Origin of the sequence: Pseudomonas sp. C5pp (genome assembly GCF_000814065.1) — a bacterium.
Lineage (GTDB): Bacteria > Pseudomonadota > Gammaproteobacteria > Pseudomonadales > Pseudomonadaceae > Aquipseudomonas > Aquipseudomonas asiatica.
Genome location: NZ_JWLN01000016.1, coordinates 1 through 57,079, shown reverse-complemented (window position 1 = coordinate 57,079; position 57,079 = coordinate 1). Strand labels below are relative to the sequence as shown.

The window sequence follows — 57,079 nt, the reverse complement described above, 5'->3', positions numbered from 1 at the left end:
GCCTGTCGAAAAATTGATGCATCTCTGCAAACTGTACCGGCCCTTTCGCGGGTAAACCCGCTCCCACAGGTACTGCACCGACTCTGAATGTGGTGCAGTACCTGTGGGAGCGGGTTTACCCGCGAAAGGGCCGGTACAGGCGCTGACAAACTTGGAGAACTGGCATGGATCGCCAGGACACCTTAGCCGAGGTTTTCCATGATCTCATCGGAAATCTGGGCATTGGAGTAGACGTTCTGCACGTCATCCAGGTCTTCGAGCATGTCGATCAGCTTGAGTACTTTCTCGGCACCGTCCTGGTCGAGTTCGGCGCTGGTGGTCGGCTGCATGACGATTTCCGCGTCAGCGGCCTTGAAGCCCGCCTCTTCCAGGGCATTGCGCACGGCGTAGAAGCTGTTGAACGAGGTGAACACGTCGAACGAGCCGTCGTCGTTGGCCACCACGTCGTCGGCATCGGCTTCCATCGCCGCTTCCATCAGCGCGTCTTCTTCCACGCCCGGAGCAAAGCTGATCTGCCCCTTGCGCTCGAAGAGGTAGGCCACCGAACCGTCGGTGCCCAGGTTGCCACCACACTTGGTGAAGGCATGACGCACGGCGGCGGCAGTACGGTTGCGGTTGTCTGTCATGGCCTCGACCATGATCGCCACGCCACCCGGACCGTAACCTTCGTAACTGAGCTCTTCGACGTTGTCGCTTTCGTTGGTACCGGCACCACGGGCCACGGCACGATCAATGATGTCGCGGCTCATGTTGGCACCCAAGGCCTTGTCCAGCGCCAAACGCAGGCGCGGGTTGGATGCCGGGTCAGCACCACCCTGCTTGGCAGCGACCGTCAGTTCACGGATCCACTTGGTGAAGATCTTGCCTCTCTTGGCATCCTGGCGCTCTTTGCGGTGCTTGATGTTCGCCCACTTGGAATGACCAGCCATAACGACTCCGAATCCTTTGAATCACAAACAGCCCCGCCCCTGTACGGGGCGGGACGGGAAATTGCCTGCGCCGGAACGCAAAGGCGCATCCATGTGGATGCGCCCGGGGACTGCTTACTCGACCTTGGTCTGTTCGCGCAGTCGGATGTGCAGCTCGCGCAGGGCCTTGGCGTCGACCAGGCCAGGGGCCTGGGTCATGACGCACGCGGCGCTCTGGGTTTTCGGGAAGGCGATCACTTCACGAATCGACTGGGCACCGGTCATCAGCATGACCAGGCGGTCCAGGCCGAAGGCCAGGCCACCGTGAGGCGGTGCACCGAACTTCAGGGCGTCGAGCAGGAAGCCGAACTTCTCTTCCTGTTCTGCCGCTTCGATGCCCAGCAGGCGGAACACGGCCTGTTGCATCTCTTTACGGTGGATACGGATCGAACCGCCACCCAGCTCGGTACCGTTCAGGACCATGTCGTAGGCACGGGACAGGGCCACGGCCGGGTTGGCCTCGAGCTCTTCCGGGGTGCACTTCGGCGCGGTGAACGGGTGGTGCAGCGCGGTGAAGCTGCCGTCCTCGTTCTCTTCGAACATCGGGAAATCGACCACCCACATCGGTGCCCACTCGCAGGTCAGCAGCTCGAAGTCGTGGCCCAGGCGGATACGCAGCGCGCCCAGGGCTTCGCTGACCACCTTGAACTTGTCGGCACCAAAGAACACGATGTCGCCGTCAACGGCGCCAACGCGGTCGAGGATGGTGTTGAGGTTGGCCTCGGGGATGTTCTTGACGATCGGCGACTGCAGGCCTTCGACACCCTTGGCGCGCTCGTTGACCTTGATGTAGGCCAGGCCCTTGGCACCGTAGATACCCACGAACTTGGTGTACTCGTCGATCTTGCTGCGCGGCATGCTGGCGCCGCCAGGCAGGCGCAGGGCGGTAACGCGGCACTTCGGATCGTTGGCCGGGCCGGCGAACACCTTGAAGTCGACATCCTTGAGCTGGTCGGCAACGTCGACCAGTTCCAGCGGGATACGCAGGTCCGGTTTGTCAGAGCCGTAGCGGCGCATGGCTTCTTCGAAGGTCATGTGCGGGAATTCGCCGAATTCCAGGTCCAGCACTTCCTTGAACAGCTTGCGGATCATGCTTTCGGTCAGGCCCATGATCTCGCTTTCATCGAGGAAGCTGGTCTCGATGTCGATCTGGGTGAATTCCGGCTGGCGGTCGGCACGCAGGTCTTCGTCACGGAAGCACTTGGCGATCTGGTAGTAGCGGTCGAAGCCGGCGACCATCAGCAGCTGCTTGAACAGCTGCGGCGACTGCGGCAGGGCGAAGAAGCTGCCGGCGTGGGTACGGCTAGGCACCAGGTAGTCACGCGCGCCTTCCGGGGTGGCACGGGTCAGGATCGGCGTCTCGACGTCAAGGAAGCCGTTTTCGTCGAGGAAGCGACGGATGCTGCTGGTGATACGCGAACGCAGGCGCAGCTTGTCGGCCATTTCCGGGCGACGCAGGTCGATGAAACGGTAGCGCAGGCGGGTTTCTTCGCCGACGTCGGAGTATTCGTTCAGCGGGAACGGTGGGGTTTCCGCTTCGTTGAGCACGTTCAGCTGGTAGCCGAGGATCTCGATGGCGCCGGAAGCCATGTTGGCATTCACCGCACCCTCAGGGCGCTTGCGGACCTTGCCGGTGATCTGCACGACGTATTCGCTGCGCACGCGGTCGGCAGCGGCGAAGGTTTCGGCGCGATCCGGGTCGAACACGACCTGGGCCATGCCTTCGCGGTCACGGATGTCGAGGAAGATCACCCCGCCGTGGTCGCGGCGACGATGGACCCAGCCGCAAAGGGTGACTTCCTGGCCGTCCAGGCTCTCGTTCAGTTGGCCGCAATAATGGCTGCGCATCATGATGGTGGTTTCGCTTCTCGTGATTCGTGTATTCGGTGGAGGCCTTGGCCGCCCGGAGAGGGCTAATACTGCAAGACCCGGTCACAGCATTCAACTCAGTCGGCCTTGTCGCCGCCTGCCAGATTCTTTTTCGCCCCGGTCTTGAAATCGGTTTCGTACCAACCGTTACCGCTCAGGCGGAAGCCTGGCACCGACAGCAGCTTCTTCAGCGCTGGCGCCTGGCAGGCCGGGCAATCGGTCAGCGGCGCGGCGCTGATCTTCTGCAGCACTTCCATGCGGTGCTCGCAGGATGCACATTGATAGTCATAAAGGGGCATGGGTGTCTCTCGTCAACCACAACGCTGGCTGCCGGGGCAGCAAAAAGCGGGATTATATATGGTTAACAAGCACTGCGCAGCCCGCCAGGCGATCAGCGCACACTTGGCGGGTCCAGCAGCCAGGCGACGCAGATCACCCGGATCAGCCCACTGAAGTTGCGCACCCCGCCTTGTCGCAGGTGCACCTCACGGTCCACATAGGACAGGACCGCACTGACCGAGCAGCGGTTGGCCGCGGCGATGCGCTCCAGGATACCCCAGTAGACGGCCTCCAGCCGCAGGCAGGTGGAAAAGCCGTTGAGCCGCACCGAGCGTGACACGGGCTGGGTCTGCAACATGTCGAAATCCGCCTTGAACGGGTCGATGCACTGTTTACCCGGCCAACGCCCCAGGCCAGCCACACGCTTGCTTGCTTGCGTCATGCGCCACACTTCCTCGTCACAGGTACCAGGTGGCCTATGAAGCGCTGATGGGCGAGCTTAAAGCAGCGGCAAAATCTTCCTGCACAAATTGCGCAGGGCCTGTAGGAGCGGCCTTGTGTCGCGGTGGGCTGCGAAGCAGCCCCAAGGCTTGAGTGCAATTGCACAAATTGCTGGGGCTGCTTCGCAGCCCATCGCGACACAAGGCCGCTCCTACAAGGGCCGGTACAGCGTTGGGTATCTACTTGCCGTCGAGCAGCACCCGCAGCATCCAGGCGGTTTTCTCGTGCACCTGCATGCGCTGGGTCAGCAGGTCGGCGGTCGGCTCGTCACTGACCTTGTCCACCACCGGGAAGATGCTGCGCGCGGTACGCACCACGGCTTCCTGGCCCTGCACCAGCTGGCGGATCATCTCGTCGGCATGCGGCACCCCTTCCTCCTCCTTGATCGAGGAGTGCCGCGCATAAAATGCATAGGACCCCGGTGCCGGGAAGCCCAGGGCGCGGATGCGCTCGGCAATCGAGTCGACCGCCAGCGCCAGTTCGTTGTACTGCTCTTCGAACATCAGGTGCAGGGTGCGGAACGACGGACCGGTGACGTTCCAGTGGAAGTTATGGGTTTTCAGATACAACACATAGGTATCCGACAACAGGCGGGACAGCCCATCGACGATGGACTTGCGATCTTCTTCACTGATACCGATATCAATTGCCATGAAGTTCCCCTTTCCATAAGGCGTGAGACCCAAGCGGGTGCCGACCACTGTAGCAACACTTGGTCTGCGCCGCATGTGACATGGCGCAACACATCGCCCATCGGGGACAGCGGTTTGAGTAGCCTGCGGCTTTACTGTTAAATAGGCATGGTGCCACCCGTGCGGATTGCCATTTGCCGGGTGCATAGGCTGGCCTGCCGCGTGTTCGCGCTCTACACCTCATGCGCACCGTGCTGCCAGCTCTTCCTGTGATCGGCCTTATCAACTGTGAGCCAACCCCATGTTCAAGATCGTCCATCTGGTGACGGGCGTGGCAGCCTTGCTGCTATCGCTCATGCCCAGCCTGAAAACCGATGCGTTACCCTTCCTGCAACAACCCGACGCGGTCTACCTCGCCCTGCTCGGCCTGCTCAACCTCGTACTGGCCCCCGTCGTGCCACTGTACTACCGTGGCGCACGGCAACAACTGCAGCATCTGGCCTGCGCCCTGCTGGTGGTGGCTGTGGTGCTGCAGACCCTGACACTGCTGGCCCGCCCGGAAATGGGCAACCTGGCCGCACTGGTCTGCGCAGCGCTGGCCGTGGCCGTGCACCTGGCCGTAGGCTTTGCCCGCAGCGCACGCAAGGCACGCGCCAGCCAGCATACCGCGCAGGATGCCGGCAATCGTGATACCGGCACCGTGAAATGGTTCAACACGTCCAAAGGCTTCGGCTTCATCTCCCGCGACTCGGGCGATGATATCTTCGTGCACTTTCGCGCCATTCGTGGCGAAGGCCACCGCATCCTGGTGGAAGGCCAGCGCGTGGAGTTTTCCGTGATGCACCGCGACAAGGGCCTGCAGGCCGAGGATGTGGTTGCGGTAACCCGTCGCTGATCTTGTTTGCAGAAACCATCCCCTGCGGGAGCGGGCATGCCCGCTCCCGCAGGGGTTCAGGTATCAATAATGAGGCGGTGGCGCCTCGTCCCCTTCGCTGCCGTACTGGCCAACCATCTCTTCGTAACGCTTGATCAGCTCCGCCATCTGCAATTGCAGCCGCTCGATCACCCGCCCCTGCTCGACCACCACGTCATTCAGCGCCTGGATGGTGTCATCCTGGAACGCCTGGCGGGTTTCCAGTTCGACCACTCGTGATTCAAGCGACATGTCAGGCCTCCTGGTAACCGGCGAGCTGCAGCCCGCGCAGGCGCTGGCGGATGGCTTGCACCTGGTCGTCAGTGTACGCCGTCGCCGGGCACTTGCCCCACACCGGTGCCGGCCAGGCCGCGTCGTCGCGCATGCGCACGATCACGTGCATGTGCAACTGACTGACCACATTACCCAACGTAGCCACGTTCATCTTGTCGGCGCTGTAGCTGGCTTTCAGCGCTTCGGCCAGACCGGTGGTTTCCTGCCACAACTGCTGCTGCTCTGCAGCATCGAGCTCGAACACTTCGCTGATGCCAGCGCGCTTGGGCACCAGGATGAACCATGGATAGTTGGCGTCCTTGCTCAGCAGCAACTGGCACAGCGCAAACTCCCCCAGCACCAGCGAATCCTGCTGCAAACGCGAATCGAGGACGAACACGGCAAATCTCCTTCTGGCAGAACCAACCCGCTTCACGCGGAAAACAGGCCTGCAAGGATACCCTGCACGTTCCCGGTAACACAGCGCTACTTTTCGCACCAAAATGAGGCTACCGATACCCCTCGCCCCACACTTGTCACCCCACGGGTGACGCTGCATGAACAAGTTGCGGTAACACATTGACTTTCATGACAGCTTTTCAAAATTTAATGATTCTTGAATGTACTACTGCATCAGGCGGCTTGCGCCCCGTGTTTACGGCACTTTCCGACCCCCGGTAGCAGGTTTTGTGAAAATTTCATGAAGCGTTGTGAATTTTGAGCACGCTTGTTGCATTCCTTTCACGCCAAGTCGGCACGACATCTGCATCGGCGGGTGAACGCGACAAATAACAACAGCGACAGTGGTTACCAGGGAGTTTCCCAACCGGAATCGGTAGTTACAGGTTCATTACGGTGAAAGAAGCAGCGCTGGTGTTGACGGCCCTTAAACCGGGGCGTGATTTGCGACATGGAACTACCTAGAAGCGACATGGTGAAAAAGTTCCGAAAAGGATGCTTATACCCATATCGCCAAGAACAGTCAGCGTGCTATACATTTTCGCCGACATAACAAGAAAGAGCTGCCCCATATAACTAGAACACTTGGACGCAGCGGTACTCTTCCTAAAAACCAAAGGAGCAAATCACGATGCGCGTGATGAAGTGGAGCATGATCGCCCTGGCCGTTGCGGCAGGGACCTCGCAGTTGGCATTGGCCTCTTCCCAGGACGAGTCCAAAGGTTTCATCGAAGACAGCAAGCTGAACGTCAAGACCCGCATGCTGTACTTCAGCCGTGACTTCCGTAACAACCCAGCCGGCACCCAGAGCCGTCGCGAAGAAACCGGCCTGGGCTTCCTCGGCACCTTCGAGTCCGGCTTCACCCAGGGCACCGTGGGTGTGGGTGTCGATGCCATCGGCATGCTCGGCCTGAAACTGGACAGCGGCAAGGGCCGCGCCGGTACCGGCCTGTTCCCTACCGGCTCTGACGGCCGTTCGCAGGATGACTACTCCAAAGCCGGCGGCGCGGTTAAATTCCGCATCTCCGACACCGTGCTGAAAGTGGGTGACCAGTTCACCGCTCTTCCGGTCTTCGCCACCGACGACAGCCGCCTGCTGCCTGAAATCGCCCAGGGCACCCTGATCACCAGCAACGAGATCGAGGGCCTGACCCTGCACGCTGGTCATTTCACCAGCCTGACCGCCCAGGAGCAGACCAACCGCGACAGCTTCGGCCTGAAGGAAGCCAACGTGGTAGGTGGTACCTACGCCTTCACCGACAACCTCAGCACCAGCCTGTACTACTCGAAGGTTGAAGACTACTGGCGCAAATACTACGCCAACGTCAACTGGGCACTGCCGATCTCGGACAAACAAGGCCTGGTGTTCGACTTCAACATCTATGACACCAAGAGCGAAGGCTCGGCCGAGTACCGCGCATTCGATGGCGACAAGCTGGACAACCGCGCGTTCAGCCTGTCGGGCGCCTACAACATCGGCGCTCACACCTTCACCCTGGCCTACCAGAAAGTCACCGGCGACGGCGACTATGGCTATGGCATCGACGGCGGCGGCACCATCTTCCTGGCCAACTCCGTGGCCCGTTCCGACTTCAACGCCGAAGACGAGAAGTCCTGGCAGGCTCGCTACGACCTGAACTTCGCCGAATACGGCATCCCGGGCCTGACCTTCATGACCCGTTATGTACGTGGTACCGACGCCAACGTCGCCGGCACCAGCAACGGCAAGGAATGGGAACGCGACGTCGACATCAAGTACGTGCTGCAGAGCGGCCCGGCAAAAGACCTGAGCTTCCGCGTGCGTCAAGCCACCTATCGCTCTTCCGATGGCGTCTACTACGATTCCCCATCGATCGACGAACTGCGCCTGATCGTGGAGTACCCGCTGAGCATCCTGTAAGCCTGGCTTGCAGTGCCCCGCACCTGAAAAAGCCCGGCGATCACGCCGGGCTTTTTCTTGGCTGACAAGCGTCACGCCCTGGGGCATCCTGTACGCCTTCGTTTCGCCCCCGTACAATGCGGGGTCATTTCAATGTCTTAGGCAATCGACACGGCTCACCATGCGCACCAGTCAATATTTGCTCGCCACCCAGAAAGAAACCCCTGCCGACGCAGTGGTCATCAGCCATCAGCTCATGCTGCGTGCCGGCATGATCCGCAAACTGGCCTCTGGCCTGTACACCTGGCTGCCGATGGGCTTGCGGGTGATGCGCAAGGTCGAGGCCGTGGTGCGTGAGGAAATGAACGCCGCCGGCGCCCTGGAAGTGCTGATGCCCAGCATCCAGCCCGCCGAACTGTGGCAGGAATCCGGCCGCTGGGAACAGTATGGCCCCGAGCTGCTGCGCCTGAAGGACCGCCACCAGCGCGACTTCTGCGTCGGCCCGACCCACGAGGAAGTGATCACCGACCTGGCCCGCAACGAGCTGTCCAGCTATAAACAGCTGCCGCTCAACATGTACCAGATCCAGACCAAGTTCCGTGACGAGATCCGCCCGCGCTTCGGCCTGATGCGCGGTCGCGAGTTCATCATGAAGGACGCCTACTCGTTCCATGCCGACCAGGCTTCCCTGCAGGAAACCTACGACCGCATGCACCAGGCGTACAGCAATGTGTTCACCCGTCTGGGCCTGGACTTCCGCCCAGTGCAGGCCGATACCGGCTCCATCGGTGGCAGCTATTCGCACGAGTTCCACGTACTGGCCGAGTCCGGCGAAGACGACGTGATCTTCAGCGACAGCTCCGACTACGCCGCCAACATCGAGAAGGCCGAGGCCATCCCGCGTGAAACCGTGCGCCCAGCTCCTACCGAGGAACTGCGCCTGGTCGACACGCCGAACGCCAAGACCATCGCCCAGCTGGTGGAAAACTTCGGCCTGCCGATCGAGAAGACCGTCAAGACCCTGATCGTGCGCGGCGCCGAAGAAGGCAAGCTGGTAGCACTGATCGTGCGTGGCGACCATGAACTCAACGAAATCAAGGCGGCCAAGCTGGAACAGGTTGCCGACCCGCTGGTCATGGCCACCGACGCCGAACTGCGCGAGGCCATCGGTGCCGGCGCCGGCTCGCTCGGCCCGCTGAACCTGCCGCTGGAAATCGTCATTGACCGCTCGGTTGCCCTGATGAGCGACTTCGGCATTGGCGCCAACATCGACGACAAGCACTACTTCGGCGTGAACTGGGAGCGTGACCTGCCGGTTCCACAGGTCGCCGACCTGCGTAATGTGGTCGAAGGCGACCCGAGCCCGGACGGCCAGGGTACCCTGGTGATCAAGCGCGGCATCGAAGTGGGCCACATCTTCCAGCTCGGCACCAAGTACAGCGAGGCGCTGAAGTGCCAGGTGCTGGGCGAGAACGGCAAGCCGGTAACCCTGTCCATGGGCTGCTACGGCATCGGTGTGTCCCGCGTGGTCGCAGCCGCCATCGAGCAGAGCTACGACGACAAGGGCATCATCTGGAACGACGCCCTGGCCCCGTTCCAGATCGCTCTGGTACCGCTGCGCTACGAAACCGAGGTGGTTCGCGAGGCGACCGACAAGCTGTACGCCGAGCTGACCGCCGCCGGCTACGAAGTGCTGCTGGACGACCGTGACAAGAAGACCAGCCCAGGCATCAAGTTTGCCGACATGGAGCTGATCGGCATCCCGCACCGCATCGTCGTCAGCGATCGCGGCCTGGCCGAAGGCAACCTGGAGTACAAGCACCGCACCGAGCAAGACGCCCAGTCGTTGCCGCTCGATGAAGTGCTGACCTTCTTGCAGGCCCGCGTTCGCCGCTGATAACCAATGCACGAGTGATCATGTTCAAGCGAAGTACCTTTCCCCTGGGGGGCGCCGCACTGTGCGGCGCCCTGCTCGTCAGCGGCTGCGCCAACCAGATGTCCCAGCGCAGCGACCACGAGGAGCGCGTCGAGCGCAAACTGCTCGAGCACACCCTGCAGATCGATGTCGGCGAGCCGAAGGTGATGGAGCTTCCGCAACGACGTGTGCGCGTGCATGAGCAGAAGCGCTTCGAAGTCACCGAATTCGAAGTCACCCGCAGCTATGACCGCTATACGCCTTACCAGCCCTGGCGGGAGATCTACGAGATCCCGCTGGGTGCGGTGGCCGTGGTGGCAGGCGTGGGTGCCAACGTGGTCAATGTCTTCGCCCTGGGCAACCTCCCGGAAAGCATCACCCACGACTGGCTCAGCTACGGCGTGGACGGGCTCAACCCGTTCATGAACGTGCCGTCCAACGGCCGTGCCCAGCAGAACCTGGCCGGGATCAGCGAAGTGCAGAAAGGCAAGCGCGAGGAATCTACCAGCGTGCCCTGGAGCGAACGCCTGGTCGAGGTCAAGGCCGGCAAGATGACCCACGAGCTGACCACCGACAGGAACGGCGTGCTACGCCTGAACCTGCTCGACAGCCCGTTCTCCGAGCAGAACCTCAACCACATCGGTACCCTGCACCTGCAGGTGCTGGACGAGGACAACGCGGTACGTGGCGATGCCAGCCTGCTGGTCAGCGCCACCCTGCGCAACAAACTGCTCGAGGCCCATGAACTGATCTTCGATGACCTCGAAGATGACGATGTCGGCCAATGGGTTCACCGGGTCAAGCGCTTGTCCGAACTCGGCCTGGAAGAAGAAGCCAGTGAAATGGAACAGAGCCTGATCGAACTGACCCGCAACGATCCGGAGTTGCAGCAGGAGTTTCTGCAGTCGCTGACCAAGGCCACTGGCCGGTTGGTGGCCGACCCGGGCGCGCAGTAACACGTTGGGGCTGCCATGCAGCCCCTTCATTTCGGCGGGAACAGCTCCAACTGCTCATGCGCCCCGCGCAAGTCGCGCAACCTCACGCCTACCCCCAGCAAGCGCACCGGCTTGCCACCACGGGCAAACGCCTGCCCCAGCAATTGTCGATAACTCTCCAGGTCCCTGCCCGCCCCCGCCTGCTCCATGGTGGTCTGGCTGAAGTCATGGAACTTGACCTTGACGAAGGGCTTTTCCGGCCGGTAACTGCTGTCCATGCGGGCGATACGCTCGTTCAGGCTCTCCAGAAGTTCGGGCAGCCGTGCCAGGCAACTGGCCAGGTCCGGCAGGTCGGTGTCGTAGGTGTTTTCCACGCTGACCGACTGCCGGCGACTGTCATTGTGCACGGCACGCTCATCGACACCCCGTGCCAGCCCCCACAAACGCTCGCCAAAGCTGCCGAACTCGCGCACCAGTGCCAGACGCGACCATTCGCGCAGCTCCAGGCAGGTTTCGATACCCAACCGCGCCAGCTTGTCTGCCGTTACCTTGCCCACCCCGTGCAACCTGGCCACCGGCAGGGCGGCGACGAATGCCTCCACTTCGCCCGGGGTAATCACGAACAGGCCATTGGGCTTGCGCCAGTCACTGGCGATCTTGGCCAGGAACTTGTTTGGCGCCACACCGGCCGAGACAGTGATATGCAGGGTGCGGGCGACACGGCGGCGGATATCCTCGGCAATGCGCGTGGCGCTGCCCGAGTACCACTGGCTGTCACTTACATCCAGGTAGGCCTCGTCCAGCGACAGCGGCTCGATCAGCTCGGTGTAGTCACGGAAGATCGTGTGGATTTCCCGCGAGGCTTCACGGTAGGCCTCGAAGCGCGGCTTGACGATCAGCAGGTCCGGGCACAGCTTCAGCGCGTGCCGCGACGACATGGCCGAACGCACGCCGTAGGCACGCGCTTCATAGTTGCAGGTGGCGATCACCCCACGGCGGTCGGCCGAGCCCCCCACCGCCATGGGCCGCCCGGCCAGGCGAGGGTCGTCACGCATTTCGATCGCGGCATAGAAGCAATCGCAGTCGACGTGGATGATCTTGCGCAAGGACATGGATGACCGTCAGCACTGTAAATTCATACAGATAGTATCGCATGCGCCCTCGGGTATGCAGCCTGTGCGCGACATTGCTCGATAATCGGCCTGAAAGCCCCGTCGCGCCTGAGCTGCGAGCCATATACAGACGCTAAGAGTTTGAACAGGAAAGGTTTTTTCAGAAAAAAGCTTGACACCCACGGGTAAATCCGTAGAATTCGATCTCACAGGCGCGGGATGGAGCAGCCTGGTAGCTCGTCGGGCTCATAACCCGAAGGTCGTCGGTTCAAATCCGGCTCCCGCAACCAGATTCGAGAAAAGGCCACTGTTCACGCAGTGGCCTTTTTCTTTGCGTCAAATAATGCGCTGATAGAAATCTCAAAAAAATCAACGAGTAGCGCTTGACAGCCATTCTGAAAACTGTAGAATGCGCCCCACTGACGCGGGATGGAGCAGCCTGGTAGCTCGTCGGGCTCATAACCCGAAGGTCGTCGGTTCAAATCCGGCTCCCGCAACCATATTCGTCAGAACAAACCCCGCCTGTGTAACAGCAGCGCGGGGTTTGTTGCTTCTCCCCTCCTGCTTTTCGTCGCCCCCGATTCTTCCGTCCTCCAGCCAACCCGCAGGCTTGAGAGGTCATGCCCAGGATGAACTATCTTTAACCCTGCCAGGCCGCTGAAAGCGCTCAAGGCCGGAGTAACATTGGATACGTTTTTCCTAAGGGACTTTCACTTGGCCACACCTTTCCCTCACCTCGCGCTGCATGCCCGGGGCAATCCATGACTTCGCACAATCCCGAATCCCCGGTGCCGCTTGCCACAACGCTGCCTGGCGCCGCGCAACGTTTGCCCTTGCTGGAGCGTCTGAGCCGTTACCGCCAGCCCATCGGCCTGGTAGTTACCCTGGTGTTGTTCACCATGGCCTTGGTCGCCTGTCGCCACCTGTTGAGCGAGCTGGACATCTATGCCTTGCACGATGCCATGCTCAGCGTGCCTACCCAGTCGTTACTTGGCGCCTTGCTGGCAACTGTGCTCGGTTTCGTGATTCTGCTCGGTTACGAGTGGTCGGCCAGCCGCTATGCCGGCGTGAAACTGCCCGCGAGCAGCCTGGTGCTGGGCGGCTTCAGCGCTTTTGCCATAGGCAACGCCATCGGCCTGTCGATGCTTTCGGGCGGTTCGGTGCGCTATCGCCTGTATGCACGCCAAGGGGTTGGCGCAGGTGAAGTTGCACGGATGACCGTTTTTGCCAGCCTGTCACTGGGCTGCGCGCTACCGCCTCTGGCCGCCTTGGCGACCTTGAGCGACCTGCCGGCGGCCTCGGCCGCACTGGGTTTGGCGCCAGGCTTGCTGGCGGGTATCGCCATAGCGGTGTTGCTGGTGTGCAGCGTGCTGGTGTTCGGCCTGTACCGCCGACGCCTGGCTGAACAGCCACTGGCCAACAACCTGCTGGTACAACTGGGCCGCCGCACGCTGCGCCTGCCGGGCGCACGCCTGGCCGCCCTGCAATTGCTGATCACCGCACTGGATGTCGCCGCTGCCGCCACCGTGCTGTATCTGCTGCTGCCCGAAGCACCGCCGTTCGGTGCCTTTGTCCTGGTGTACCTGCTGGCCTTGGCCGCAGGTGTGCTCAGCCACGTACCGGGCGGCGTCGGGGTATTCGAAGCCATACTACTGGCGGCTTTTGCCGACCAACTTGGCGCGGCGCCGCTGGCAGCGGCACTGCTGCTGTATCGGCTGATCTACGTGGTGCTGCCGCTGCTGCTGGCCTGCGCGCTGCTGCTGGCCAACGAGGCCCGGCGCCTGCTGTTCGCGCAACAGGCTATCAAGGCCGCTTCCGGGCTGGCTGCACCGATCCTTTCGATCCTGGTATTCCTGTCCGGGGTGGTGCTGCTGTTCTCCGGTGCCACGCCCGAAATCGACACCCGCCTGGAGCACATGGGTTTCCTGGTTCCGCACCGCCTGATCGATGCTTCGCATTTTGGCGCCAGCCTGATCGGCGTGCTGTGCCTGCTGCTGGCCCAAGGCCTGCGCCGGCGCCTGTCCGCCGCCTGGCTGCTGACCACCGTGCTGTTGCTGGTCGGTGCCCTGCTGTCGCTGCTCAAGGGCTTCGATTGGGAAGAGGCCTGCTTGCTGACCCTCACTGCCGCCCTGCTCGCTCTGTTCCGCCGTTCCTTCTACCGCCCCAGCCGTTTGCTCGAGTTGCCGTTCTCGCCGGTGTTTCTGGTTGCCAGCGCCTGTGTGGTCGGCGCATCGGTTTGGTTGTTGCTGTTCGCCTACCAGGATGTTCCCTACAGCCATCAGCTGTGGTGGCAGTTCACCCTCGATGCCGATGCCCCGCGTGGTCTGCGCGCCGCCATGGGCAGCGCCTTGCTGCTGGCGGCCGTGGCCCTGACCTGGCTGCTGCGTACCGCACCACCGGTGATCCACTTGCCTGACGAAGAAGAGCTGCTGCGTGCCAACCGCATTCTGCTGGCATCCGACCAGCCAGATGGCGGCCTGGCGCTGACCGGTGACAAGGCGCTGCTGTTCCACCCTGGCAACAACGCCTTCCTCATGTACGCCCGTCGCGGTCGCAGCTTGGTAGCCCTGTACGACCCGATCGGCCCGGCCCAGGAGCGCGCCGAGATGATCTGGCAGTTCCGTGACCTATGCGACCTGCACCATGCCCGCCCGGTGTTCTATCAGGTGCGCGCGGAGAACCTGCCGTTCTACATGGACATCGGCCTGACTGCGCTGAAGCTGGGTGAAGAAGCCCGGGTCGACTTGCGCCGTTTCGATCTCGAAGCCAAGGGCAAGGAAATGAAGGACCTGCGCTACACCTGGAACCGTGGCGGCCGTGACGGCCTGAGCCTGGAAATCCACGAACCCGGGCATGCCCCGCTGGCAGAACTGAAGGAAATTTCCGACGCCTGGCTTGGCGGCAAGAACGTGCGCGAGAAAGGCTTCTCGCTGGGGCGCTTCAGCCCTGAATACCTGCAGCATTTTCGCATTGCCCTGATCCGCTTCCAAGGCCGCCCGGTGGCTTTCGCCAACCTGCTGGAAACCCATGGCAAGGAACTGGCCAGCCTTGACCTTATGCGTGCGCACCCCGAGGCCCCGAAGCTGACCATGGAATTCATGATGATCGGCCTGATCTTGCACTACAAAAGCCATGACTACGCCCGCTTCAGCCTGGGCATGGTGCCGCTTTCCGGTCTGCAGCCGCGGCGTGGCGCGCCCTTGACCCAGCGCCTGGGCTCGATGGTGTTCCGCCGTGGCGAGCAGTTGTACAACTTCCAGGGGCTTCGACGCTTCAAGGACAAGTTCCAACCGGACTGGGAACCCCGTTACATGGCCGTGCCGGCCGGGCTCGACCCGCTGGTGGCACTGGCTGACACCGCCGCCCTGATCGCAGGCGGCCTGACTGGATTGGTGAAACGTTGATGACCCGACGCTTTTGGCTGTACCTGCTGGTTCCCCTGCTGTTGGCTGCCCTGGGAGGCGCGCTGGCGTTCTGGCTATGGACGCGCCCGGCTCCCGAGGCACGCCTGGAACAACTGAGCATCAATGACACCCGCATCACCCGTGTGACCCCAGCCGTGCACCCCAAGGCCCGGGTGGCCATCGGCGTACCCCAGGACCAGGCGCTGACCGACAGGCAGCTGCTGGACCTGGCCCAGGCTGGCGAAGCGCAACTGGTGCAGGTGATCCTGCCGCCCAATGACTGCAGCAAACAACAACAGGCCCTGGACCAGGCCTTGGGCCAGTTACCGGAGAAGCCGACCCTGGTTGCCGGTATCGGCCCTGGCGCCGCCCAGGCCTGGCGCTGGCTGGCCAGCCAGAACAACGACAAGGCGCGGGCGATTTCCGTGGGCTTCAGCCTGGAACAGCCGGGCTGCCAGACAGCGCTGCCGAAATCGGCCGCCCACGGCCACTGGAACGTCGCCTGGAACGACAACCCGGATGACGCCAGCGCCGCCTTCGTGCGCGACCAGGCCAATGCCGAAACCAGCATCAGTGACTACGACATCCACCTGCCACAAGTGCTCAAGGCCCAACTGACCCAGGCCCTGGTCGGCCACGACGGCAACGCCCTGGCCATTCCGGTAGTCGAGGTGCCAGCCGGGCAGACCACCGACACGGTCACCCTGTTCCTTTCCGGTGATGGCGGCTGGCGAGACCTGGACCGCGACGTGGCCGGGGAAATGGCCAAGCTTGGTTACCCGGTGGTCGGCATCGACACGCTGCGCTACTACTGGCAACACAAGACCCCGGAACAAAGCGCCGCCGACCTGTCCGAGCTGATGCAGCACTACAGACAGAAGTGGGGCACCAAGCGCTTCGTGCTGACCGGCTATTCGTTCGGTGCCGACGTCCTGCCGGCGATCTACAACCGCCTGCCGGCCGAGGACCAGCAGCGTATCGACGCGGTGATGCTGCTGGCCTTTGCACGCAGCGGCAGCTTCGAGATCGAAGTCGAGGGCTGGCTGGGCAAGGAAGGCCAGGAAGCGCCAACCGGGCCGGAAATGGCCAAACTGCCGGCGTCCAAGGTGGTGTGTGTGTATGGCGTGGAAGAAACCGACGAGAGCGGTTGCACCGACAAGACTGCGGTGGGTGAACGCCTGAAGCTGCCGGGGGGGCACCACTTCGACGAAAACTACCCGGCACTGGCCAAGCGCCTGATCGGTGAGATCGAGACGCGCCAGGGCAAGTCGAGTGTGGCTGAGCAGAACTGATAAGACTTGCGGCCCATTCGCGGGTAAACCCGCTCCCACAGGTACAGCGCAAGCTTTGAAAGCTATGCGCTCCCTGTGGGAGCGGGTACTGCCTTGAAATCTGTGTTGCCCCTCAGATCTCGACCTGGGTCCCCAGCTCGATCACCCGGTTCAGCGGCAGGTTGAAGAAGCGCAAGTTGCCGTTGGCATTCTTCAGCAGGAACGCGAACAGGTTGCCCCGCCAGCGCGACATCCCCTCCAGCCGTGAGGCGATCACGGTCTCGCGGCTGAGGAAGAAGGTGGTGCGCATCGGGCTGAAGTCAAGGTCTTCCAGGTGGCACAGCTTCAACGCCGCCGGCACGTCCGGTTCGTCCATGAAGCCGAAGTGCAGCAACACGCGGAAGAACCCATCGCCATAGGCCTCCACTTCAAAGCGCTCCTGTTCCGGCACGCGTGGCCGGTCCTCGCTGACCACCGTCAACAGCACCACCTGGCTGTGCAGCACCTGGTTATGCAGCATGTTGTGCAACAGCGCATGGGGCACCGCATCGGAGCGTGCCGTGAGGAACACCGCCGTGCCTTCGACCCGGTGCGGAGGCTGAATGCGGATACTGCTGATGAATAGCTGCAGCGGCAGCGCGCCTTCGTCGATGCGCTCCATCAGGATCTGCTTGCCGCGCTTCCAGGTGCTCATCAACAGGAACAGCACAGCGCCGGCCAAGACCGGGAAGGCCCCGCCCTGGATGATCTTCGGCACGTTGGCGGCAAAGAACAGCCCATCCACCAACAGGAAACCCATCAGGATCGGCACCGCCAGCACCGGTGGCCACTTCCACAGCAGCAGCATCACCGCCGAAACCAGGATGGTGGTCATCAGCATGGTACCGGTCACAGCCACCCCGTATGCCGCCGCCAGGGCACCGGATGACTCGAAACCGAGCACCAGCAGTACCACGCCGACCATCAGTGTCCAGTTGATCGCACCGATATAGATCTGCCCTTGTTCATCGCTGGAAGTGTGCTGGATCTGCATGCGTGGGATGTAGCCCAGCTGAATGGCCTGGCGGGTCAGGGAGAACGCCCCCGAGATCACCGCCTGCGAAGCGATCACCGTGGCCATGGTAGCCAGGCCGACCATCGGCAGCAGTGCCCAGCCCGGCGCCAGCAGGTAGAACGGGTTACGTGCTGCATCCGGGTCCTGCAGCAGCAACGCGCCCTGGCCAAAGTAGTTGAGCACCAGCGCCGGCAGCACCAGGGCAAACCAGGCCCGAGCGATCGGCTTGCGGCCAAAGTGGCCCATGTCGGCGTACAGCGCCTCGGCACCGGTCAGCGCCAGGACCACCGCGCCGAGAATGGCAACGCCCATGCCGGGGTGAACCACGAAGAAGTTGACCGCCCAGGCCGGGTTGAAAGCCTTGAGCACTTCCGGGCTCTGCGATATGCCGTACACGCCCAGCGAGCCCAGCGCCAGGAACCAGGTGACCATGATCGGGCCGAACAGCTTGCCGATCTTCTCGGTGCCGTGCTTCTGCACCAGGAACAGCGCCACCAGGATCACCAGCGAAATCGGTACAACCCAGTGATCGATACCATCAAACGCCAGGCCCATGCCTTCCACCGCCGACAGCACCGACACCGCCGGCGTGATCATGCTGTCGCCATAGAACAGCGAAGCGCCGATCAACCCGCACACCACCATCAACGTACGCAACCTCGGGTAGGCCGCCGTGGCCCGCCGCGCCAGCGCGGTCAGCGCCATGGTGCCGCCCTCGCCCTGGTTGTCGGCGCGCAGGATGAACATCACGTACTTGAACGACACTACCCATAGCAGCGACCACAGGATCAGCGACAGGATCCCCAGCACGCCGTCATGGTTGACCGGCACTCCGTACCCGCCGCTGAAGACCTCCTTGAGGGTATACAACGGGCTGGTGCCGATATCGCCATAAACCACCCCGACCGCCGCCACGAGCAGGCTCAACGACCGCGTCGCACCCTGCTTCCCCTCGTGCCCGCCCTCGGCGTGACTGCTTGCCTGAACCATCGACCACTCCCGCAGACGGCCTTGCAAGGCCAGTAAAATTCCCGATGCGTCAGGTGATACTGATACCCCCGGCGCAATGGCGCGAAGCATAGCGCAGCGTTCGTCGCATTTCTGCTGGTCAAGCGACCCTGCGCTCGCTAGAATTGCGCACTTTTTGATCAGAGGCGCCAAAAGCGCCCGTCAAGATCGCCCCCGATTCCGGCCGGGCGACCTGCATTTAATACCGAGGTTAGTCATGTCCACCACGCCCGCCACCCCCAAGGTAGGTTTCGTAAGCCTGGGTTGCCCAAAAGCCCTGGTCGATTCCGAGCGCATCCTGACCCAGCTGCGCATGGAAGGCTATGAAGTCGTGCCCACCTACGAGGACGCCGACGTAGTGGTGGTCAACACCTGCGGCTTCATCGACAGCGCCAAAGCCGAGTCGTTGGAAGTGATCGGCGAAGCGATCAAGGAAAACGGCAAGGTCATCGTCACCGGCTGCATGGGTGTCGAGGAAGGCAGCATCCGTGACGTGCACCCGAGCGTGCTGTCGGTCACCGGCCCGCAGCAGTACGAGCAGGTGGTCAACGCCGTGCACGAAGTGGTGCCACCACGCCAGGACCACAACCCGCTGATCGACCTGGTGCCGCCGCAGGGCGTCAAGCTGACCCCGCGCCATTATGCGTATCTGAAGATTTCCGAAGGCTGCAACCACAGCTGCAGTTTCTGCATCATCCCGTCGATGCGCGGCAAACTGGTCAGCCGCCCGGTCGGCGAAGTGCTGAGCGAGGCCGAGCGCCTGGTCAAGGCCGGGGTCAAGGAGATCCTGGTGATTTCCCAGGACACCAGCGCCTACGGCGTCGACGTCAAGTACAAGACCGACTTCTGGAACGGCCGCCCGGTCAAGACCCGCATGCTCGAGCTGTGCGAAGCCCTGAGCAGCCTGGGTGCCTGGGTACGTCTGCACTACGTGTACCCGTACCCGAACGTCGACGACGTGATCCCGCTGATGGCCGCCGGCAAGATCCTGCCGTACCTGGATATCCCGTTCCAGCACGCCAGCCCGAAAGTGCTCAAGGCCATGAAGCGCCCGGCCTTCGAAGACCGCACCCTGGCACGTATCAAGAACTGGCGCGAGCAGTGCCCGGAGCTGGTGATTCGCTCCACCTTCATCGTCGGCTTCCCGGGCGAGACCGAGGAAGACTTCCAGTACCTGCTGGACTGGCTGACCGAAGCCCAGCTGGACCGCGTGGGCTGCTTCCAGTACTCGCCGGTGGAAGGCGCCCCGGCCAACGACCTGGGCCTGGAAGAAGTGCCGGACGACGTCAAGCAGGACCGCTGGGACCGCTTCATGGCCCACCAGCAGGCCATCAGCGCCGCCCGCCTGCAACTGCGCATCGGCAAGGAAATCGACGTGTTGATCGATGAAGTGGAAGAGCAAGGTTCGGTTGGCCGCAGCTTCTTCGATGCCCCGGAAATCGACGGCAGCGTGTTCATCGATGGCGACCACGGCTTCAAGCCGGGTGACAAGGTACGTTGCCGCGTGGTGGATGCCGACGAATACGACATGTGGGCTGAACCCATCTAACGCAGCAGCAAACTGAAAAGCCCCTGCCCCGCCATTCCCCACAAGGAACTCCCGGGCCAGGGGCTTTTTCGTCAGAACGCGTGAAAAAGCATCAGGCCGCCCTCTGCATCCGGGCTGGCATCCGAGAAGCCTTTGACTGCATAGAGTTGCACTTTCCACTGCTGGTTGAGCTTGTGTGTCAGGAACAGGGTAAGTTCCTTGATCTGCGCGCCCGTCGACACGACTTTCTGCCGCCAGTCGTAGGAGGCACCCGCCGAAGTGCCTGCAGCCACGGGCATGGCAAAGCCGAGACTGGCAAATATCGGGTCGTCGAAATCACTGTCAGGCGGGTCGCCGAACTTCTTCCAGCCCAAGGTCGCGAAACCGGTCACCGGGCCAAAGGCCTTGGCGATGTCGACCTGGCCGGTGTAGTCGTATTCACCGGTGCCCAGGCACTGGTCTTCATCGGCAGTGGGGAATTTGACCTTGCCGATCAGGTCCAGCATCAGGCCACCGTCACTGCCGTCGAGCAGGGCGTAACCGGCGCTGGCAACCGTGTCTCCCAGCCCGCTTTCCACATCCCGGCAGCCACCGGGCAAGGGGTCACCATTCGGGCCCACTTCAGGGTTGGTGATGCGCAGCCAGGGCACAGTGACCTTGTAGGTCATTGGGCCGGTTTCATACTTGCCGACCACGGGGATGTACCAGATTTCCGAGGTTGTACCCGTGCCATAGTCGCCACTTGAATAGTCCATGCCTATGGCGGCGCTGAAGGTATCGCCCAGGACCGACGCGCTGGCGCATGACAGCAAGCAGGCGAAAAGAGGGAGCGTGGGTCTCATCTGCACCTCGGTATCCCGAACTGGAAAGGTGATCGCACCTACCCAGCCTAGTTGCCTAATGCCCGGATCGCTCTGGATGCTCCACTTTTTCGGCTTTCTCTACTGTCTCGGGTCTTTCGACCTTTTCGACCTTTTCTACTTTCTCGACCTTCTCAACTTTTTCTACCTTCTCGACTTTCTCAGGCTTCTCGATCTTCTCGACCTTCTCGACTTTTTCAGGCTTTTCGATCTTCTCGACCTTTTCGGGCTTCTCGGCTTTCTCGATCTTCTCTACTTTTTCTACCTTTTCAACCTTCTCTGCTTTTTCAATTTTTTCCACCTTTTCGAGCTCGACCTTCTCTACCCGGTCAGAGCTTCCGCTATTGCTGCTCTCGGGTCGCTCCATGGTGTCGACATGTTCCGACTTTCCGGACTTGTCCACGCGCTCAGTACCGTCCCGACCACTGGAATCGTCAACACCGCCGTGCCCGCTGTGGTCATCACTGCTTTCAATGCGATCACTGGTCGCATCGCGTCCGCCATGCCCGCTATTGCTGGAACCTTCAGCGTCACGGGTGCCGTGCCCGCTGCCACGCCCCGAATGCCCTCGGTCCGGGTTGTCGGCACGGCCGTCATCGAACTCCACGCGGGTTGCCCGCAGCTCGTGCTTGCCATTGAACACCCCGCTCACCCGCACACGTTGATCGAGCGCCAATGCCCCGGGCTGCTTGCCGACGATCACGGTACCCTGCCCCAGCGTCACCTTGATGCCTGCCACCACCAGTTGTTGAGCGTGGCTGCGCTGTACCAGCCCCTCGATCACCGCCGTCTGCACACGGCCAGCAAAAGGCAGGCTCGGGTCTGGGCGGGTTTGCGCCACTTCCAGCTGGCGTCCGGTCCACTGCCCACGTACCAGCACTTCCCTCGCAGGTGCCACACGGGTTCCCAACTTCAGCCCCTGGAGGCTGCCGGCACGGTCTACCGCACCGATGGCACTGGCTTCCCTGAGCCCCGGCGCCCGTTCGATACGGCTGGCTACCACTTCGCCCCTGGCATCGCGCAGGCCACTGACCCTGACCGGCTCGCCCGGGCGCAACCCTTCAGCCACCCGCGCCCCTGCAGCCAGCCGCACGGGTTGGCCCATGACCCGCAGAGGGGCCGAAGCATTGGGCAGTGCCGTCAGCGGCCCTTCGTAAACGTTGAGGATCGAGATGCGCCCTGCTTGCAGGCCGCGTTTGCCGGCAAATGCCTCAACCGCGACAACCTGGCCGATTGCCAGGTGAGCGCTACTGGCAGGCGCACCGTTTTCACTCACCGGTACGTCCTTGCCAAAGTGCACTTCCAGGCCATTGACGCAGATCGAGGCGAACCCGGTAATGGTGCCGACGATGCCCGTGCCACCGGTACCGCCCGGGCGCAGGATCGGTGCGCCGGTACCGCCTGCCCCGCCGTGATCGATGAAGGTGCCGTCCACACCGTCGGCCACCGCACCGGTCCCACCCGTGCCGCCGGGACGCTGTGGCAGCGGCGCACCGGTGCCACCCACTCCGCCGTTTTCGCTGCGTACACCGGTACCACCGACACCGCCCGTCCTGGCCCCGGTACCACCAATACCGCCGGGAAACTGCAAGCCCGCCGCCCCCGCCATACCCACTTCGTCACGGCTGACACATACCGGTGCTGCGGCCACTTCGGCAGGCGCCACCAGGTTCAGCCCGAAACCCAGGAGCAGTGTGACCACACTGAGGCAGCGCGCGAGGGAAGTCATGGGTCGGGGGTCTTCGACAAATCGGGGTCGTTAGTTTCAGTGTAGAAATAAAGCCCTACCGTGATGCGCTGACGTTGCTCGGCGCTGGGCACATCGGCATCTTCCAGGTCTGATGCAAGCCGGCTGAAGGCAAGCAGCATCTGCATGCCGTCCTTGTCCACCGCTGCACGCAAATGGTCGACGCTGGCCGGGCTCAAGGCGTCGTAGTGCACACTGCGTTCAAAGAACGGCTGGCCGTCCCCACTCAGGTTGTGCACTGCTGCGCAGGCATGGTCATGCAGGTTGTGCCCAAAGTACGCGGCCTTTTCGTCGAAGCCCTTCTGCGGCACGAATGCCTGGGCTTCCAGGTGGACACAGTCCTGGTCGTCGAGCCGGACGATACCCAGGCGCAACCACTCATCCAGCACCACCCGCCCGCGGATGTCGGTGCTGATCTTCGCCACCAGCGCATCGAAGGAACGATCGCCGCCAACGCTCGCCAGACGCGGCAACGGCAGCGCCTGGCCAGGCTCCGAGCAGAACGGCTTGCCAGTGGTCCACATATTGACCAACTGTGCACCTAACGTAATGTTTGCCGGCAGCGCGGCGAGCGATTTGCCCCCCTCGCTACGCAAACGCCGGACATCCTTGCGATGCACGCCCGTGAGGAGGCTGATGCGGCTGTCGGTCGGCACTGTACCGTCCAGGCGAAACTCGCGATGGGCCACATCGACGAACACTTCCTTGAGCAGGTCGGCGAACATCGTGTAGGTGACCCCTTTGCGCAGCATCAGGCGCACCAGAGGACGCATGACACGCCGCAGTGCGCTTAACATCGAAGGGGGAATGGTAGGCGATTGCATTGAGCGCATTCCTTGACAGATGAACCCAGTATACGACGCGGGAAAAGATCCCACACCAACTGTGACCATATCCCTGACGAGATGAGGGATAGTCGTCGGCGCTCATTGCATTCGCGTTGAGTGGGGCTGCCGTGTATCCGAACCTGGCCTCATACAGGCCCGCCCCGTGGGCGCTGCATGAGACCGTTCAGAGCCAGTCAGCTCCTGCTGTTGTCATCACCCGGTTCGCCACCCAGATGGTCGCCACGATCATCACCAGGTTCACCACCAACGTGATTGCCGTGGTCATCGCCAGGCTCACCGCCAACATGATTGCCATGATCGTCCCCGGGCTCACCGCCAACGTGATTGCCATGATCGTCACCGGGCTCACCGCCAACGTGATTGCCGTGATCGTCCCCAGGCTCACCGCCAACGTGATTGCCATGATCATCACCCGCTTCAGCGTGGTTGCCGCTGCGCCCAGAGTTCGAGGAACCGTCATGGCCGCGCCCACTGTTGCCGGCATGGCCATCTCCATCCCCACCAGCGCCGTGGCCGCCGCCCTCACCGCCATGGCCGCCACCACCACCGCCGTGACCACCACCGCCACCACCGTGGCCACCACCGCCACCACCGCCACCACCATGGCCTCCACCGCCACCACCGTGGCCACCGCCGCCACCACCATGGCCTCCACCGCCGCCACCGCCGCCACCGTGACCACCGCCGCCGCCATGGCCACCACCACCCCCACCATGGCCACCGCCGCCACCTCCGTGACCGCCTCCACCACCACCATCCTTGGCGTAGGCGCTGGAGCCATTGGAAATCGAGTCAGGGACCAGAACGATGGAAGTCGACAGCACGCCAGCAACGGCAGCCGCCAATATCGCTTTTTTGAACAGCACATGGATTTGCATATTTCGTCTCCAGGTCGTCGCCGTGAGAAACGCCAAATCAAGCCGGGAATCCTGTGTCAGGTTCTTGCTTTTCATTCTGTGGGAATTTTTCCCACAGGAAATTAATAGACCGCCAAACCCCGAGATTCAAGCAGCGCACGGAGAAGCCGACCGGTGGTGGGCCTGCTATGTTTGCCTTATCGTCATGGAGGAACACCGGCATGCATTCGGTACTGACGCTGCAAACCCCGCGCTTGAGTGACTACGGCGAACTGGTACAGGTGTGGGAGGACTCTGTACGCGCCACCCACGACTTCCTGCCGGATTGCTACATCGTCTTGCTGCGCGACCAGGTGCTGCGTCGCTACCTCGATGCAGTGATGCTGATCTGCTGCAAGGACCGCCAGCGCATCTGCGGCTTCGCCGGGGTCGCCAACGGGCGCGTGGACATGCTGTTCGTCGCACCGGACTACCGTGGCAAAGGGGTTGGCAAGCGCCTGCTGCACTATGCGATCGACGAACTGAATGCCGAGCGCCTGGACGTCAATGAACAGAACCCGCAAGCCCTGGGCTTCTACCTGCATGAGGGCTTCGAGGTGATCGGCCGTTCGGAAACCGACGGCCTGGGGCAACCCTACCCGCTGCTGCACATGCGCCTGCGCAAAACGGCGTAAATGACACAGATTCCCAGCCCCTCTGCCGCGCAGGCAGGTACAATGCAGGTCTTTCCCTGCCTTTGCGAATTGCCGTCATGTCCGAACCCGTCCGCCTGTCCAAACGCCTTATCGAGCAGCTTGGCTGCTCCCGCCGCGAGGCCGAGCTGTATATCGAGGGCGGCTGGGTCACGGTCGATGGCGTGGTGGTCGAGCAACCGCAGTTCAAGGTCGAGCAGCAGCGCGTCGAACTGCTGCCGGGTGCCCGTGCCGAAACGCTGGAACCAGTAACCCTGCTGCTGAACCAGGCGGCCAACGTGGACAGCGAAACTGCCCGCGCCAGCATGAACATGGGCAACCTCAGCGAAGCCCACCGCGAAGGCGTGCGCGCACTGCACGGGCATTTTGCCCGGCAGGCCTGCGTGGCGCCGCTGGAGCGCGGTGCCAGCGGCCTGCAGGTATTCACCCAGGACTGGCGGGTAACCCGCAAGATCGACGCCGACCTGCGCCGCCTGGAACAGGAATTCATCGTTGAAGTGCGCGGCGAGACCACACCCCAGGCGCTGGAACGCCTGGCGCGCGGTGCCACCCGCAATGACCGCGAGCTGCCTAAAGCCAAGGCCAGCTGGCAGAACGAGACCCACCTGCGCATGGCCCTGAAAAACCCGCAGCCCGGGCAGATCGCCGAGCTGTGCGCCTACCTGCGCCTGGAGCTGGTAGGCATGCGCCGCATTCGCCTGGGCGGCGTGTCGATGGGCAAGCTGCCCCTGGGCCAGTGGCGCTACCTGGCCACTACCGAACGTTTCTAAGCAATACGCCGCGCCACAGGTGCGGCACCTGAACAGGATTCTGCAACAATGAACCACAACGACGTCCTGCGCAGCCTGCGCTACATGCTCAAGGTGAATGACGCCAAGATGGCCGAAATCATCGGGCTATCCGGCCTCGACGTGCATCCCCTGGTGCTGGCCACCTACCTGAAGAAGGAAGACGAGGAAGGCTTCGTGCGCTGCCCGGAACGGGTCATGGCGCACTTTCTCGACGGCCTGGTGATCCACCGCCGCGGCAAGGATGACAGCCGCCCGCCGCAGCCGATCGAGCTGCCGGTAACCAACAACCTCATCCTCAAGAAGCTGCGGGTGGCCTTCGAGCTCAAGGAAGATGACCTGCATGCGATCCTCAAGTCGGTCAACTTCCCGGTCAGCAAGCCCGAGCTCAGCGCACTGTTCCGCAAGGCCGGCCATGACAACTACCGCCCGTGCGGCGACCAGTTGCTGCGCAACTTCCTCAAGGGCCTGACCCTGCGCGTGCGCGGCTGATTGGCCATGCAGCATACGGTTACCCCGGTCGGCATCATCCGCTCCTGTTTCAAGGAAAAGTTCGCCATCCCGCGCCAGCCGCAACTGGCGCCCGCCGCACGAGGCGTGCTCGAGCTGCTGCCGCCGTTCGACCAGGGCGATGCGGTCGAGGGGCTGGAACAGGTCAGCCATGTCTGGCTGCTGTTCCTGTTCCACCAGGCACTGGAAGACAAACCCCGCCTGAAGGTGCGGCCACCGCGCCTGGGTGGCAACAAGAGCATGGGTGTGTTCGCCACCCGCGCCACTCACCGGCCCAATGGCATCGGCCAGTCGGTGGTGCGCCTGGAAGGCGTGGAGCCAGGGCGCCTGCTGCTGTCTGGGATCGACCTGCTCGACGGTACGCCGGTGCTGGATATCAAACCGTATGTGCCGTACGCCGATAGCATCCCTGGCGCCAGCAACCAGATGGCCAGCCAAGCGCCTGTCGCGATCGCCGTTCAGTGGGTCGACAACGCCCTGCCCCAGGCCCGCGAACATGCACTGCGCCTGGGTGAACCGCTGGTGGAGCTGATCGAGCAGTGCCTGGCGCAGGACCCACGGCCGGCCTACCAGATGCCGCCGGCCGAGCGGGTGTATGGGGTGAAGTTCTGGGATGTGCAGGTAAGGTGGCATTACCCGCAGCCGGACGTGATCCGGGTACTGGAGGTGGTGCTGGCCTGAAGGCTGTGCGCAGGGCTTGTGGGAGCGGCCTTGTGTCGCGAAAGGGCTGCGCAGCAGCCCCGGCAATCTTGCAGGATGGCTGATATCCCGGGGCCGCTGCGCGCCCCTTTCGCGACACAAGGCCGCTCCCACAAGGAACCGTGCGCCGCACAGACATGAAAAAGGCGACCCTGAGGTCGCCTTTTTCTTTTCACCATCCCGCGATCAACGAGCCGGGCCTTCAGCCACGCCCAGGTCGTCGGTCGGACGGGTATCGACCAGCGGCGCACCACCGGAGGCCAGCTCCGATGCCAGCTTGTCGTTGTCCATTTCCTTCACCCACTTGGCCACGACCACGGTGGCAACGGCGTTGCCAACCAGGTTGGTCAGCGCGCGGGCTTCGGACATGAAGCGGTCGATGCCGAGGATCAGCGCCAGGCCGGCAACCGGCAGGTGACCAACGGCCGACAGGGTGGCGGCCAGGACGATGAAGCCCGAACCGGTAACACCGGCAGCACCTTTGGAAGCCACCAACAGCACCAGCAGCAAGGTGATCTGGTGAGTGATGTCCATGGTGGTGTCAGTGGCCTGGGCGATGAACACCGCAGCCATGGTCAGGTAGATCGAGGTGCCATCGAGGTTGAACGAGTAACCGGTCGGGATCACCAGGCCAACCACCGACTTCTTCGCACCCAGGCGCTCCATCTTGGCCAGCATGCGTGGCAGGGCCGACTCCGAGGACGAAGTGCCCAGCACGATCAGCAGTTCTTCACGGATATAGCGGATCAGCTTGAGGACACTGAAGCCGTGGGCGCGGCAGATACCGCCCAGCACCACCAGCACGAACAGCAGGCAGGTGATGTAGAAGCAGGCCATCAGGTAGCCCAGTTGCACCAGCGAGCCAACGCCGTACTGGCCGATGGTGAAGGCCATTGCACCGAAGGCACCGACCGGGGCCAGTTTCATGATCATGTTGATGATGTTGAACATGACATGGGCGAAGCGGTCGATCATGTCCAGCACCGGCTTGCCATAGCTGCCCAGGCGGTGCAGGGCGAAGCCGAACAGCACGGAGAACATCAGCACTTGCAGGATGTCGCCGTTGGCGAAGGCGCCGACCACGGTGTTCGGGATGACGTTAAGCAGGAAGCCGACAGTGGTCTGCTGCGCGCCGGCGGCGGCGTAGGCAGCCACGCTGCTGGCGTTCAAGGTGCTGACATCGATGTGCATGCCAGCGCCCGGCTTGACCACGTTGACAACGACGAGGCCGATGATCAGGGCGACCGTGGAGACGATTTCGAAGTACAGCAGCGCGTAGCCGCCGGTCTTGCCGACCGACTTCATGCTCTGCATGCCGGCGATGCCGCTGACCACGGTGCAGAAGATGATCGGGGCGATGACCATCTTGATCAGTTTGACGAAGCCGTCCCCCAAGGGTTTGAGGGCGACGCCCGTCTCCGGATAGTAGTGGCCGAGCAGGATACCGATGGTGATGGCGACCAACACCTGGACATACAGGGATTTGTACAGCGGCTGACGTGTCGTCATGGCTAATTTTCCTCAAGTGTGCCGGTTCACCCTTCCCAGGGCGATGGGGCACCTGAATCGCTAACCCTCCTGCACCCGGAGGGATTTGTCGTTGTGTTCGAGCTGCCTGGGCAGGCCTCTGCGAGGATCAATAGCAAGGGTGGTGCCAAAATGCCCACGAAGGGTGCAAGTGCCGTATTTGCGAGGGATAAACGCCCAACGACGGGGCGAATTGCCTGAGGAAGGCTGGCGGATTTCCGCCCGGTGGCGGGATTTGTACAGGGGCATTGGCGGGAATCCGCCCATTGTGGTTTGCCTGTGCCGGCCTCTTCGCGGGTGAACCCGCTCCCACAGGAACCGCACAGGGCTCGAGTGCAGTGCCCCCCTGTGGGAGCGGGTTTACCCGCGAAGAGGCCGGCCAAGCCAGCAAATCACTCGAGGTTGAAGGTGATCCTGAACGCCGCGCCCCCCAGAGGAGAATCCCCCAGGCTCAGCTCGGCGTCATAGCTGTCGACGATATCCTTGACCACTGCCAGCCCGATCCCCTGCCCCGGGTGCTGGCTGTCCAGCCGCTCCCCACGCTCCAGAATCCGCTCACGCTGGCCCGCCGGCACCCCCGGTCCGTCGTCCTCGATGCACAAGGTCAACCGTCCAGGCGCCTGCTCCAGGCTCACGCGCACCTGGCCCAGGCTCAGGCGGTAGGCGTTCTCCAGCAGGTTGCCCAGCAGCTCCAGCAACGCGCCCTGCTCCATCGGCACCTGCGCCGCATCGGGCAGTTGCAGCGTCACGTCCACCCGCTTGTCCCGGTACACCTTGGCCAAGGTGCTGCACAGGCTTTCGAGCAACGGCCGCAGCAACACGCTGTGGCGTACCAGGCCGCTCTTGCGCAGGCTGGCGCGTTGCAACTGGTAGTCGATCTGCTGGCTCATGCGCTCGATCTGGCTCTGCAGCACGCGCGCCTGCTCGCGCTCGCCGCTACGCTGCTGCAGGCTTTCGCCCACCCCTTGCAACACCGCCAGCGGCGTCTTCAGGCTGTGCGCCAGGTCATCGAGCGAATCACGGTAGCGCTGACGCTGCTCGCGCTCGCTGCGCAACAGGCGGTTCAGCGAGCCGGTCAGACGCAGCAGCTCCCGTGGGTGCTCGCCGCTCAGGCCATCCCGCACTCCCGACTCCACGTCGTCCAGCTCGCGGCTGAGCCGGCGCAACGACCGCAAGCCCCAGGTCAAACCGGCCCACAGCAGCACCAGCAGCGCCAGCAAGGCCGCGCCAAAGCCCAGGTAGAGCTTTTCGCGCAGGCCATCAAGGGTGTGCTGGTACTCGCGCACAGGTTGCAAGGCAACGATGCTGTAGGCGGCGCTCTGGCCACCCAGCAGCTTGATCTCGACGTCGTACACAAAGAACTCTTCGCCGTCGGCCTGGTGAATGCGGGCGAATTCGTTGCCGCGGCCGTCGTAACGTGGGCGGTAGTTGATGTTTTGCGCGGCGGTTGCCCGCGACTGCCAGACCAGCTTGCCGTCGCGGTCGAAGATATAGCCGAGCAAGCCGGTATACGGCAGGTTGTAGCGCTCGTCCGGCAGCAGCGTCGGCATCTGCAATTGGCCGTGTTCGATACGCGCTGCGGAAATCAGCGTGGTCACATCCGAGGCCAGGCGTTGTTCGATCGACTCCTGCAGGGCCAGGCTGAAGGCCTTCTGCAAGGCCGGCAGCAACGCCAGCATGAACAGCAGCGCCAGCACCGCGGCCGCCAGCATCAGGCGCACCCGCAGCGAACGGATCATCGGCAGCGCTCGGTGAACAGGTAGCCCAGGCCGCGCACGGTGTCGATCGGTTTGAAGCCGTGCTCGCCCTCGAGCTTGCGCCGCAAGCGGCCGACCAGCACTTCGATGACATTGGGGTCGCGTTCCTCGTCACCCGGGTACAGCTGCTCCATCAGGCGGTCCTTGGCCACCACCTGCTGGTGATGGCGCATGAGGTATTCGAGGATGCGGTATTCGTAGGCGGTCAGGGCCAGGGGCTGCTCGTCCAGCGTCGCCTGCTTGCGGTTGAGGTCGAGCACCAGCGGGCCGGCGGCAATGGTCGACTGGGTGAAGCCGCTGGAGCGGCGCAGCAGGGCGTTCAGGCGTGCCTCGAGTTCTTCGAACTGGAACGGCTTGACCAGGTAGTCGTCGGCACCAGCGGCCAGGCCCTCGACCTTGTCCTGCCAGTTGCCGCGGGCGGTGAGGATGAGAATGGGGAAGGTCTTGTCCTGGCTGCGCAGGCGCGTGATCAGTTCCAGCCCGCTGATGCCGGGCAGGCCCAGGTCGATGATGGCCAGGTCGAAGTGGTATTGCCCGGCCTGGTACAGCGCCTCCTCGGCATCGGCGACCGCCTCGACCACATGGCCGCCTTCGCCCAGGCGGGTGTAGAGGTGATGGCGAAGCAGGGCTTCGTCCTCGACCACCAGCAGTTTCATGTGCAGCTCCTTGATATGTATTGCCTGTACCGGCCCTTTCGCGGGTAAACCCGCTCCCACAGGTACTGCACAGGTTTGAAGAACTGCGCGATCCCTGTGGGAGCGGGTTTACCCGCGAAGAGGCCGGTACAGGATAACCCGGCTCGCCCGTCAGAACTTGTAGCTTGCAGCCAGGTAGGTCTGCGCGCTGCTGGTCAGGCGCAGGGTGCCGTCCTTCGGCCCGCCGTGCGCACCCACTTCGGTGGCGGCATTGGTACGCAGGTAACGGTAGCCCAGTTCCACAGAAGCCTTGTCGGTGATGTCCTGGATCACGCCGGCCTGCAGGCCATAGGCGTAACCGTAGTCGGTATCCCGGCTGGCCCCCGGCGAGTCCTGGGTCAGCTTGGTAACGCCCAGGCTGCCACCGCCGAACAGCTTGGTGGTATCTCCCACCGGCAGGAACAGGTCGTAGCTGCCCAGCAGGTTTTCCTGGCGCAGCTTCAGGCCGCTGTGGTCGCCCGAGACATTGTCGTAAGTCATGTAGTAGCGGCCCTGGTCATTGATCTTGCCCACGCGCACACCCCAGGTGTCGTCCTTGCCGATGATGCCGTCGGCGTTGAGGTGGTCGGTGTTGCGCTGCAGCAGGCCGGACTTGCGAACCTTGTCGCTGGTCTGGCCGTAGGTCAGGCTGGCGAAGTTGTCGTCAGCGGCCTGTGCGGTGGTGATGCCAGCGGCGCAGACGGCCATGGCGGCAAGCAGAGTGTTGAAGGTTTTCATGGCTGGATACTCCAGTTGAGTGCGCTGTTTCGGTCTGGAAGCTAGAGTAAGCAGGGCACCCTGAACCGCGACTGAACCCTGGCTGAACCCCGGCTGAACGAACCGTTTGAAGAACAAGGAGTAGTGACCATGCGCGCCCTGCTGGCCTTGACCCTGATGTGCAGCGCCGCCCTCGCCCAAGCGGCGGTACAAACCCGCGAGATCCCCTACCAGGACGCCGACGGCAATCGCCTGGTCGGCTACTACGCCTATGACGACGCCATCGAAGGCAAGCGCCCCGGCATTGTCGTGGTGCATGAATGGTGGGGGCTGAACGACTATGCCAAGCGCCGCGCCCGCGACTTGGCAGCACTGGGCTACAACGCCCTGGCCATCGACATGTATGGCGACGGCAAGCAAACCGAGCACCCTGCCGACGCCAAGGCATTCATGACAGCAGCGATGAAAGACCCCAAGGCCGCGGAGCGGCGCTTCGATGCCGGCCTCGAACTACTGAAACTGCAGCCGAACACCAACAAGCACCAGTTGGGGGCAGTGGGTTACTGCTTTGGCGGCAAGGTGGCGCTGGATGCCGCGCGGCGAGGGGAAAAGCTCGATGGCGTGGTGAGCTTCCACGCCCCGCTGGGTACGCAGACACCGGCCAGGCCGGGCGTGGTGCGGGCCGATATCCTGGTGGAGCATGGTGCGGCGGACACGCTGGTGACCGAGCAGCAGGTGGAAGCGTTCAAGGCGGAGATGGATGCAGCCAAGGTCAACTACCAGTTCGTCAGTATTCCCGGGGCCAAGCACGGGTTCAGCAACCCGGATTCGGACCGCATGGGGCACGGCGAACATGGTGGGCCGGATATTGCCTACAACAAGGCGGCGGACGAGAGCTCCTGGGCGGATATGCAGGCGTTCTTCAAGAAGGTGTTCAAGTAAGGATTGCCGGGGCCGCTTTGCGGCCCATCGCGACACAAGGCCGCTCCTACAGGTACCGCGTCGCTTTGTGTAGGAGCGGCCTTGTGTCGCGATGCGATGGGCTGCAAAGCAGCCCCAGCTATTTCACCTCCCACACCACCGCTGCGGCTGGCACAATACCCCCCATGAACACACTCCCCGCCTGCTGCGCCCCGCTCCAGCACCACTGGCCCCTGCCCCGCCCCCTACCCGGCGCGGTGCTGGTCAGTTGCGCTTTCGACCCCGCCCGCCTGGCACCCGATGACTTCCAGCGCGCCGGTGTCGTGCCAGGCGACAGCCTGCAACGCTCGGTGGCCAAGCGCCAGGCCGAGTACCTGGCCGGCCGGGTGTGTGCCCGCGCCGCTCTGCAGCGCCTGGACGGCCGTGACTACGTGCCCGGCACCCACGAGGACCGCTCACCCATCTGGCCCGCCGGCATCCACGGCTCGATCACCCACGGTAAAGGCTGGGCTGCTGCCGTGGTTGCTGCCGAGGGCAGTTGCCGGGGCCTGGGCCTGGATCAGGAAGCGTTGCTGGATGACCAGCGTGCCGAGCGGCTGATGGGCGAAATCCTCACCCCGCCCGAGCTCGAACGCCTCGACCGCAGCCAGCTCGGCCTTGCCGTCACCCTGACCTTCTCGCTGAAGGAAAGCCTGTTCAAGACGCTCTACCCGCTGACCCGCCAGCGCTTCTACTTCGAGCATGCCGAAGTACTGGACTGGTCCGCCGAAGGCCTGGCCCACCTGCGCCTGCTCACCGACCTGTCGCCGCAGTGGCGGCATGGCGCCGAACTGCAGGGCCAGTTCTGCCTGCAGGACGGCCACCTGCTCAGCCTGGTCAGCGTCTGACCGTCACAGCGGTGCCTGCTGCCGTGGCCAGTTCAGGCTGAAGCAGGCGCCACCCAGCGCGACGCTGCGCCCCACTGTGGCCCGGCCCGCGTGCCAGTAGATGATCCGCCGCACGATCGACAAGCCCAGGCCATGCCCGCCCGAAGCGCGGGTACGGCTGTCGTCGAGGCGGGTGAACGGTGTGAAGATACGGTCCCAGACACCCTCGGGGATCCCCGGGCCGTCATCCTCCACATCGATGCGGCAGCGTTGCTGCCCCAACTGGTAGCTCAGGCGCACCTCGGCCTCGGCGTGGCGCATGGCGTTGCCCACCAGGTTCTGCAGCGCCCGGTGCAGGTAGCGCGGTTCGGCTTCGACCCAGGCGCCTCCGCCATCGGCACCCTGGCACTCACCGCGCACCACCCTTACCTCGGCACGCAACGGCGCGAGTTCTTCGATCACCCGGTCGAGCAAGGCATCCAGGTCTACCCGCTCGAACTTCAGCGCCGGTGCGCCCTGCTCCAGGCGGGCGTAGGTGAGCATCTCGTCGACCAACTTGTCGAGGTCCTGGATATCGCCGTCCATACCCGCCAGGTGCTTGGCCCGGGCCTGCTCGGTGGTGGCACTTTCGATCATCTCCAGGCCAAAGCGCAGACGTGCCACTGGCGTGCGCAGCTCGTGGGAAACCGCCCGCACCAGTTCGCGCTGCATGGTCAGCGAGCGCTGCAGATGCTCGGCCATGCCGTTGAAGGCCGCGGCCAGACGCCCCACCGAGTCGGCGCCGCCGGCCGGCACGCGGGTGTCCAGGCTGCCTTGGGCGATGCGCGTGGCGGCAATCTCCAGGCCCGACACGCGCCGCTCCAGTTGGCGTACCAGCAGGTAGACCACCAGGCCGATCAGGCACAGACCAAGAAAGGTTATCAGGATCAGCAACTGCGGCGGATAGGGGTTGAGCTGGTACAGCGGGCCGATTTCCAGCACCCAGGGCGAACCCGCCAGCCCGGCGAACACACGGATCGAGTCGCCATCCTTGCCCAGGGCCATGACCGTGTCGCCCTCCTCGACCCGGCGCCGCTGGTCATCGTCCAGGCTCACCCGCTCGATGCGCTGCAGGGCCACGCCAAAGCCGAAGCCCTTCTCTTTCTTGATCTGTGCCAGGCGCTGCTGCTGTTCGGTCACCGGGTAGCGCACCAGTTCGTCGGCCAGCAGATAGAGGGTGGCCCGCGCCAGTTGCTCGCTGATCTGTTTGATCTGCGCCACAAGCATCAGGTCTTCCTGGCCGACCTTGCGTAGCACCTCGGCCGCATGCGGGCCAGTCTTCTCGACCACCACCAGGCCGCGGTACAGGCGCGCCCGCTGGCCGCCATCGAGTGTGCGCGCGGTCATGGGCTGCAGCGCCAGTGGCACGCCGAGCAGGCGCTCCCAGATCAGCAGCGAGCGTTTGCGCTCGGTATCGTTCTGCAGCGCCAGGTTGTCGGCCATCAGGCTGAAGGTGCCCTGGGCCAGGCCTTCTCGGTGCTGGGCGGCACGCACTTCGTTGACCAAGTGCAGGCTGAGTACACCGAGCAGGGCCACCAGCACCAGCACGGCCAGCATGCCGCCATAGATACGCAGGAAGATCGAATTGTTCATGGGGCCTCGCCGACGAACAGGTAGCCCTTGCTGCGAAGGGTCTTGATCAGCCTTGGCTGGAGCGGGTCGTCGCCGATCTTTGGGCGGATCTTGGAAATGCGTATGTCGATGGAACGGTCCTGCCCGTCGTAGCCGACCCCACGTAGCGCGGTGAAGATCTGCTCGCGCGTCAGCACCCGGCCGGCGTTGCTGGCCAGCAGCCAGAGCAGGTCGAATTCGGCGCCGGTCAGCTCTATCAGCTGTTCGCCCAGGCGCGCCTCGCGCAGGCGATTGTCGATGCGCAGCGCGCCGAAGGCCAGGTCCTGGCGCTTGCTGTCCGGTGCTTCGCTGCGCCGCAGCAGTGCCTGGATACGCGCCAGGAGGAGCCGTGGGCGTACGGGTTTGCAGACATAGTCATCGGCCCCAAGGTCCAGGCCCTGGACCTGGTCGAGTTCATCGCTGCGGGCGGTCAGCATGAGGATCGGGCCGGGATACTGGCTGCGCACCCGACGACAGATGCTCAGACCGTCCTCGCCGGGCAGCATCAGGTCGAGAATGACCAGGTCAGGCTGGCTGTCGACGATGCGCCGCGCGGCGCGAGCGCCATCGCCCTCGACGCTGATTTCGTAGCCGTTGGCCTGCAGATACTCGGCGGTGAGCTCGGCCAGGCGCTGGTCGTCTTCGACGATGAGGATGCGGGGTGCGGGGTGGTCCATGGCTTGTGCCTATGTTTGTTGTTTTTCTATGGCCTGTGCCGGCCTATTCGCGGGTGAACCCGCTCCCACAAGGACCGCACCGCTTTCGAACCCTGTGCAGTACCTGTGGGAGCGGGTTCACCCGCGAAAGGGCCAGCACAGGCAACATAACCCTTTAACCAAAAAGCAACATCCCCTCGGAATACTACGGCTGCCATCCGGTACTGCCAACCTTCCAGCAGCCCCTCGACTGAACCGTTTTTTGTGATAGGGTTCGCGCCCGAAAAATTCTGCCCCGGGGCTGCAAGACGCAGAAAAATACTGCAAACCACTTGGCACAAGGCCTACAGCGAATACCCACCATTCACTCACAAAGTACGCACAAGTTATCCACAGGCGCTCGCCTTGCAAAGCCCCCGATACCGCATTATCTTGTATCCCGATCGCAGCGAACCACTAGATATAGGGTTTCGTGCAAAATCACACACAAAAGTCAACCCGCAAAATCAAGCGATTTTTCGGGTGAACTTCAAGTGATTCCAGCAGCCAAACCGCTCCTGCGGAGGCGACCGAGGCAAGCCCGCCAGGGCCTTGTTCGGGTATGGGTGTTGCAGGCCAGGCCTGGCATCCATCAGCAACAGTTTTTGGGCCCGGCCCAGAACCTTTGACTTCGGCCAGGGAGCGGCGAGCCATTGCCCCTTATTCCTGAGTCTGTCCCGAAGTTGGTACGCCCGCGCGGGCGGATGCGCATGCATTGCCCATCCCCGCCAGGCCATCGAGCAAGTGGACGGAACGGTGGGCGCCCAAAAGGCGCCTGAACAATATAGAAACTGTGGAGACACCCACCCATGCAAACCGACACAACTCGCGAGAACCCGCAGGCCAAGGTGCCGCAGGCCGCCGATTCCAACCAGGATCTGGCCGCCACCGCTCCCGGCCAACTGCGTGTGATCAAGCGTAACGGCACTGTCGTCCCCTACACCGACGACAAGATCACCGTGGCCATCACCAAGGCGTTCCTCGCAGTTGAAGGCGGCACCGCCGCCGCTTCGTCGCGCATCCACGACACCGTCGCTCGCCTGACCGAGCAGGTCACCGCCACGTTCAAGCGTCGCATGCCATCGGGTGGCACCATCCACATCGAAGAAATCCAGGACCAGGTCGAACTGGCCCTGATGCGCGCCGGCGAGCAGAAGGTCGCCCGTGACTACGTGATCTACCGTGAGCAGCGCGCCAAGGAGCGTGCCACCCGCGTCAACACCGAGTCCGTGGTCGAGCCGCACCCGAGCATTCGCATCACCCTGGCCGACGGTAGCCTGGCGCCGCTCGACATGGCCCGCCTGAACACCATCATCAGCGAAGCCTGCGAAGGCCTGGCCGAAGTCGATGGCGACCTGATCCAGCGCGATACCCTGAAGAACCTGTACGACGGCGTGGCCATCAAGGACGTCAACACTGCCCTGGTGATGACCGCCCGTACCCTGGTGGAGCGCGAGCCGAACTACTCGTTCGTGACCGCCCGCCTGCTGATGGACACCCTGCGTGCCGAAGGCCTGGGCTTCCTGAACGTGGCCGAGAGCGCCACCCACCACGAAATGGCCGACCTGTACGCCAAGGCCCTGCCGGCCTATGTCGAGAAAGGCGTCGAGTTCGAGCTGCTGGACCCGGCCCTGAAAGGCTACGACCTGGAGCGCCTGGGCAAGGCCATCGACCACGAGCGTGACCAGCAATTCACCTACCTGGGCCTGCAGACCCTGTACGACCGCTACTTCATCCACAAGGATGGCGTGCGCTTCGAGCTGCCACAGGTGTTCTTCATGCGTGTGGCCATGGGCCTGGCGCTGGAAGAGAAAGACAAAGAAGCCCGTGCCATCGAGTTCTACAACCTGTTGTCGTCCTTCGACTACATGGCCTCGACCCCGACCCTGTTCAACGCCGGCACCCTGCGCCCACAGCTGTCCAGCTGCTACCTGACCACCGTGCCGGACGACCTGTCGGGCATCTACCACGCGATCCACGACAACGCCATGCTGTCGAAATTCGCCGGTGGCCTGGGCAACGACTGGACCCCTGTGCGTGCACTGGGCTCCTACATCAAGGGCACCAACGGCAAATCCCAGGGCGTGGTTCCGTTCCTGAAAGTGGTCAACGACACCGCCGTTGCCGTCAACCAGGGTGGCAAGCGCAAGGGCGCCGTGTGTGCCTACCTGGAAACCTGGCACCTGGACATCGAAGAATTCATCGAGCTGCGCAAGAACACCGGTGATGACCGTCGTCGTACCCACGACATGAACACCGCCAACTGGATCCCTGACCTGTTCATGAAGCGTGTCTTCGATGACGGCAAGTGGACCCTGTTCTCGCCTTCGGAAGTGCCAGACCTGCACGACCTGACCGGCAAGGCCTTCGAAGAGCGCTACGAGTACTACGAAGCCCTGACCGAGTACAACAAGATCAAGGTGTTCAAGACCATCCAGGCCAAAGACCTGTGGCGCAAGATGCTGTCGATGCTGTTCGAGACCGGCCACCCGTGGCTGACCTTCAAGGACCCGTGCAACCTGCGTTCGCCGCAGCAGCACGTGGGTGTGGTCCACAGCTCGAACCTTTGCACCGAGATCACCCTGAACACCAACAAGGACGAGATCGCGGTCTGCAACCTGGGCTCGATCAACCTGCCGAACCACATCGTCGACGGCAAGCTGGATACCGCCAAGCTGCAACGCACCGTGAACACCGCCGTGCGCATGCTCGACAACGTGATCGACATCAACTACTACTCGGTGCCGCAAGCGCGTAACTCGAACTTCAAGCACCGCCCGGTCGGCCTGGGCATCATGGGCTTCCAGGATGCGCTGTACCTGCAGCACATTCCGTACGGCTCCGATGCTGCCGTCGAGTTCGCCGACAAGTCGATGGAAGCGGTCAGCTTCTACGCCATCCAGGCGTCCTGCGACCTGGCCGACGAGCGCGGTGCGTACGAGACCTTCCAGGGTTCGCTGTGGTCCAAGGGCATCCTGCCGCTGGATTCGCAACAGATCCTGATCGAGGCCCGTGGCGCCAAGTACATCGACGTCAACCTGGAAGAGTCCCTGGACTGGGCCCCGGTACGCGAGCGCGTCAAGAAAGGTATTCGTAACTCGAACATCATGGCCATCGCGCCGACCGCGACCATCGCCAACATCACCGGCGTGTCGCAGTCCATCGAGCCGACCTACCAGAACCTGTACGTGAAATCGAACCTGTCGGGCGAGTTCACCGTGATCAACCCGTACCTGGTCCGCGACCTGAAGGCCCGTGGCCTGTGGGACTCGGTGATGATCAACGACCTGAAGTACTACGACGGTTCGGTGCAGCAGATCGAGCGTATCCCGCAAGAGCTGAAGGACCTGTACGCCACCGCGTTCGAAGTCGAGACCAAGTGGATCGTCGATGCCGCCTCGCGTCGCCAGAAGTGGATCGACCAGGCCCAGTCGCTGAACCTGTACATCGCCGGCGCCTCGGGCAAGAAGCTGGACGTGACCTACCGCATGGCCTGGTACCGTGGTCTGAAGACCACCTACTACCTCCGTGCACTGGCCGCGACCAGCACCGAGAAGTCGACCATCAACACCGGCAAGCTCAACGCCGTTTCCAGCGGTGGCGACAGCGCCCCGGTCCAGGCAGCCGGCCCTGCGCCAGTGCCGAAGGCCTGCGCGATCGACGAGCCTGACTGCGAAGCCTGCCAGTAAGGCCAGGCCGAGGCTTCCTGCGGGAAGCCTCAACGCGTTTTCCGCACCACTGCGGACCCTGTGGGAGCGGGTTCACCCGCGATGAGGCCGGCACTCCCGCCGCCTCTCCACAGCCAGACACAACAAGCCGTGGCTGCAAAGCCGCGGCCAGCCCTTTTCGGGCACCTCAGATTTGCGTGCACCGCACCGCAACCAAGATCCACCGGCCATACTTGATAGATGGCCCTCAAGCAGGAGAATCTCACCATGCTGAGTTGGGACGAATTCGATAAAGAAGACGGCGAAGTAGCCGCCAAAGGCAACACCCCTGCGCAGGCCGCTGCCGCCGCCACCCTCGACAAGCTCGACAGCGCCGGTGGTGCCGCCGCCCTGGAAGCCCGTGCCGCCACCGCCGACGACTCCGACGCCGTCAAGCGCGCCAAGGCTGCCCTGAACGACCTCGACATCGCCGAAGGCCTGGCCGAGCTGGAAGGCTCCGGCGCCCGCGTGCGTGTTGACGAAAAGCGCATGATCAACTGCCGCGCCGACCTCAACCAGCTGGTACCGTTCAAGTACGACTGGGCCTGGCAGAAGTACCTGGACGGCTGCGCCAACCACTGGATGCCGCAAGAGGTCAACATGACCGCCGACATCGCCCTGTGGAAGAGCATGGACGGCCTGACCGAAGACGAGCGTCGCATCGTCATGCGCAACCTCGGCTTCTTCTCCACTGCCGACTCGCTGGTAGCCAACAACCTGGCCCTGGCCGTGTACCGCCTGATCACCAACCCGGAGTGCCGCCAGTACATCCTGCGCCAGGCCTTCGAAGAAGCGATCCACACCCACGCCTACCAGTACTGCATCGAGTCGCTGGGCATGGATGAAGGCGAGATCTTCAACATGTACCACGAGATCCCGTCGGTAGCGAAGAAAGCCGCCTGGGGCCTGAAGTACACCCGCGCCATCTCCGATCCGGAATTCAACACCGGCACCGTCGAAACCGACAAAGAGCTGCTGCGCAACCTGATCGCTTACTACTGCGTGCTGGAAGGTATCTTCTTCTACTGCGGCTTCACCCAGATCCTGTCCATGGGCCGCCGCAACAAGATGACCGGCGTGGCCGAGCAGTTCCAGTACATCCTGCGTGACGAGTCGATGCACTTGAACTTCGGTATCGACGTGATCAACCAGATCAAGATCGAGAACCCGCACCTGTGGGACGCGGCGATGAAGGAAGAAGCGACCCAGATGATCCTGCAAGGGACCCAGCTGGAGATCGAATACGCCCGTGACACCATGCCACGCGGCGTGCTGGGCATGAACGCAGCGATGATGGAAGACTACCTCAAGTTCATCGCCAACCGTCGCCTGACCCAGATTGGTCTGAAGGAAGAGTACCCAGGGACTACCAACCCGTTCCCGTGGATGAGCGAGATCATGGACTTGAAGAAAGAGAAGAACTTCTTCGAGACCCGTGTGATCGAGTATCAGACTGGTGGGGCATTGAGCTGGGATTGATAATCCGAGCGAAGCATAGAGAAGGCTGCCGATTGGCAGCCTTTTTTATTGGCAGGAAAAAAGCCGAAGAGGAAGCTTCCTACAAGGTTCTCATTGTGACTTTTGTATCGTCGCGATAACGTCTGTTGGCGCTTAAGAACGCTCACGCAGCGGTATTCCGTTCCCGTTAGCAGCGGCTCTCCAATTCAGGATGGCCAAGATGGACAGTTTCAATACACCTACCCTCTTCACCCGCCACAACCGCCCCCTCCACACCCTCTGGCTCGAATCCCAAGCCTGGTTTTGCGCCCACGAACTCGGCCGGCTGAGTGGTCACTTCTATGACGAACACTGCATGCGCAAGCTCGACCCGGATCAGTACCGCTCCGTGCAGTTGCTGCGCTATGGCAAGTACCAGGAAACCACGATGGTTAGCGAGTCCGGGGCCTATACCTTGCTGGCGCATCACCATGTGCCGGAGAACCGGCATCTGCGTTGGTGGCTGACGCATGAGGTGGTGGCGGTGTTGCGTGATCGGCAGGCGGACGGGATGGAGGATGTCCCGCGACTGGGGCAGATGTGCTGGCCTGGGGGACAGAGCGCGACGTTGTTGTATTGGCAGAGTGAGCCTTGGGTGAGGATGCGGGATATGCCGGTGGTGCTGGCTGGGGAAGTGCAACAGCTGCCGCCAGTAGAGCAGCCGAAGTTGAGTTGGCGGGAGTGTGCGCAGCGGGCGTTGCGGTTGCATGGGGTTTAAGCGGCAGGTTTGCCGGGGCGGGCCTCTTCGCGGGTGAACCCGCTCCCACAGATAATGCGCTGGCTTCGAGCTCACGCTGTACCTGTGGGAGCGGCCGTGGCCGCGAACACCGGCGCAGCCGGTGCCATGCACCGCACCGCCTGCTTCGCGGGCTTGCCCGCTCCCACAGGTACTGCGTTGGCTTCGGGTTCACGCTGTACCTGTGGGAGCGGCTTTAGCCGCGAACACCGGCGCAGCCGGTGCCATACACCGCGTCGCCTGCTTCGCGGGCTTGCCCGCTCCCACAAAGCCGGTGACATCCACAGCTAGTTCATTTGCCTGTCTATAACACCACTGCCCTGCTACTTCCCCTCCCCAACCGGCTCCACCCGCTGCACCACGATCTGCATATGGGTCGCCATGTCAGTCAGTATCACCTCCCCTTCCTTATACTCCGGGGTGATCATCAGCGAGCGGATAAAATGCTCGTTGCCGCCCTCGCGCTTTTGCACGTTCTCGAACGCCACGATGACCGTGTCGTTGCGCCAGTTGCTGATGTCGAAACCGCCCGCAGCAACGAACTCACTAATGTCGCGCTCGTCGTTGAAGACATTGGCAGGCAGGATCAGCAAGCGGTCCTTGAGAAACACCTCGTAGTACTGACGTGGCCCCACCGGCCAGTTCTGCGCCACCACGTGCTCGATGCGCCAGTGATGGACATTGTTCTCATAAACCACCACGCGCTCGACCTTGTGCCCGTTGCACGCAGCAAGCAATGGCAACAGCAAACCAGCGAACCCGACACGCATGCGGCGCAAATTCATCCAGAAGCCTCGTTACAGCGAAAACACGTTACTTGGCAGCTTTCGCCGCCTGCCGGTTGGCCCTGCGAATGTCCCGGTAGCCGACCAGGCGCACGCGCATTTCCCGGTAACGCTGGGTATTGATGACCAGCAAGGCCAGCAGCCCGAACAGCAAAACCGAGACGTAGCCGCCCATGTGCGGCCGGTAAGCGTAACTCGGCAGCGCGGCCAACACGGCCAGCCCGTTCAGGCCGATCAGCCCGCGCACGCCCCATGCATAGCCCCGCACCATGGCGATATGCGAAGCGGCGCTCAGCGCCCCTGCCAGCGCCAGTGCCAGCACCGACAGCGACCGGTCCGGGCTGCGCAGCCAGGTGGAGAACACCAGTGAAACACTGCCGCCAATGGCGAAGCAGGACAGCAGCAACTCGGCGATGAAAACGCCGAAATAGCGGGAAAGAAATCTTTGCAGTTCCTGACCCTTTTGAAACTTCGATCCATTCATATGAGTGAGCACTGTCGTCCTTGAAAACCGTAGAGCGCGGCTAGCTTACCTTGACAATTGCGAATGAATAAACCATAAACCCCGACTTCGAAGTGCCTGCCAGCGCGATATCACTTTGGCACTTTATGTAAGTTTCGCACCTGTGCATATTAACAACTCCGCACAGGCACACGCCCTCCCCAGGGCCGATAGGAGATCGAATTCTGGTGAATGAATCGCCGTTGCTTTCAGCGCTGTTCCCGCAGGCCGGTTCTGGGGAACTGAAATGAAGCGTGTGTCCAAAGCCCTGCCGACGCTGCTGGCTGCAATCGCCCTGAATGCATGCGCGCAGGCGCCCGCCCCGTCATCGAGTGCGGGGCCTGAAGTTATCCTTGCCGGGCACAAGCTTGCACTTGTGAACCACGAAGGTCGTTGCGCACTGCGCAGCTCCGATGCATCACTGCTAGAGTTGGACATGCCCTGGCCCTGCCAATTCAGCCCGGATAGGGATGGAGGCAAGCCTCGCGTGGAACAGTTCAATGGTGTGCAGATCATCATTGTCAGCCATGTGCGGCCAGCCCCGTCGCTGCCCGGAGGTTGCGATAGCCAGTACCAGGCTGTTCGCCAGGTGGGCAACCGCCTCGAGCCTTCCATCCTGGCACGTGGCGCCAGTTGCTCAAGCGGCCCTGTGGACCAGAAAAACTTCGTAGGGCTGTTCGAGTGGTAACCGAAATCGCTGACTAGCCGTCGCTACGCCAGGTCGTCCGCAAGCGCAAAGGGTGTTACCAGCCATGAAGAAAATCCTCTTGTCCCAACAAGATCGCGGCTTCGGCCAGATCGGTGGCGCGGCTTTGCTCAAGGACCTCTCCTTGTGGCCGAGAAACCCTGAAACCGGCATGTTGCTGACGCCCATCCTGACCCTGAGCGAGCACTTCCAACCGGCCATGTTCGTCCCACCAGGCATGGCCATCACGGTTTTCCTCGCCGTCGAGCAACATCAGGATGGCAGTTTCAGCCGCCCTCTCCAACGTCGCTATACGGTCAATCAACAAATCGAACTGCTGAACGTCCTCAGTAGCGAATTTACCCGGGTCATCCTGCACGAACTCGCCAGCCAGCCGCTGGAACCCGCCAATCCCCCCTTGCTGCTGGAGCGAGCGTTCATCGATTTCGAAGAAATGACTGACGAAGAGCATGACGAGGAACATCAGGATGAGGACAGCGGGATCGGCCTGAGCAAACCCAGCGGTAGGCCCTGCTGGATGCAGGACACGATCTACGAACCAATGCGCTACATGTTCATGATGCAACTGATAGATGCTGACGTGGCCGAAGCCAGCCCTCAGCATGCGGGGCTGTTCGGCGAAGGTAACGGCTATCTGTTCGTGGACATGCAGGCACGCCGTGGCAAGCAAGGCGACGACGCCGGTTTCTTCTTCATTCAGTTCGCCTGAATGACCAGCCAGGTTCAAGGCCCGCCCATGAACATAGCTACGGCACGAACGGCAAGATCTCGGGGGCCTGGTATGAATATCTATCACTTGGACAACGCGCCGACTCCCTGGGGAGACTGGGGCGCGGTACTGCTCCAGGGCATGATCGCCTGGGACGAAGATACCGATGTAGACAGCATCAAGCGGGCCGGCCCGTACACCCCGGCCGGCTACATACGTTCGGGTTCGCTGGTGCTCACCCAGCCCGTCAAGGAAGCACTGGAAAAAAGCGGCCTGAAGGGGATCGGGCGTTACGAGCATCTGGAGAAGACCCATATCGTTCACATCGACTGGCTGCACTGGGACACCAGCAAGCCCATTACCGATTACCTCGATCTGGAAGGCGGGCCGAGCTCGATCATCGACTCCCTGCCGCATGACCCTGGGCTTGCCAAGCGCATGCCGGAGTACTGGCAGGCATTCGTGGTGGGCAAGCTCAACCTGCTCAAGGACCCACAGCATGAACCTGCAGACCTCGGCCAGTATCTCAAGGTGCTCAAGGCCGACGAGCAAGCCGATTTCTTCAAAGGGGATGTCTATCGTGGGTACTTCCTGAGCGAACGGGCCAAGGAGTGGCTGGAACAGCAGTGCCCAGGTTGCTTTACATTCACCCTGCTCGGTTGAATCAGTCCAGCTGCCGAGCCCTCAGTTCCTGCGCCAGCATGTCAATGAAGGCGCGGACCTTGGCCGAACCGTACTTGCTCTCCCGGTGCAGTATATGGATTGGCCACGGCGCCTCTTCGTATTCGGCAAGGATCACCTGCAACTGCCCACTGGCTACCTCATCCGCGACCTGATACGACAGCAGGCGGGCAATGCCCAGCCCGCCGCTGGCGGCAGCGATTGCCCCGTCATTGCTGGTCACCGTCAAGCGAGGCTTCATGCGCACCAGCGTCGGCTCATCGGTCACCCCGAAACGCCAGCCGGCTCGCGGCGACAGGTTGGTGGTGCCGATCACCGCATGTTCTGCCAGGTCGGACGGGTGCTTTGGCACGCCATGGCGCGCCAGGTACTCGGGAGAGGCGCACAGCATGCGCCGGACCCTGCCCACCCGCAGTGCTTTGAGCCCGGAGTCGGGCAAGGGGCCGATACGAACGGCCACATCCATGCCCTCCTCGACCATGTTGACGATGCGGTCGAGGAAGTAGGCGGAAACGTCAACCTCGGGGTACTGCTGCAGGTAGTGGACGATGCACGGCATGACGAACTTCTTGCCGAACAGGATGGGCGCAGTGACGGCCAGGTCGCCCTTGGGCGTGGCGTTGATGCCGGCGGCGGCTTCGTTGGCCTCGTGGATGCTGGCGAGGATATGCCGGGTGTCTTCCAGGTAGCGGCCACCGGCTTCGGTCAGGCGTACGCTACGGGTGGTGCGCAGCAGCAGCTTGACCCCCAGCTGATCCTCCAGGGCGCTGACGGCACGGGTGACCGCAGCTGGGGAGATGTCCAGGCGGCGGGCAGCGGCGGCGAAGCTTTCCAGCTCGCCTACGGCGACGAACACCTTCATCAGGTGGATCTGGTCCATGCGGGTTCCTGAGCTCTATGAGGTGCCGGGATTATCTTTCATCTGAGCGTTTTGTGTTGCCTGCGCCGGCCTTTTCGCGGGCTTGCCCGCTCCCACAGGTTATTCACCATCTCTGAGGGCAGTGAAGTACTTGTGGGAGCGGGCGAGCCCGCGAAAGGGCCGGGACAAACTACCTTACAGATCCAGCACCAACGCCTGCGCCCCCTCCTCCGACCGGGCCGGCACGGCACAGCAGATCAACACCGACCCCGCCTCCGGCAGCTCGGCCGGCGGGTTCGGGTAATGCACCCGGCCACTGACCAACCGGGTCTTGCAGGTACCACACGACCCACCTCGGCAACTGAACTCCGGCGACAATCCGCGAGCCTCGGCCAGCTCCAGCAGCGTCCCGCCACCCGGCGCCCAGCGCGCCTCCTTGGCTGAAGCCGCAAAGTACACCGGCACCGGCTCGCTGGCAGCGGGCGGCTGTTGCAGGGTGGGCTGGTCATCGTCGGTGTGCCGCCGGAGCGTTGACGGGCCAAAGGCTTCGGCATGAATCCGCGCATCCGGCACATGCAGCCCGCGCAGCCCTTCATACAGGTCCTGGGTAAAACTGCCTGGGCCGCACAGGTAGAAATCGTAGTCGTCCAGCGCCAGCGCCGCCTTGACCTGCTCGATACCCAGCCGACCGGCAAACTCGTAATCACGCCCCGCCAGCGCATGCTCTTCCGGCTGGCTCAGGGCGCGGTACACGTGCAGCAGGCCGCCGGCCTGTTGCCGCAAACTTGCCAGCTCCTCACGGAACGGCAGGTCGGCCAGGCTGCGCGCACCATGGAACAGATAAATGCGCCGTGCCTGCCCCTTGCTCAACTGCTCGCGCAGCATGGCCAGTAACGGCGTGATACCCACACCCGCGCCGATCAGCACCAGCGGCCGCGTACTCTGCTGGTCCAGCGTGAAGCTGCCCATCGGCGAGCGCACGTTCAGCACATCGCCTGCCACGACGTGCTCATGCAGGTGCCGCGAGGCCCGACCCTGGGCTTTGACGCTGATGCGCAGGTAACCGTCGGAAGGCGCGCTGGACAGGCTGTAGGTGCGGATCAGCGCCGCCTCACCGTCGAGCTGGACTTGCACCGGAACATGCTGCCCGGGCGCAAAGGCCATCGCACTGCCAGCAGGAGGCTCAAGGTAGAACGAGCGGATATCACGGCTTTCCTGCTCCACCCGCAGCACACGCCAGGCCTGCCATTGGCGCTGCCGCTGGCGTTGCTGCAGGCGTATGTCGGCCTCGGCCCAGGTGCCGGTCATCAGGCTGGTCGGGGCGTACTCCTTGAAGGCCCAACGCAGGGAAACGGCAGCCGGGCGCCGCACCACCTGCTCGACCTCCAGCGTCCACAAGCGCTCGGCGCCTTCGAACGCCTGGATGGCGGGGCTGTCCAGCAGCAACTCGGCATGCCCGTATAGCTGCAACACGTTGCCGTTGCTGAAATCGATGAATAGCAACCCTGCTTGCGGGTTCACCAGCAGGTTGCCCAAGGTGTTGAAGTGCAGGTTGCCAGCATAGTCGGGAATGGTCAGGCGGTTGCCTTCGACCTTGATGAACCCGGGCCGCCCGCCACGGTGGGAGACATCCACCGAACGCTGGCCGTCGACATGCTCGACATAGCTGGCGACAAAGAAGGTGTCGGCTGCCTGGATCATGCTGACAGCCGAGGCATCGAGTGTCGTCGCATCGACACGCCCTTGGGCGGGTTCCGCGACACGGGTGTAGTCACGCAGCTGGATGTACTGCGGGCAGTTGCCGAACGACTGCTCCACAGTCACCTGCAGTTGCCCGTCGCCGGCCTGGTGGATCTGGCCGTTGAGGCGGTTGCGCCGGCGGGTGTGCAGTTCGATCCCCAGCAGGCCGACCGCCTGCCCGGCAGCCAGCCCCGGGGTGGCGGGATCGTCTGCTGGCAGTTGAGTGTCGATCGTCAGCTGGCGCGGGTCCGGCGAGCTGACGAAACCTTCCGGCCCTTCCAGCAGCGTTGCCCAGGGCCGCCCCAGTGCGTCCACGCTGGCGGCGACCATGAACGGCAACTGGTGATAGAAAATACGATGCTGGTCGGGCATGTAGTCACGAATGACCTTCTGCCCGAACGCCTCCATGCGCTCCGCGACACCGGCTTTTTCCTGCAGGGTCTTCTCCCCCGCATGCCAGGGCGAGGAGTGGTGGTCCGGGTTCTGTTGCATGGCGGCGTTCCTCGCAATGGCGGGATGTCAGGCGCTGGTCTGCAGGCCGATCACGGTGCGTGGCATGGGCACGAAGCCCGGCAGCGCCTCGATCCGCGCCAGCCAGCTGCGTACGTTGGCATAGGGCTCCAGCGACACATTGCCCTCCGGTGCGTGGGCGATGTAGGAGTAGTTGGCGATATCGGCGATGGTGGGTGTGCTACCGGCCAGGAAGGGCGTTTTGGCCAGCTCGGCGTCGATCACCTTCAGCAGGGTATGGGCGCGGGTAATCACTTCGTCGGTGTTGAACGAGGCACCGAACACCGTGACCAGACGCGCGGCAGCAGGGCCGAAGGCCAACGGGCCGGCAGCGACCGACAGCCAGCGCTGGACGCGGGCGGCGGCAGCGGGTTCCTCGGGGAGCCAGGTGCCGTTGTCGTACTTCTTGGCCAAGTACACCAGGATGGCATTGGAGTCAGCGATCACCGTGCCGTTGTCGTCTATGACCGGGACCTGGCCGAACGGGTTGAGGGCCAGGAAGTCCGGCTGCTTGTGCGCGCCTTTGGCCAGGTCGACGAACACCAGCTCGGTGGGCAGGTTCAGCAGCGAAAGCATCAGCTCGATGCGATGGGCGTGGCCGGACTTGGGGAAGTTGTAAAGCTTGATCGGGTTCGACATGGGCTTGGCTCCTGATCAGCACCGGGGTGGGCTGGTGGAGCACATGCTGCACCGGTTCGGCTGGCAGCAGAATCCGTGTGGCGGGGAAACCATAATTTCGCTGAGCGGAATAATGGAAGTATCCAGATCCGCGTATGCCCTGTGTAGGAGCGGTCCTATCGCGACACAAGGCCGCTCCTACAAACCGATATTGGCCGGTATTATCAAGGCAGGTGCAAGATCAGTGCAGCTTGTTGAAATACCGGAACAACCCACGCGCAGCCTCGATCACCTGCGGCACGCAGGCCTGGATGTCCTCTTCGCTCATCTGGTCCAGCAGCTCGAAGTTGTCCTCCAGCCCATGCAGCGAAATGGCCTTGAGCAGTTGGTCCTGCTCCGGCGGCAGCTCGGCCCAGCCAGCGACCTGGGTGCCGCGCATATAGCCGAAGCACCATTCCTCCATCACGACCACCGTGCCTGCCTCGCCTTCACTTTCCTCGAACAGCGGCTCGAAGTGATCGACGTCGTCCCCCAACTCCTCCGCCACCTGGCTGGCATAGCGCAGCATCAATGCCGTATACGCCTCTTCATGTGCCGGCTTCTTGAATTTCGGCACCTTGCCACCAGCCACCGCGGGCAGCCACTGTTCCGGGGTGACAGTGGTCGGTGAGCTGGCCAGTGCAGTGAAAAAGCCATTGAGCTCGGCCAGGTTGAGTACCGAGTAGTCATTGCCGTAGGTGATCAACAGGTCTTCGAGGCGGTCGAGTTCTTTTTCGCTGAGTGCGGGGAGCATGGGTGAACATCCTGGGAAGCAAAAGTGTGTGCACCCTAGCACAGCAACGCCAGAAGGGCTGCCCGCGCTTACAGCTTTGCGGGCAGATTGCTTAACGTGGCAACCAGCCATGCAGCAGCTGCTGCCTGCCAGTTCCGATCAACAGCCATAGCAGAATGCGACACTTGCGCGGACACAACTGCCCCGCCATATGTACCCCCTTGCTCTGCAGATCGATCTCGGCACCGGCAAAACCGTAAGAGGCCGTGGCTGTTGGGCCACTGCCTGTGCGGGTAGCAACAATCACTGGCAAGGTCGGCGCGAGATGGCCAAGCACTTCGGACCAGCTACCGGAAACGTGGCCGGCACCAAAACCGGCGATGACCAGCCCCTCGTAGCCCAGTGCCGCTGTAGCCTTCAACAACGCCGTATCTGCGTCCAGGCACGCTTCCAGCATTGCAACCCGGTGCTCGGTGCGATGCGGTAAAGGCAGCACCTCTCGTGGGCCAGATGGCTGACGATATACCACAGCACCTTCCACAACATCGCCCAGCGCTCCGCACCCGGGCGATTCGAATGCAGCCATCGCGAGGCTTGCCGTCTTGCGAACCCTTGCAGCACAGTGGACCTGATCATTCATCAGTACCAGAACGCCGCGCCCACGGCTGCCCGGCGCCAGTGCAACCTGCGCCGCAGCCAGCAGGTTGGCCGGGCCGTCGTTGCCCGGCTGGCTGGCCGCGCGCATGGCACCGGTCATTACCAATGGCGCATCGAACGGCCAGAGCAGATCGAGGAAATACGCCGTTTCCTCGAGGCTGTCGGTACCTTGGGTCAGTATCACCGCCTGTGCTCCGCGAGCCACCTCGCCCCGGGCCCAGGCCAGCACCTCGAGCATCGCCGCAAAGCCCAGCGAGGCACTGGGGAGCAGACCCAAAGTGGCAGCTTCAAGCTGGGCCATCTCACGCAGTTGCGGCAACTCGGCCAGTTGTTCATCGCAGTCAAGTTTGGGCATCACCCCGCATTCGCTCGCACTTGCCCGCATGCTCACCGTCCCTCCAAGGCTGGCAATCGACAACTTGGGCAGGTTTGCATGCGCTTTCATACGCCACCTCCAGCAAGCAGCCCGACCAGCGGAACGATCGCCAGTGTGCTGATGGCCATCGACACTACATTGCCGATGTAACCATGCATGTAGGCCGGCAAGCGCTGACTGATGGCCACTGCCAACGGTGGCGCTACCAGCGCGCCCAGCACTGCACTGGCTACGACCACTTGCCAGTCTCCACCGTGGGTGAGCACAGCGGCAGGTACGATAGAGACGATGGGAATGTAAGTGGGGTACCAGCCTCGGGCCTGCCATTGGCGACGCCAGAACACGACTCCCACCAGTGATGCCAGCGCCTGCCCGGCAACCAGCGGTATCAGCAGCAGCGAACCGTAGACTGGCGCAGCGGGGGCCAGCATGTATGCCAGGAACACCCCCAACAGTAGCCCGAGGCTGGCCAGTTCATTACCGAAGAATGGCGCTTCGCTGAAATCGGCCAGTACACGCCGCAAGGTCCAGGCCACACCGTAGTCGGGCTGGGCCGCATCGGATTCAGGTACGGCGGTCGGGTGGCTGGGCCGTACCCATGATGGAAAGCGCCAACACAGCATGAACGCAATCACGCTTGCCAGCGCCATGCCACCTACGTTGCCGACTACCACCGGCAACTGCAGGGGATAGCACAGGTAGTTGACCATCAACAGGCTGGCTGGTGTTACCAACAGCGCTCCCAGCAGTGCGCCGGTGATGGTCACCTGCCAACCCGCACCAAACAACAGCACCATGGCTGCTGGCAAGGATACGAAAGCAACGAAGGTTGGTTGCCAGGTGCCACTGGCCAAGGTCCATCCCCACAACGCGTGACTGAGCAACAAGCCCAGCAGCGAACTGGTGAACACCCACGGCCATAGTCCGCTGCCGTAGCAGATGGCAAAGCCGTGCCAGCGATACCCATGCACATGGGCCCAATGCGCCAGGCAAGCTCCCAGTAGCAAGCCCAGGGCGGGCAACTCGTGCTTATAGAAGGCCACTTCGCTGATATCACCAACTATCCAGCGCAGGCGGCTTAGCGGCTGATCGAGCGTCGCGGCCAGTTGCATGTAGTCCGGCCATTGGCCCTGTACAAGGCTGGCTGCCAGCAGCACCAGCAGGCAGGCAAGGATCAACACCGACGAACGCTGCCGGTTGGGGAAGAGTAGCGTTTTCATGTGCAACTCCTCAGCGGGGCATAGGTGCATGAAGGCGATAGCCAAGCGTCGCATCGTAAAGGTCGGTGCGCCTGTCTCGCGGCAGGTCGTTGAGGCTGTTCCAGATCGGCGCCGAGCGGGCGCTGCTGAGGTCGACATCGGCGTAGAGAATGCCCTCCTCCTCTGCACTGGCCACCTCGCCAATAGGCCAGCCATTGGTACCGGCAATCAGTGAACAGCCCAGGAAGCGACCACCCCGCTCGCTACCTATGCGATTGGCGGCAGCGATGTAAACGTTGTTGGCGTGTGCCGCCGTCATGGTCAGGTAGGACGCCATGCAGCGCCCTGATTCATCGAACAGTGGTGGTGGCGTCCATACCCAGTTGTTCAGGCTGCAGATGATGTCGGCGCCTTGCGCAGCCATCAGCCGCGGCACTTCCGGGAACCAGATATCCCAGCAGATCAGCAGGCCGATACGGCCGATCGGTGTCTCGAACACAGGGAAGCCCAGGTCGCCAGGGGTGAACCAGAGCTTTTCCTGGTTCCACAGATGGGCCTTGCGGTAATGCCCGAGCAAGCCTTGCGGACCGAACAGAACGGCACTGTCGAAAAGTTTCAGTCCCTCGCGTTCGGCAAAACCCGCAGCCAGATATACCTGGTACTCCTTGGCGAAATCCGCCCAGGCTTTCAGGCTGCGCCCCTCCTCCAGCGTTTCGGCGTGGGCATAGGCCTCTGCACGCGTGTGGAAGGTGTAGCCGGTGTTGGCCAACTCGGGTAGCACGATCAGGTTGGCGCCTTCACGCGCCGCGCACCGGGCCAATGCCAGGCCCTTGCTCAGGTTGCCATCACAATGCTCCAGCCCGACCTGAGGGTCGTACTGGATGACAGCGATACGTACGGGGCTGACGGGCGTGCAGTGTTCAGACATGGCGGCTTCCTTTTATGGTTGTTTTGGAAGGGCGCCAGTAAAGCGGGGTTGGGCGGGGGAGTGACAGTCGGGGAGTTCCTATGGGATCGAAGGACAAGAGAGGTGTTCCAGTAGGAAACTCCCTACAAAAACGCCCGGATGCAGCTATTTCCCAACTTGATAATGTGGGTAGTGGTTCAGGGTAAAGCCACCATTGAACGATGCCGATGTTCTGTTGCACAGGTTGATGACCACATCAAGCGCCGTGCGTAAACACGGCTCGGTCCAGCCGGCGTCAACAGAGAAGGACTCTCCAGCCAGATACAACCCTGAGCTGGCACTCAGATCACGGTTGTACTTCATCAAGCTCACTGCATCGTAATAGGTCCCAGCCCGATACAACTTTGCGCAACCAAGCGCGTTTCGATCAGTCATCCAACGCTGTATGCGAATGTTTCGGGTATCGATATAAGGCGATATGGGTTCAGCCACGTTGCTGCAGCTAAGGAGGATCCGATCGAGTTCCTTCACGCACTTGTCGCCCAGTTCTTCATCTGAGAACGCGGCCAGTTTCGTTGCATCGTCTTCCCAGGTGTAACTGAGCAGGATGCAGTCATCAGCGTAATGGTCGTTGTAGCGGTAGGCATAGACATCGTGAACGAAACTGTCAGTGACCAGGATTTGCGGAAAAGCTGGGTTACGGTCCAGGAAGCTCTTATTCAGCGGGGCATAGACCTTGCAGCTTGTCTCCCAGTGAGCATGCTTCCAGGCATCCATGATCGTCTGCGGCAATATCTGACGGCTGAAACCGTCGAGGCGGATGTTGGTTTCGATCAGCCAGGAAGGAATGGTCAAGATCACGCTGTCGAAGTCTTCGTATTGGACGTTCCCCTGCACCGGATCACTGCAATGCCAACGGTATCCGACCCGTACGCGACCATCCTCCAGCTTTTGTAGGGAACAGACCGAAGTGTCAGTCAGTAACCCATCATCTCGTTGCAGCAGGTGGTCATACAGCGAGGAACCGCCCATCCCGACGTCCAGAAACATGAGGCTTTCGTCCATCGCCGCAAGCCCGATATAGGCTGGCCCCTGAAACATCAATCCTTTACTGTCAGGGACGCTGCTGGCTTCAAGATGGGGCGCAGCGTAAGGCACACCGTCCTGGTCAACACGCCCATGCACCAACTGCAAATGACTGCTGAAACCAAAGATTGCTGTACGCAGCGGGTAAAGGCAGCAGACGTCATAAAACGCTCCCCAGCTACCATCTCCAATACCGATTGCATAGAAGATGGCCGACTCGTCGCCACTCATGCCTAGCCCGCCAAAATCACCAGGGGTTGCGGGGTCCCAAGCAGTAAGAGCGGGTAAACGCACCAGATCTCTAAACGATATTCGATGATAGCGCTTGACGATCGCCGACCACATCGACTCCCAACCATAAGTGCCATAAACCGCAGCAATACGCTCGGCGAACTGCTCCGCAAAACGGCGCCATTTATCGTAGACCTGCTGAAGCATCGCAGAAGGGGGTGGTGTCGTTCCTTCGGGATTGCGCCAGACCAACAGCTCAGGGTCTCTCTCACCCTCTAATTGCCCGTCACGAAGATATATTCCAGTGGCATTCACCCAAGGTGTCCCTGGATTTGGAAAATTGGAAATTCGTAGCTCGAACAGCTTGGCGTAATAGGCCATAAGCGAACGCCCATCTTTTGGGGGCTCACCAGTCCTGTTGAAGAACGGCATGCGCATGGCCCCCATTTCAAAAGGGGTTACAGGCTGTTTGTGATTTCCTGCGTTATTCACCAGCGTGAGGTGGCGCCCACCCACACGCCGGGACTGCTCGATCAAGGTGATATGGGTAAAGCCGCAACGAAGCAATTCCCGGGCTGCAGTCAGCCCGGTAACACCAGCACCGACAATACAGATCCGGTGATCCGGCTGAGTGGCGTATGCAACTCCGCCCTCTTGTTCGAGTAGACGGCGATAATCAAAGCAAAGATCAGGAGGGTTAGGGTAACGCGCAGCCCATGGCTTTACGGACAGGGATGGCTCGATAGCCAGATCAGCAGGATGGTTGTGTGTTGAGCCGATGGTCATGGTCTCGTGTTCTCAATGAGTTGGGAACATGAGAATGATCAATCAAGAGATGCGTGAGGAGGTTGTTAATTAGCACCAACTGGCCACCACAGGATCGGGAGATATCTGTGGTGGCCCGGTTGATGTCAATAAAGCCGTTACACCTTACACCGCCAGCGCGCGCTCACGCAGCTCGCTATTGAGGATGCGGTCGTTCTCGCTGTAATCGACCGGGCAGTCGATCACGTGCACGCCCGGGGTCTTGATGCAGTGCTCCAGCAGCGGCAGCAGGCCTTCGGCGCTTTCAACGCGGTGGCCGTTGGCACCGTAGGCTTCGGCGTACTTGACGAAGTCCGGGTTGCCGTAGTCCAGGCCGAAATCGGTGAAGCCCATGTTGGCCTGCTTCCAGCGAATCATGCCGTAGCCGTCGTCACGCAGGATCACCACGGTGATGTGCATGCCCAGGCGTACCGCAGTTTCCAGCTCCTGGCTGTTCATCATGAAACCGCCGTCGCCGCAAACCGAGATCACCGGGCGGTCCGGGTGCACCAGGTGCGCGGCCATGGCCGATGGCAGGCCGGCGCCCATGGTTGCCAGGGCGTTGTCCAGCAGCACGGTGTTCGGCTTGTGCGCCTTGTAGTTACGAGCGAACCAGATCTTGTAGATGCCGTTGTCCAGGGCAACGATGCCTTCGGACGGCAGCACGCGACGGATGTCGGCGACCATGCGCTGCGGGTAGACCGGGAAGCGGTTGTCGTCGGCACCTTCGGCGATCTGCGCTTCGTTGGCTTCACGGATCGCCATCAGGCGGGTGAAGTCCCAGTGTGTGGTGTCGGTCAGCGCTTCGCTGATCTGCCATACGGCATTGGCGATATCGCCGATCACTTCAACCTGCGGGAAGTACACGGCATCGACTTCGGCGGAGCGGAAGTTGATGTGAATGACTTCGGTGCCGCCACGGACCATGAAGAACGGCGGCTTCTCGATCACGTCGTGGCCGATGTTGACGATCAGGTCGGCGGCTTCGACGGCGCGGTGCACGAAATCACCCGACGACAGTGCGGCGTTGCCCAGGAAGCGCGGGTGGCGCTCGTCGACCACACCTTTGCCCATCTGGGTGGTGATGAACGGGATACCGGTCTTGTCGATCAGTTGCTTGAGGACCTTGGCGGTCATCTTGCGGTTGGCGCCGGCGCCGATCACCAGGATCGGGTTGCGAGCTTTCTGCAGTTTTTCCACGGCGGCTTCGATGGCCTTGTGCTCGGCCAGCGGGCGGCGGCTCAGGCTAGGCGGAATCGGCAGGCTTTCGGTCTGCTCGGCGGCGATGTCTTCCGGCAGCTCCAGGTGCACGGCACCCGGCTTCTCTTCTTCGGCCAGGCGGAAGGCTTCGCGCATACGGGCCGGGATGTTGTCGGCGGAGGCGAACTGGTGGGTGTACTTGGTGATGGGGTCCATCATGCCGCACACGTCGATGATCTGGAAGCGGCCCTGCTTGGACTTCTTAATCGGCTTCTGGCCGGTGATCATCATCATCGGCATGCCGCCCAGGTAGGCGTAGGCACTGGCGGTGACCAGGTTGGTAGCGCCAGGGCCGAGGGTCGACAGGCTGACGCCGGTCTTGCCGGTCAGTCGACCATAGGTGGCAGCCATGAAGCCTGCGGACTGCTCGTGGCGAGTCAGTACCAGCTTGATCTTCGACTTGCGCAGGGATTCGAGCAGGTCGAGGTTTTCTTCACCGGGAATACCGAATACATACTCGACACCTTCGTTTTCCAGGCATTGCACAACGACATCGGCGGCCTTGGCCATCTTGCTTGCTACCTCAAGTGATGGGACGGTGGAAGTCCGGAAATGCGCAGCACGGTACGCTGGCATCGCTCAGCCCGGGGCCAGGAGTGCCCCGAACCAAAGTCTTGACGTAGGGTGGACGCGGGAAAGTCACGTGAATGTGACGGGAATATTTTCGCAACCAGGATATTGCGCGCTCAGAGTAGGAGTTGTGGGAGCGGGCAAGTCGAGGCGTCGAACCGCCGCGAAACAGACGACGCGGTGTATGGCACCGGCTTCGCCGGTGTTCGCGGCGGTTCGACGCCTCGACGCGCCCGCTCCCACAGGGGCTGCGTATGCCCGGGAGTTTTTGCACCACAAAGACAAAACCCCTACCTGCATGCGCAGATAGGGGTTTTGCGAAATGAATCTTGACGATGACCTACTCTCACATGGGGAGA

Annotated in this window: 49 protein-coding genes and 2 tRNA genes; 21 read left to right on the top strand and 30 right to left on the bottom strand. The window is 62.4% G+C overall.

Annotation, left to right across the window (positions count from 1 at the left end):
- Nucleotides 1–182: 182 nt before the first annotated feature.
- From RR51_RS14925 to RR51_RS14905, 5 genes are all read right to left on the bottom strand, one after another.
- Nucleotides 183–929 carry a YebC/PmpR family DNA-binding transcriptional regulator gene (locus RR51_RS14925; RefSeq protein WP_013973810.1) on the bottom strand — a complete coding sequence of 249 codons (747 nt, stop codon included), beginning with the start codon at nt 927–929 and terminating at the stop codon, nt 183–185.
- 114 nt (nt 930–1,043) lie between these two features.
- The gene (gene aspS, locus RR51_RS14920; protein ID WP_023661313.1) at nt 1,044–2,819 is read right to left on the bottom strand and encodes an aspartate--tRNA ligase; all 1,776 of its coding nucleotides are present in this window, start codon (nt 2,817–2,819) and stop codon (nt 1,044–1,046) included.
- 95 nt (nt 2,820–2,914) lie between these two features.
- On the bottom strand, nt 2,915–3,136 hold the full coding sequence (locus tag RR51_RS14915) for an FmdB family zinc ribbon protein (RefSeq protein ID WP_003254776.1): 222 nt from the start codon (nt 3,134–3,136) through the stop codon (nt 2,915–2,917).
- A gap of 92 nt (nt 3,137–3,228) precedes the next feature.
- Entirely contained in the window at nt 3,229–3,558 is a 330-nt protein-coding gene (locus RR51_RS14910; RefSeq protein WP_039613964.1) for a ribbon-helix-helix domain-containing protein, read from the bottom strand.
- Nucleotides 3,559–3,796: 238 nt separating this feature from the next.
- Nucleotides 3,797–4,270 carry a Dps family protein gene (locus tag RR51_RS14905; protein ID WP_013973814.1) on the bottom strand — a complete coding sequence of 158 codons (474 nt, stop codon included), beginning with the start codon at nt 4,268–4,270 and terminating at the stop codon, nt 3,797–3,799.
- Nucleotides 4,271–4,550: 280 nt separating this feature from the next.
- Between RR51_RS14905 and RR51_RS31820 the strand changes: the two genes are divergently transcribed.
- Nucleotides 4,551–5,144, top strand: coding sequence for a cold-shock protein (locus tag RR51_RS31820; protein ID WP_039613963.1), 594 nt, complete (start codon nt 4,551–4,553; stop codon nt 5,142–5,144).
- 63 nt (nt 5,145–5,207) lie between these two features.
- Here the strand turns inward: RR51_RS31820 and RR51_RS14895 are convergent, their stop codons facing one another.
- Complete coding sequence (locus RR51_RS14895; RefSeq protein WP_025340266.1) at nt 5,208–5,414, bottom strand: SlyX family protein; 207 nt, start codon at nt 5,412–5,414, stop codon at nt 5,208–5,210.
- Between the two features lies 1 nt (nt 5,415).
- Nucleotides 5,416–5,835: an HIT family protein gene (locus tag RR51_RS14890; RefSeq protein ID WP_039613962.1), complete on the bottom strand. Its 420-nt coding sequence runs from the start codon at nt 5,833–5,835 to the stop codon at nt 5,416–5,418.
- A 690-nt stretch (nt 5,836–6,525) separates the two neighbouring features.
- Here RR51_RS14890 and RR51_RS14885 point away from each other — a divergent pair.
- The 3 genes from RR51_RS14885 (at nt 6,526) to RR51_RS14875 (ending at nt 10,644) form a co-directional block, all read left to right on the top strand.
- Nucleotides 6,526–7,794 (top strand): OprD family porin, encoded by a 1,269-nt coding sequence (locus RR51_RS14885; RefSeq protein WP_013973818.1) that lies wholly within the window; start codon nt 6,526–6,528, stop codon nt 7,792–7,794.
- Between the two features lie 160 nt (nt 7,795–7,954).
- Nucleotides 7,955–9,670 (top strand): proline--tRNA ligase, encoded by a 1,716-nt coding sequence (locus RR51_RS14880; protein ID WP_003257369.1) that lies wholly within the window; start codon nt 7,955–7,957, stop codon nt 9,668–9,670.
- Between the two features lie 20 nt (nt 9,671–9,690).
- Nucleotides 9,691–10,644: a hypothetical protein gene (locus RR51_RS14875; RefSeq protein WP_023661807.1), complete on the top strand. Its 954-nt coding sequence runs from the start codon at nt 9,691–9,693 to the stop codon at nt 10,642–10,644.
- Nucleotides 10,645–10,670: 26 nt separating this feature from the next.
- On the opposite strand, the gene dinB is transcribed toward RR51_RS14875, so the two are convergent.
- Entirely contained in the window at nt 10,671–11,729 is a 1,059-nt protein-coding gene (gene dinB / locus RR51_RS14870) for a DNA polymerase IV (protein WP_161795744.1), read from the bottom strand.
- Between the two features lie 219 nt (nt 11,730–11,948).
- On the opposite strand from dinB, the gene RR51_RS14865 reads away from it, so the two are divergent.
- The 4 genes from RR51_RS14865 (at nt 11,949) to RR51_RS14850 (ending at nt 16,431) form a co-directional block, all read left to right on the top strand.
- A tRNA-Met gene (locus RR51_RS14865) sits at nt 11,949–12,025 on the top strand.
- 133 nt (nt 12,026–12,158) lie between these two features.
- Nucleotides 12,159–12,235 (top strand) — tRNA-Met (locus tag RR51_RS14860).
- Between the two features lie 261 nt (nt 12,236–12,496).
- A complete protein-coding gene (gene mprF / locus RR51_RS14855; protein ID WP_039613961.1) occupies nt 12,497–15,139 on the top strand; it encodes a bifunctional lysylphosphatidylglycerol flippase/synthetase MprF in 2,643 nt (880 codons plus the stop codon).
- Nucleotides 15,139–16,431: a virulence factor family protein gene (locus RR51_RS14850; protein WP_015271483.1), complete on the top strand. Its 1,293-nt coding sequence runs from the start codon at nt 15,139–15,141 to the stop codon at nt 16,429–16,431. Before mprF ends, RR51_RS14850 begins: the two co-directional genes overlap by 1 nt.
- 112 nt (nt 16,432–16,543) lie before the next feature.
- On the opposite strand, the gene RR51_RS14845 is transcribed toward RR51_RS14850, so the two are convergent.
- Nucleotides 16,544–18,454, bottom strand: a complete 1,911-nt coding sequence (locus tag RR51_RS14845; RefSeq protein WP_015271484.1) for a potassium transporter Kup — start codon at nt 18,452–18,454, stop codon at nt 16,544–16,546.
- 235 nt (nt 18,455–18,689) lie between these two features.
- On the opposite strand from RR51_RS14845, the gene rimO reads away from it, so the two are divergent.
- Nucleotides 18,690–20,021, top strand: a complete 1,332-nt coding sequence (gene rimO, locus RR51_RS14840; RefSeq protein WP_013973825.1) for a 30S ribosomal protein S12 methylthiotransferase RimO — start codon at nt 18,690–18,692, stop codon at nt 20,019–20,021.
- A 71-nt stretch (nt 20,022–20,092) separates the two neighbouring features.
- Here the strand turns inward: rimO and RR51_RS14835 are convergent, their stop codons facing one another.
- From RR51_RS14835 to RR51_RS31540, 4 genes are all read right to left on the bottom strand, one after another.
- Nucleotides 20,093–20,842, bottom strand: coding sequence for a hypothetical protein (locus RR51_RS14835; protein ID WP_039613960.1), 750 nt, complete (start codon nt 20,840–20,842; stop codon nt 20,093–20,095).
- 55 nt (nt 20,843–20,897) lie between these two features.
- Entirely contained in the window at nt 20,898–22,589 is a 1,692-nt protein-coding gene (locus tag RR51_RS14830; RefSeq protein WP_039613959.1) for a DUF5666 domain-containing protein, read from the bottom strand.
- Nucleotides 22,586–23,431, bottom strand: a complete 846-nt coding sequence (locus RR51_RS14825) for a DUF6502 family protein (RefSeq protein ID WP_039613958.1) — start codon at nt 23,429–23,431, stop codon at nt 22,586–22,588. Before RR51_RS14825 ends, RR51_RS14830 begins: the two co-directional genes overlap by 4 nt.
- Before the next feature lie 197 nt (nt 23,432–23,628).
- Nucleotides 23,629–24,333, bottom strand: a complete 705-nt coding sequence (locus tag RR51_RS31540; protein ID WP_236693269.1) for a hypothetical protein — start codon at nt 24,331–24,333, stop codon at nt 23,629–23,631.
- A 200-nt stretch (nt 24,334–24,533) separates the two neighbouring features.
- Between RR51_RS31540 and RR51_RS14815 the strand changes: the two genes are divergently transcribed.
- The 4 genes from RR51_RS14815 (at nt 24,534) to tsaA (ending at nt 26,983) form a co-directional block, all read left to right on the top strand.
- Nucleotides 24,534–24,986, top strand: coding sequence for a GNAT family N-acetyltransferase (locus RR51_RS14815; RefSeq protein WP_039613957.1), 453 nt, complete (start codon nt 24,534–24,536; stop codon nt 24,984–24,986).
- A 77-nt stretch (nt 24,987–25,063) separates the two neighbouring features.
- Nucleotides 25,064–25,774: an rRNA pseudouridine synthase gene (locus RR51_RS14810; RefSeq protein ID WP_039613956.1), complete on the top strand. Its 711-nt coding sequence runs from the start codon at nt 25,064–25,066 to the stop codon at nt 25,772–25,774.
- Nucleotides 25,775–25,822: 48 nt separating this feature from the next.
- Complete coding sequence (locus tag RR51_RS14805; RefSeq protein WP_013973832.1) at nt 25,823–26,284, top strand: DUF1456 family protein; 462 nt, start codon at nt 25,823–25,825, stop codon at nt 26,282–26,284.
- 6 nt (nt 26,285–26,290) lie between these two features.
- The gene (gene tsaA, locus RR51_RS14800) at nt 26,291–26,983 is read left to right on the top strand and encodes a tRNA (N6-threonylcarbamoyladenosine(37)-N6)-methyltransferase TrmO (protein ID WP_039613955.1); all 693 of its coding nucleotides are present in this window, start codon (nt 26,291–26,293) and stop codon (nt 26,981–26,983) included.
- A gap of 204 nt (nt 26,984–27,187) precedes the next feature.
- On the opposite strand, the gene RR51_RS14795 is transcribed toward tsaA, so the two are convergent.
- The 4 genes from RR51_RS14795 to RR51_RS14780 form a co-directional block, all read right to left on the bottom strand.
- Complete coding sequence (locus tag RR51_RS14795) at nt 27,188–28,510, bottom strand: dicarboxylate/amino acid:cation symporter (RefSeq protein WP_013973834.1); 1,323 nt, start codon at nt 28,508–28,510, stop codon at nt 27,188–27,190.
- Between the two features lie 410 nt (nt 28,511–28,920).
- A complete protein-coding gene (locus tag RR51_RS14790; protein ID WP_039613954.1) occupies nt 28,921–30,267 on the bottom strand; it encodes an ATP-binding protein in 1,347 nt (448 codons plus the stop codon).
- On the bottom strand, nt 30,264–30,941 hold the full coding sequence (locus RR51_RS14785) for a response regulator (protein ID WP_004375868.1): 678 nt from the start codon (nt 30,939–30,941) through the stop codon (nt 30,264–30,266). Before RR51_RS14785 ends, RR51_RS14790 begins: the two co-directional genes overlap by 4 nt.
- A gap of 150 nt (nt 30,942–31,091) precedes the next feature.
- Nucleotides 31,092–31,697: an outer membrane beta-barrel protein gene (locus RR51_RS14780; protein WP_013973837.1), complete on the bottom strand. Its 606-nt coding sequence runs from the start codon at nt 31,695–31,697 to the stop codon at nt 31,092–31,094.
- Between the two features lie 129 nt (nt 31,698–31,826).
- On the opposite strand from RR51_RS14780, the gene RR51_RS14775 reads away from it, so the two are divergent.
- Both RR51_RS14775 and RR51_RS14770 read left to right on the top strand, forming a co-directional pair.
- Entirely contained in the window at nt 31,827–32,618 is a 792-nt protein-coding gene (locus RR51_RS14775) for a dienelactone hydrolase family protein (protein WP_031324533.1), read from the top strand.
- A 164-nt stretch (nt 32,619–32,782) separates the two neighbouring features.
- Nucleotides 32,783–33,484: a 4'-phosphopantetheinyl transferase family protein gene (locus RR51_RS14770; RefSeq protein WP_039613953.1), complete on the top strand. Its 702-nt coding sequence runs from the start codon at nt 32,783–32,785 to the stop codon at nt 33,482–33,484.
- A gap of 3 nt (nt 33,485–33,487) precedes the next feature.
- Here the strand turns inward: RR51_RS14770 and RR51_RS14765 are convergent, their stop codons facing one another.
- Both RR51_RS14765 and RR51_RS14760 read right to left on the bottom strand, forming a co-directional pair.
- Nucleotides 33,488–35,095 (bottom strand): ATP-binding protein, encoded by a 1,608-nt coding sequence (locus RR51_RS14765; protein ID WP_039613952.1) that lies wholly within the window; start codon nt 35,093–35,095, stop codon nt 33,488–33,490.
- Nucleotides 35,092–35,790: a response regulator transcription factor gene (locus RR51_RS14760; protein WP_015271498.1), complete on the bottom strand. Its 699-nt coding sequence runs from the start codon at nt 35,788–35,790 to the stop codon at nt 35,092–35,094. The genes RR51_RS14765 and RR51_RS14760 overlap by 4 nt, the downstream gene beginning before the upstream one ends.
- An 827-nt stretch (nt 35,791–36,617) precedes the next feature.
- Between RR51_RS14760 and RR51_RS14755 the strand changes: the two genes are divergently transcribed.
- The 3 genes from RR51_RS14755 (at nt 36,618) to RR51_RS14745 (ending at nt 41,730) form a co-directional block, all read left to right on the top strand.
- Nucleotides 36,618–39,497, top strand: a complete 2,880-nt coding sequence (locus RR51_RS14755) for a ribonucleoside-diphosphate reductase subunit alpha (RefSeq protein ID WP_013973842.1) — start codon at nt 36,618–36,620, stop codon at nt 39,495–39,497.
- A 246-nt stretch (nt 39,498–39,743) separates the two neighbouring features.
- A complete protein-coding gene (locus RR51_RS14750; RefSeq protein WP_024087598.1) occupies nt 39,744–40,994 on the top strand; it encodes a ribonucleotide-diphosphate reductase subunit beta in 1,251 nt (416 codons plus the stop codon).
- A 199-nt stretch (nt 40,995–41,193) separates the two neighbouring features.
- The gene (locus tag RR51_RS14745; RefSeq protein ID WP_039613951.1) at nt 41,194–41,730 is read left to right on the top strand and encodes a BRO-N domain-containing protein; all 537 of its coding nucleotides are present in this window, start codon (nt 41,194–41,196) and stop codon (nt 41,728–41,730) included.
- 341 nt (nt 41,731–42,071) lie between these two features.
- Here the strand turns inward: RR51_RS14745 and RR51_RS14740 are convergent, their stop codons facing one another.
- Together RR51_RS14740 and RR51_RS14735 are read right to left on the bottom strand one after the other, a co-directional pair.
- Nucleotides 42,072–42,533 carry a hypothetical protein gene (locus tag RR51_RS14740; protein WP_003259732.1) on the bottom strand — a complete coding sequence of 154 codons (462 nt, stop codon included), beginning with the start codon at nt 42,531–42,533 and terminating at the stop codon, nt 42,072–42,074.
- Nucleotides 42,534–42,561: 28 nt separating this feature from the next.
- Nucleotides 42,562–43,017 (bottom strand): hypothetical protein, encoded by a 456-nt coding sequence (locus tag RR51_RS14735; RefSeq protein WP_039613950.1) that lies wholly within the window; start codon nt 43,015–43,017, stop codon nt 42,562–42,564.
- Nucleotides 43,018–43,522: 505 nt separating this feature from the next.
- Between RR51_RS14735 and RR51_RS31535 the strand changes: the two genes are divergently transcribed.
- The 3 genes from RR51_RS31535 to RR51_RS14720 all read left to right on the top strand — a co-directional run bounded on the left by RR51_RS31535 (nt 43,523) and on the right by RR51_RS14720 (nt 45,113).
- The gene (locus RR51_RS31535; RefSeq protein ID WP_003259730.1) at nt 43,523–43,723 is read left to right on the top strand and encodes a hypothetical protein; all 201 of its coding nucleotides are present in this window, start codon (nt 43,523–43,525) and stop codon (nt 43,721–43,723) included.
- 64 nt (nt 43,724–43,787) lie between these two features.
- The gene (locus RR51_RS14725) at nt 43,788–44,450 is read left to right on the top strand and encodes a hypothetical protein (RefSeq protein WP_039613948.1); all 663 of its coding nucleotides are present in this window, start codon (nt 43,788–43,790) and stop codon (nt 44,448–44,450) included.
- 72 nt (nt 44,451–44,522) lie between these two features.
- Nucleotides 44,523–45,113, top strand: a complete 591-nt coding sequence (locus RR51_RS14720; protein ID WP_177328658.1) for a hypothetical protein — start codon at nt 44,523–44,525, stop codon at nt 45,111–45,113.
- Between the two features lies 1 nt (nt 45,114).
- Here the strand turns inward: RR51_RS14720 and RR51_RS14715 are convergent, their stop codons facing one another.
- The 9 genes from RR51_RS14715 to RR51_RS14675 form a co-directional block, all read right to left on the bottom strand.
- The gene (locus RR51_RS14715) at nt 45,115–46,011 is read right to left on the bottom strand and encodes a LysR family transcriptional regulator (protein ID WP_039613947.1); all 897 of its coding nucleotides are present in this window, start codon (nt 46,009–46,011) and stop codon (nt 45,115–45,117) included.
- A 174-nt stretch (nt 46,012–46,185) separates the two neighbouring features.
- Nucleotides 46,186–48,222: a pyridoxamine 5'-phosphate oxidase family protein gene (locus RR51_RS14710; RefSeq protein WP_039613946.1), complete on the bottom strand. Its 2,037-nt coding sequence runs from the start codon at nt 48,220–48,222 to the stop codon at nt 46,186–46,188.
- Between the two features lie 27 nt (nt 48,223–48,249).
- The gene (locus tag RR51_RS14705; protein ID WP_039613945.1) at nt 48,250–48,879 is read right to left on the bottom strand and encodes a glutathione S-transferase family protein; all 630 of its coding nucleotides are present in this window, start codon (nt 48,877–48,879) and stop codon (nt 48,250–48,252) included.
- A gap of 220 nt (nt 48,880–49,099) precedes the next feature.
- The gene (locus RR51_RS14700) at nt 49,100–49,651 is read right to left on the bottom strand and encodes a UPF0149 family protein (protein ID WP_039613944.1); all 552 of its coding nucleotides are present in this window, start codon (nt 49,649–49,651) and stop codon (nt 49,100–49,102) included.
- 91 nt (nt 49,652–49,742) lie between these two features.
- The gene (locus tag RR51_RS14695; protein WP_039613943.1) at nt 49,743–50,732 is read right to left on the bottom strand and encodes an asparaginase; all 990 of its coding nucleotides are present in this window, start codon (nt 50,730–50,732) and stop codon (nt 49,743–49,745) included.
- Entirely contained in the window at nt 50,729–51,883 is a 1,155-nt protein-coding gene (locus RR51_RS14690) for a hypothetical protein (RefSeq protein WP_039613942.1), read from the bottom strand. Before RR51_RS14690 ends, RR51_RS14695 begins: the two co-directional genes overlap by 4 nt.
- A gap of 10 nt (nt 51,884–51,893) precedes the next feature.
- On the bottom strand, nt 51,894–52,790 hold the full coding sequence (locus RR51_RS14685; protein WP_024087631.1) for a nitrilase family protein: 897 nt from the start codon (nt 52,788–52,790) through the stop codon (nt 51,894–51,896).
- A 144-nt stretch (nt 52,791–52,934) separates the two neighbouring features.
- Nucleotides 52,935–54,872, bottom strand: a complete 1,938-nt coding sequence (locus RR51_RS14680) for a flavin monoamine oxidase family protein (RefSeq protein ID WP_039613941.1) — start codon at nt 54,870–54,872, stop codon at nt 52,935–52,937.
- A 144-nt stretch (nt 54,873–55,016) separates the two neighbouring features.
- Complete coding sequence (locus RR51_RS14675; RefSeq protein WP_039613940.1) at nt 55,017–56,660, bottom strand: acetolactate synthase large subunit; 1,644 nt, start codon at nt 56,658–56,660, stop codon at nt 55,017–55,019.
- Between the last annotated feature and the right edge of the window lie 419 nt (nt 56,661–57,079).

Excerpts from the sequence above, each read along its gene's own strand:
- RR51_RS14925 (WP_013973810.1), bottom strand. The coding sequence starts at position 929 with ATGGCTGGTCATTCCAAGTGGGCGAACATCAAGCACCGCAAAGAGCGC.
- aspS (WP_023661313.1), bottom strand. The coding sequence starts at position 2,819 with ATGATGCGCAGCCATTATTGCGGCCAACTGAACGAGAGCCTGGACGGC.
- RR51_RS14915 (WP_003254776.1), bottom strand. The coding sequence starts at position 3,136 with ATGCCCCTTTATGACTATCAATGTGCATCCTGCGAGCACCGCATGGAA.
- RR51_RS14910 (WP_039613964.1), bottom strand. The coding sequence starts at position 3,558 with ATGACGCAAGCAAGCAAGCGTGTGGCTGGCCTGGGGCGTTGGCCGGGT.
- RR51_RS14905 (WP_013973814.1), bottom strand. The coding sequence starts at position 4,270 with ATGGCAATTGATATCGGTATCAGTGAAGAAGATCGCAAGTCCATCGTC.
- RR51_RS31820 (WP_039613963.1), top strand. The coding sequence starts at position 4,551 with ATGTTCAAGATCGTCCATCTGGTGACGGGCGTGGCAGCCTTGCTGCTA.
- RR51_RS14895 (WP_025340266.1), bottom strand. The coding sequence starts at position 5,414 with ATGTCGCTTGAATCACGAGTGGTCGAACTGGAAACCCGCCAGGCGTTC.
- RR51_RS14885 (WP_013973818.1), top strand. The coding sequence starts at position 6,526 with ATGCGCGTGATGAAGTGGAGCATGATCGCCCTGGCCGTTGCGGCAGGG.
- RR51_RS14880 (WP_003257369.1), top strand. The coding sequence starts at position 7,955 with ATGCGCACCAGTCAATATTTGCTCGCCACCCAGAAAGAAACCCCTGCC.
- RR51_RS14875 (WP_023661807.1), top strand. The coding sequence starts at position 9,691 with ATGTTCAAGCGAAGTACCTTTCCCCTGGGGGGCGCCGCACTGTGCGGC.
- mprF (WP_039613961.1), top strand. The coding sequence starts at position 12,497 with ATGACTTCGCACAATCCCGAATCCCCGGTGCCGCTTGCCACAACGCTG.
- RR51_RS14850 (WP_015271483.1), top strand. The coding sequence starts at position 15,139 with ATGACCCGACGCTTTTGGCTGTACCTGCTGGTTCCCCTGCTGTTGGCT.
- RR51_RS14845 (WP_015271484.1), bottom strand. The coding sequence starts at position 18,454 with ATGGTTCAGGCAAGCAGTCACGCCGAGGGCGGGCACGAGGGGAAGCAG.
- rimO (WP_013973825.1), top strand. The coding sequence starts at position 18,690 with ATGTCCACCACGCCCGCCACCCCCAAGGTAGGTTTCGTAAGCCTGGGT.
- RR51_RS14835 (WP_039613960.1), bottom strand. The coding sequence starts at position 20,842 with ATGAGACCCACGCTCCCTCTTTTCGCCTGCTTGCTGTCATGCGCCAGC.
- RR51_RS14830 (WP_039613959.1), bottom strand. The coding sequence starts at position 22,589 with ATGACTTCCCTCGCGCGCTGCCTCAGTGTGGTCACACTGCTCCTGGGT.
- RR51_RS14825 (WP_039613958.1), bottom strand. The coding sequence starts at position 23,431 with ATGCAATCGCCTACCATTCCCCCTTCGATGTTAAGCGCACTGCGGCGT.
- RR51_RS31540 (WP_236693269.1), bottom strand. The coding sequence starts at position 24,333 with ATGCAAATCCATGTGCTGTTCAAAAAAGCGATATTGGCGGCTGCCGTT.
- RR51_RS14815 (WP_039613957.1), top strand. The coding sequence starts at position 24,534 with ATGCATTCGGTACTGACGCTGCAAACCCCGCGCTTGAGTGACTACGGC.
- RR51_RS14810 (WP_039613956.1), top strand. The coding sequence starts at position 25,064 with ATGTCCGAACCCGTCCGCCTGTCCAAACGCCTTATCGAGCAGCTTGGC.
- RR51_RS14805 (WP_013973832.1), top strand. The coding sequence starts at position 25,823 with ATGAACCACAACGACGTCCTGCGCAGCCTGCGCTACATGCTCAAGGTG.
- tsaA (WP_039613955.1), top strand. The coding sequence starts at position 26,291 with ATGCAGCATACGGTTACCCCGGTCGGCATCATCCGCTCCTGTTTCAAG.
- RR51_RS14795 (WP_013973834.1), bottom strand. The coding sequence starts at position 28,510 with ATGACGACACGTCAGCCGCTGTACAAATCCCTGTATGTCCAGGTGTTG.
- RR51_RS14790 (WP_039613954.1), bottom strand. The coding sequence starts at position 30,267 with ATGATCCGTTCGCTGCGGGTGCGCCTGATGCTGGCGGCCGCGGTGCTG.
- RR51_RS14785 (WP_004375868.1), bottom strand. The coding sequence starts at position 30,941 with ATGAAACTGCTGGTGGTCGAGGACGAAGCCCTGCTTCGCCATCACCTC.
- RR51_RS14780 (WP_013973837.1), bottom strand. The coding sequence starts at position 31,697 with ATGAAAACCTTCAACACTCTGCTTGCCGCCATGGCCGTCTGCGCCGCT.
- RR51_RS14775 (WP_031324533.1), top strand. The coding sequence starts at position 31,827 with ATGCGCGCCCTGCTGGCCTTGACCCTGATGTGCAGCGCCGCCCTCGCC.
- RR51_RS14770 (WP_039613953.1), top strand. The coding sequence starts at position 32,783 with ATGAACACACTCCCCGCCTGCTGCGCCCCGCTCCAGCACCACTGGCCC.
- RR51_RS14765 (WP_039613952.1), bottom strand. The coding sequence starts at position 35,095 with ATGAACAATTCGATCTTCCTGCGTATCTATGGCGGCATGCTGGCCGTG.
- RR51_RS14760 (WP_015271498.1), bottom strand. The coding sequence starts at position 35,790 with ATGGACCACCCCGCACCCCGCATCCTCATCGTCGAAGACGACCAGCGC.
- RR51_RS14755 (WP_013973842.1), top strand. The coding sequence starts at position 36,618 with ATGCAAACCGACACAACTCGCGAGAACCCGCAGGCCAAGGTGCCGCAG.
- RR51_RS14750 (WP_024087598.1), top strand. The coding sequence starts at position 39,744 with ATGCTGAGTTGGGACGAATTCGATAAAGAAGACGGCGAAGTAGCCGCC.
- RR51_RS14745 (WP_039613951.1), top strand. The coding sequence starts at position 41,194 with ATGGACAGTTTCAATACACCTACCCTCTTCACCCGCCACAACCGCCCC.
- RR51_RS14740 (WP_003259732.1), bottom strand. The coding sequence starts at position 42,533 with ATGAATTTGCGCCGCATGCGTGTCGGGTTCGCTGGTTTGCTGTTGCCA.
- RR51_RS14735 (WP_039613950.1), bottom strand. The coding sequence starts at position 43,017 with ATGAATGGATCGAAGTTTCAAAAGGGTCAGGAACTGCAAAGATTTCTT.
- RR51_RS14725 (WP_039613948.1), top strand. The coding sequence starts at position 43,788 with ATGAAGAAAATCCTCTTGTCCCAACAAGATCGCGGCTTCGGCCAGATC.
- RR51_RS14720 (WP_177328658.1), top strand. The coding sequence starts at position 44,523 with ATGAATATCTATCACTTGGACAACGCGCCGACTCCCTGGGGAGACTGG.
- RR51_RS14715 (WP_039613947.1), bottom strand. The coding sequence starts at position 46,011 with ATGGACCAGATCCACCTGATGAAGGTGTTCGTCGCCGTAGGCGAGCTG.
- RR51_RS14710 (WP_039613946.1), bottom strand. The coding sequence starts at position 48,222 with ATGCAACAGAACCCGGACCACCACTCCTCGCCCTGGCATGCGGGGGAG.
- RR51_RS14705 (WP_039613945.1), bottom strand. The coding sequence starts at position 48,879 with ATGTCGAACCCGATCAAGCTTTACAACTTCCCCAAGTCCGGCCACGCC.
- RR51_RS14700 (WP_039613944.1), bottom strand. The coding sequence starts at position 49,651 with ATGCTCCCCGCACTCAGCGAAAAAGAACTCGACCGCCTCGAAGACCTG.
- RR51_RS14695 (WP_039613943.1), bottom strand. The coding sequence starts at position 50,732 with ATGAAAGCGCATGCAAACCTGCCCAAGTTGTCGATTGCCAGCCTTGGA.
- RR51_RS14690 (WP_039613942.1), bottom strand. The coding sequence starts at position 51,883 with ATGAAAACGCTACTCTTCCCCAACCGGCAGCGTTCGTCGGTGTTGATC.
- RR51_RS14685 (WP_024087631.1), bottom strand. The coding sequence starts at position 52,790 with ATGTCTGAACACTGCACGCCCGTCAGCCCCGTACGTATCGCTGTCATC.
- RR51_RS14680 (WP_039613941.1), bottom strand. The coding sequence starts at position 54,872 with ATGACCATCGGCTCAACACACAACCATCCTGCTGATCTGGCTATCGAG.
- RR51_RS14675 (WP_039613940.1), bottom strand. The coding sequence starts at position 56,660 with ATGGCCAAGGCCGCCGATGTCGTTGTGCAATGCCTGGAAAACGAAGGT.